Origin of the sequence: Pedobacter sp. AJM (assembly GCF_002197755.1) — a bacterium.
GTDB lineage: Bacteria > Bacteroidota > Bacteroidia > Sphingobacteriales > Sphingobacteriaceae > Pedobacter.
In genome coordinates this window covers 230,687-273,408 of sequence record NZ_NHOT01000010.1, presented here as the reverse complement: position 1 = coordinate 273,408, position 42,722 = coordinate 230,687, and the positions used below count along the sequence as shown (strand labels likewise).

40 protein-coding genes (1 of these 40 cut by a window edge) are annotated in these 42,722 nt (G+C 38.6%); 18 read left to right on the top strand and 22 right to left on the bottom strand.

Annotated features, from left to right (window positions below):
• Positions 1–385: 385 nt before the first annotated feature.
• The 10 genes from CBW18_RS17410 to CBW18_RS17365 all read right to left on the bottom strand — a co-directional run bounded on the left by CBW18_RS17410 (position 386) and on the right by CBW18_RS17365 (position 10,904).
• Positions 386–1,030 carry an SGNH/GDSL hydrolase family protein gene (locus CBW18_RS17410; RefSeq protein WP_253249073.1) on the bottom strand — a complete coding sequence of 215 codons (645 nt, stop codon included), beginning with the start codon at positions 1,028–1,030 and terminating at the stop codon, positions 386–388.
• Positions 1,031–1,052: 22 nt separating this feature from the next.
• Positions 1,053–2,618, bottom strand: a complete 1,566-nt coding sequence (locus tag CBW18_RS17405; RefSeq protein WP_088302595.1) for a serine hydrolase — start codon at positions 2,616–2,618, stop codon at positions 1,053–1,055.
• Between the two features lie 57 nt (positions 2,619–2,675).
• Entirely contained in the window at positions 2,676–3,617 is a 942-nt protein-coding gene (locus tag CBW18_RS17400; RefSeq protein WP_088302594.1) for a hypothetical protein, read from the bottom strand.
• 66 nt (positions 3,618–3,683) lie between these two features.
• Positions 3,684–4,871 (bottom strand): M20 family metallopeptidase, encoded by a 1,188-nt coding sequence (locus CBW18_RS17395; protein ID WP_088302593.1) that lies wholly within the window; start codon positions 4,869–4,871, stop codon positions 3,684–3,686.
• A complete protein-coding gene (locus tag CBW18_RS17390) occupies positions 4,858–5,298 on the bottom strand; it encodes an SPOR domain-containing protein (protein WP_088302608.1) in 441 nt (146 codons plus the stop codon). Before CBW18_RS17390 ends, CBW18_RS17395 begins: the two co-directional genes overlap by 14 nt.
• A 112-nt stretch (positions 5,299–5,410) precedes the next feature.
• A complete protein-coding gene (locus CBW18_RS17385; protein ID WP_088302592.1) occupies positions 5,411–5,803 on the bottom strand; it encodes a hypothetical protein in 393 nt (130 codons plus the stop codon).
• Entirely contained in the window at positions 5,800–6,477 is a 678-nt protein-coding gene (locus tag CBW18_RS17380; protein WP_088302591.1) for a DUF433 domain-containing protein, read from the bottom strand. The genes CBW18_RS17385 and CBW18_RS17380 overlap by 4 nt, the downstream gene beginning before the upstream one ends.
• 196 nt (positions 6,478–6,673) lie before the next feature.
• Complete coding sequence (locus CBW18_RS17375) at positions 6,674–7,045, bottom strand: PEGA domain-containing protein (RefSeq protein ID WP_088302590.1); 372 nt, start codon at positions 7,043–7,045, stop codon at positions 6,674–6,676.
• A 118-nt stretch (positions 7,046–7,163) separates the two neighbouring features.
• Positions 7,164–10,466, bottom strand: coding sequence for a preprotein translocase subunit SecA (gene secA, locus CBW18_RS17370; RefSeq protein ID WP_088302589.1), 3,303 nt, complete (start codon positions 10,464–10,466; stop codon positions 7,164–7,166).
• A gap of 138 nt (positions 10,467–10,604) precedes the next feature.
• Positions 10,605–10,904: a hypothetical protein gene (locus CBW18_RS17365; protein WP_088302588.1), complete on the bottom strand. Its 300-nt coding sequence runs from the start codon at positions 10,902–10,904 to the stop codon at positions 10,605–10,607.
• Positions 10,905–11,173: 269 nt separating this feature from the next.
• Between CBW18_RS17365 and CBW18_RS17360 the strand changes: the two genes are divergently transcribed.
• The 5 genes from CBW18_RS17360 to CBW18_RS17340 all read left to right on the top strand — a co-directional run bounded on the left by CBW18_RS17360 (position 11,174) and on the right by CBW18_RS17340 (position 16,803).
• Complete coding sequence (locus CBW18_RS17360; protein ID WP_088302587.1) at positions 11,174–11,920, top strand: hypothetical protein; 747 nt, start codon at positions 11,174–11,176, stop codon at positions 11,918–11,920.
• A 152-nt stretch (positions 11,921–12,072) separates the two neighbouring features.
• Entirely contained in the window at positions 12,073–13,170 is a 1,098-nt protein-coding gene (locus CBW18_RS17355) for a VWA domain-containing protein (RefSeq protein ID WP_047798931.1), read from the top strand.
• Between the two features lie 86 nt (positions 13,171–13,256).
• On the top strand, positions 13,257–14,744 hold the full coding sequence (locus CBW18_RS17350; protein ID WP_088302586.1) for a sigma 54-interacting transcriptional regulator: 1,488 nt from the start codon (positions 13,257–13,259) through the stop codon (positions 14,742–14,744).
• Between the two features lie 9 nt (positions 14,745–14,753).
• The gene (locus tag CBW18_RS17345; RefSeq protein WP_088302585.1) at positions 14,754–15,503 is read left to right on the top strand and encodes an AAA family ATPase; all 750 of its coding nucleotides are present in this window, start codon (positions 14,754–14,756) and stop codon (positions 15,501–15,503) included.
• Positions 15,504–15,558: 55 nt separating this feature from the next.
• Positions 15,559–16,803, top strand: coding sequence for a metallophosphoesterase (locus tag CBW18_RS17340; RefSeq protein WP_088302584.1), 1,245 nt, complete (start codon positions 15,559–15,561; stop codon positions 16,801–16,803).
• 222 nt (positions 16,804–17,025) lie between these two features.
• Here the strand turns inward: CBW18_RS17340 and CBW18_RS17335 are convergent, their stop codons facing one another.
• From CBW18_RS17335 to CBW18_RS17325, 3 genes are all read right to left on the bottom strand, one after another.
• Positions 17,026–17,715, bottom strand: a complete 690-nt coding sequence (locus CBW18_RS17335; RefSeq protein WP_088302583.1) for a response regulator transcription factor — start codon at positions 17,713–17,715, stop codon at positions 17,026–17,028.
• 81 nt (positions 17,716–17,796) lie between these two features.
• Complete coding sequence (locus tag CBW18_RS17330) at positions 17,797–19,464, bottom strand: sensor histidine kinase KdpD (RefSeq protein ID WP_088302582.1); 1,668 nt, start codon at positions 19,462–19,464, stop codon at positions 17,797–17,799.
• 3 nt (positions 19,465–19,467) lie between these two features.
• On the bottom strand, positions 19,468–21,354 hold the full coding sequence (locus CBW18_RS17325) for a prolyl oligopeptidase family serine peptidase (RefSeq protein ID WP_253249072.1): 1,887 nt from the start codon (positions 21,352–21,354) through the stop codon (positions 19,468–19,470).
• Between the two features lie 269 nt (positions 21,355–21,623).
• Here CBW18_RS17325 and CBW18_RS17320 point away from each other — a divergent pair, with 269 nt between their 5' ends.
• The gene (locus tag CBW18_RS17320) at positions 21,624–23,447 is read left to right on the top strand and encodes a tetratricopeptide repeat protein (RefSeq protein ID WP_088302580.1); all 1,824 of its coding nucleotides are present in this window, start codon (positions 21,624–21,626) and stop codon (positions 23,445–23,447) included.
• A gap of 103 nt (positions 23,448–23,550) precedes the next feature.
• On the opposite strand, the gene CBW18_RS17315 is transcribed toward CBW18_RS17320, so the two are convergent.
• Positions 23,551–24,108: a GNAT family N-acetyltransferase gene (locus CBW18_RS17315; protein WP_088302579.1), complete on the bottom strand. Its 558-nt coding sequence runs from the start codon at positions 24,106–24,108 to the stop codon at positions 23,551–23,553.
• 75 nt (positions 24,109–24,183) lie between these two features.
• On the opposite strand from CBW18_RS17315, the gene CBW18_RS17310 reads away from it, so the two are divergent.
• Positions 24,184–24,486, top strand: coding sequence for a DUF4286 family protein (locus tag CBW18_RS17310; protein ID WP_088302578.1), 303 nt, complete (start codon positions 24,184–24,186; stop codon positions 24,484–24,486).
• Between the two features lie 152 nt (positions 24,487–24,638).
• On the opposite strand, the gene CBW18_RS17305 is transcribed toward CBW18_RS17310, so the two are convergent.
• Positions 24,639–24,965 (bottom strand): nucleotide pyrophosphohydrolase, encoded by a 327-nt coding sequence (locus CBW18_RS17305; protein WP_088302577.1) that lies wholly within the window; start codon positions 24,963–24,965, stop codon positions 24,639–24,641.
• 96 nt (positions 24,966–25,061) lie between these two features.
• Between CBW18_RS17305 and CBW18_RS17300 the strand changes: the two genes are divergently transcribed.
• Entirely contained in the window at positions 25,062–26,468 is a 1,407-nt protein-coding gene (locus CBW18_RS17300; RefSeq protein WP_088302576.1) for a hypothetical protein, read from the top strand.
• Positions 26,469–26,473: 5 nt separating this feature from the next.
• On the opposite strand, the gene CBW18_RS17295 is transcribed toward CBW18_RS17300, so the two are convergent.
• The 4 genes from CBW18_RS17295 to dtd form a co-directional block, all read right to left on the bottom strand.
• Positions 26,474–26,962, bottom strand: coding sequence for a hypothetical protein (locus tag CBW18_RS17295; RefSeq protein ID WP_088302575.1), 489 nt, complete (start codon positions 26,960–26,962; stop codon positions 26,474–26,476).
• 12 nt (positions 26,963–26,974) lie between these two features.
• Positions 26,975–28,147 carry a hypothetical protein gene (locus CBW18_RS17290; protein WP_140418704.1) on the bottom strand — a complete coding sequence of 391 codons (1,173 nt, stop codon included), beginning with the start codon at positions 28,145–28,147 and terminating at the stop codon, positions 26,975–26,977.
• 95 nt (positions 28,148–28,242) lie between these two features.
• Positions 28,243–29,691, bottom strand: a complete 1,449-nt coding sequence (locus CBW18_RS17285) for a glycosyltransferase family 39 protein (RefSeq protein WP_172406562.1) — start codon at positions 29,689–29,691, stop codon at positions 28,243–28,245.
• A gap of 178 nt (positions 29,692–29,869) precedes the next feature.
• Positions 29,870–30,322, bottom strand: a complete 453-nt coding sequence (gene dtd / locus CBW18_RS17280) for a D-aminoacyl-tRNA deacylase (protein ID WP_088302572.1) — start codon at positions 30,320–30,322, stop codon at positions 29,870–29,872.
• Between the two features lie 15 nt (positions 30,323–30,337).
• Here dtd and CBW18_RS17275 point away from each other — a divergent pair, with 15 nt between their 5' ends.
• Together CBW18_RS17275 and CBW18_RS17270 are read left to right on the top strand one after the other, a co-directional pair.
• On the top strand, positions 30,338–31,378 hold the full coding sequence (locus tag CBW18_RS17275) for a hypothetical protein (protein ID WP_088302571.1): 1,041 nt from the start codon (positions 30,338–30,340) through the stop codon (positions 31,376–31,378).
• Positions 31,344–33,788, top strand: coding sequence for a hypothetical protein (locus CBW18_RS17270; protein ID WP_088302570.1), 2,445 nt, complete (start codon positions 31,344–31,346; stop codon positions 33,786–33,788). The genes CBW18_RS17275 and CBW18_RS17270 overlap by 35 nt, the downstream gene beginning before the upstream one ends.
• Before the next feature lie 117 nt (positions 33,789–33,905).
• Here CBW18_RS17270 and CBW18_RS17265 read toward each other — a convergent pair whose 3' ends face one another.
• Positions 33,906–34,964, bottom strand: coding sequence for a 3-oxoacyl-ACP synthase III family protein (locus CBW18_RS17265; RefSeq protein WP_253249071.1), 1,059 nt, complete (start codon positions 34,962–34,964; stop codon positions 33,906–33,908).
• 128 nt (positions 34,965–35,092) lie between these two features.
• Here CBW18_RS17265 and CBW18_RS17260 point away from each other — a divergent pair, with 128 nt between their 5' ends.
• Complete coding sequence (locus tag CBW18_RS17260) at positions 35,093–35,374, top strand: ATP-dependent Clp protease adaptor ClpS (RefSeq protein WP_088302569.1); 282 nt, start codon at positions 35,093–35,095, stop codon at positions 35,372–35,374.
• A gap of 164 nt (positions 35,375–35,538) precedes the next feature.
• Here the strand turns inward: CBW18_RS17260 and CBW18_RS17255 are convergent, their stop codons facing one another.
• Both CBW18_RS17255 and rsmA read right to left on the bottom strand, forming a co-directional pair.
• On the bottom strand, positions 35,539–36,135 hold the full coding sequence (locus CBW18_RS17255) for a thioredoxin family protein (protein ID WP_088302568.1): 597 nt from the start codon (positions 36,133–36,135) through the stop codon (positions 35,539–35,541).
• Positions 36,136–36,362: 227 nt separating this feature from the next.
• Entirely contained in the window at positions 36,363–37,148 is a 786-nt protein-coding gene (gene rsmA, locus CBW18_RS17250; RefSeq protein WP_088302567.1) for a 16S rRNA (adenine(1518)-N(6)/adenine(1519)-N(6))-dimethyltransferase RsmA, read from the bottom strand.
• Between the two features lie 150 nt (positions 37,149–37,298).
• Here rsmA and pdxA point away from each other — a divergent pair, with 150 nt between their 5' ends.
• The 7 genes from pdxA to accB form a co-directional block, all read left to right on the top strand.
• Positions 37,299–38,378, top strand: coding sequence for a 4-hydroxythreonine-4-phosphate dehydrogenase PdxA (gene pdxA, locus CBW18_RS17245; RefSeq protein ID WP_088302566.1), 1,080 nt, complete (start codon positions 37,299–37,301; stop codon positions 38,376–38,378).
• A 53-nt stretch (positions 38,379–38,431) separates the two neighbouring features.
• A complete protein-coding gene (locus CBW18_RS17240; RefSeq protein ID WP_088302565.1) occupies positions 38,432–39,268 on the top strand; it encodes a sulfurtransferase in 837 nt (278 codons plus the stop codon).
• Positions 39,269–39,342: 74 nt separating this feature from the next.
• Positions 39,343–39,873 (top strand): DUF177 domain-containing protein, encoded by a 531-nt coding sequence (locus CBW18_RS17235; RefSeq protein WP_088302564.1) that lies wholly within the window; start codon positions 39,343–39,345, stop codon positions 39,871–39,873.
• Between the two features lie 15 nt (positions 39,874–39,888).
• Entirely contained in the window at positions 39,889–40,080 is a 192-nt protein-coding gene (gene rpmF / locus CBW18_RS17230) for a 50S ribosomal protein L32 (protein WP_010600130.1), read from the top strand.
• Positions 40,081–40,180: 100 nt separating this feature from the next.
• Positions 40,181–41,119, top strand: a complete 939-nt coding sequence (gene plsX, locus CBW18_RS17225) for a phosphate acyltransferase PlsX (RefSeq protein WP_088302563.1) — start codon at positions 40,181–40,183, stop codon at positions 41,117–41,119.
• A 17-nt stretch (positions 41,120–41,136) separates the two neighbouring features.
• Complete coding sequence (locus CBW18_RS17220; protein WP_088302562.1) at positions 41,137–42,135, top strand: beta-ketoacyl-ACP synthase III; 999 nt, start codon at positions 41,137–41,139, stop codon at positions 42,133–42,135.
• A 113-nt stretch (positions 42,136–42,248) separates the two neighbouring features.
• Positions 42,249–42,722 carry the 5' portion of an acetyl-CoA carboxylase biotin carboxyl carrier protein gene (gene accB / locus CBW18_RS17215; protein WP_088302561.1) on the top strand. 6 nt of this gene lie beyond the right edge of the window, so 474 of the gene's 480 nt are visible here — the first part of the coding sequence; the start codon lies at positions 42,249–42,251; its stop codon lies off the right edge, out of view.

The window sequence follows — 42,722 nt, the reverse complement described above, 5'->3', positions numbered from 1 at the left end:
GCTATTCATTCATTTTTAAATCATCAATGCCTTGCAGGATAGATTGCTTCACTCTAAACACTCAATCCCAACCCTTCAGTTCGCAATGACGATACCACTTGTCGTCATTGCGAGGAGGCTTTTTCAGCCGACGAAGCAATCTTTTTTGCTATTCATTTTTAAATCATTAACGCCTTGCAGCATAGATTGCTTCAAGCCAACACTCAATCCCAACCCTTCAGTTCGCAATGACGATACCACTTGTCGTCATTGCGAGGAGGCTTTTCAGCCAACGAAGCAATCTTTTTGCTATTCATTCATTTTTAAATCATTAACGCCTTGCAGGATAGATTGCTTCACTCTAAACACTCAATCCCAACCCTTCAGTTCGCAATGACGATATATTCTATTTTACCAATGGCAACAACTGCTCAGCCACCAACTGATTACCCTTTTCATTCAAATGAACCCGGTCTTTAGTTAAAACATCCTTTTCTTTATCTTCAGGATTATGATTTGCTTCGTATTCAGCAAATACTTTTCTTAAATCACATACAGGCAAATTGTTTTTAGCGGCTAACTGCCTGATGCCTTCAGCATATTTATTTAAGTCGGCATCCATTTCATTCGTACCATCCTTTTTTTCACCAATTACAGATGGCGTACATAATACCACCTTACTTCCAATGCCCTGAATTTTATTAATCAGTGCCTGATAAAATTTTAAATACTTATCATAATCTGTCCCGGTATGCGACGATTGTTTATGCCATACATCATTAATGCCTACATAAATCACCACCAGATCTGGTTTTTTATTTAATACATCATCCTCTAAACGTAAATATAAATCGTATATTTTGTTGCCACCTATACCAGCACCCATCACTTCATATTTTGATGAATCAAGCGACTTTTTAAGCAATGTAATGTAGCCCATTTTAGATACGCCTTGTTGGGTTATAGAATCACCGAAGAAAATAATTCGTTTTGGTTTTAGCGACATTGATGTGAAGATCACCAGGCATAAGCCTATTAAAATTGTATTCATTAAGGTTCTCATATTTTGCAGGTTAATTATGGTTTCTTTTAAAATCAAGATCTTGAAAATCGAAGCTGAAATCTGTTAATGGAGAAATGGCTGCTATTTTAAATCCATCCGCAACGGCGTTATTATTCAGGCTAAAGTTGACAAATGCATCAGCATCTAAACTCCGGTCGTACCATTTTACAATAAATGTATTCCCTTTATAGTAAGTCATGTCACCCCGCAACTTTGGTGCATTCTTCGCCTGGAAATGCATTTTTCCATTTACCTCGCTTATGGTCACTTCGCCAAACCAGGCATCCTGATAGGTTCCGTAGTAGTTTTTAATAACTGGTTTTGCAGCAGTAGCTTTTTGTGTAGCTTCAATTTCCGTCCAAACCTTGGTTACTATTTCCTTCGCCTCTTTCTCATCAGCCAGCCGGCTATCATTAGAAGATTTAATTCTATCCCGGCCCTTTATTCCCAGGTAACCATCTTTAATGGAATTGGTAATTGCACTAAATGCGGCACCGGATTGTTGATTGGTTAAAACAATGATTCCTAATTTTAATTCCGGTAAAATTGTTACCTGCGTTACAATTCCAGATAAGCCGCCGGTGTGGGTAGCCTGGAACTTACCATTCACGTTACTGAGAAACCAGCCCAGTCCATAGCTGTTAAAGCTGCCCTGATTGCCAGATGCAATAATGGTTTGAGGGGTCCATAGTTCGCGGGCTACAGCATCGCTGAATAATTTCTGATTAAGTTTCTCGCCATATTGACCACCATTGATCATTGCCTGAACCCATTTACTCATATCAGTTACGTTTGAATAGATACCGCCTGCTGCGTTTGCGATCTCACCAAAACTTAACCCAACAGGCAACAACTTTCCTTCATAGGGTGCGTGGCCGTCAATTACATTTGATTTATCTTTTAACCGATACCATGATGCGGCAGTTTTAGTCATTCCTAAAGGTTTGATCATCCGGCTTTCGATAAAATTTTCATAAGTCATTCCTGACACCCTGGCCACCACATCGCCTGCAACAATATACATCAGGTTATCATAATCGTATTTGGTACGAAAAGAAGAAACAGGCTTTAAATACCTGAGATTATGGATCAGTTGATTTTTAGTTACCGTTGAAGAATCGGGCCAGATCATTAAATCGCCTGCTCCAAGGCCTAAGCCACTGCGGTGCGTTAATAAATCACGGATGGTAAATTCACTGGTGACATAGGCATCATACATCTTAAATTCCGGAATCACGTCAGTTACTTTCGTATCCCAGGTAATTTTTTTCTCATCAACCAGCATGCCTATCGCAGCTGCGGTAAAAGCCTTTGTATTGGATGCTACGCCAAAAAGTGTATTCTCATCTACTTTCGTATTGGTTTTGACAGAGCGGACGCCATAACCTTTCAAATGAATTATCTTACCATCTTTTATGACAGAAACGGCTATCCCCGGAACATTAAAAGTAGTTAAGGTCTTTTCAACCACACTATCAATCTGACTCGAAGAAAGGACTTGAGCCTGTAGGTTGACCACACAGCACAGGAAAAGAACAGGAAGAACGGTAAATTTTAAAAAGAAAGAAAATTTCATTTTTGAGGATTTAAATAACGGCTTAAAGATAATAAATCTTTTATGCGCAAGCCATTCTTACTTCCCCTTTTCCAGCTTATAATCTTTATGTACGATCAGGAAACTTGCTCGCTCCTCTTTCTTAAATGGGTAATCCCAATTTCCCTGATAGGTGATTTTAGTTGGTAGTTTATCCTCACCAAAATAACCCATTTCAATATTCATCTGCACATTAAAATCAAATAACATGTTGCCATATTTCATGTCTACATATCTTCCCAGAATATTAAAATTCCGTTTATCAAATATGGTTACCAGTTCTTTGATCATGATACCATCCTTGGTCCAGCTGCTTAAATCTGGTTTCACTGAAACTTTAAAACGGTAAACCGGAATAGAATCCAGGTATGTACCGCTGGTGAAAGCATAGTCATAATACTGACGCATATTTGCGCTAAAAATTTCAGTTTTACTCCCAATAAAAGGTACCTTAACCGGCCTGCCCGGATTAAAAATCAGGGTTTTGAGTTTGTCTTTGTAGCCTTCATTAGTCCCACCTTTACCATCGCCTGTTGGCGCATTTGGCACAAAGTCAGTATTATAGGCATTCATAAAAATATAGTCAAACATCTCCACGGTGTAAAGTTGATATTTGCCGTTTTTCTTATAAACCTTACCGGTATCCTGTTTTACCAGGTATTCCATTTTATAAGGGCCGTTGTTGTTGTGTTTAATCTTTCTGTAAATCTTTCCGTCAACCTTATTTTTTTTATCATAGGTATAAATCCTGTTTTCGGCGATGAAACTATATCGTTTCATGTTTCTAAAGGATTGATAAAATGACGTATCATTAATCACTTTATTGATAAAGGTTTCAATATTCAGCTTTTCGGCTTTAATATTTACGGTAGAATCAAGGGTGATAGTTTTAATCGTATCGGGATTAAAACGGGGAATTTCCTGTGCAAAACCTGTAAAATAGACTGCGGTAATGACCAGGATTAAAAATATTTTCTTCATGCTTGTGTAGCTTGGCAAAAACGATGCCTTATTTAATTTGAGAAGCATTAATTACACGCACAACATTTATTCGTTACCCAATTGTTTTAATGCAATATAAGCCATTAAACCGGTTGAGATTTTCAATGCATCTTCATCAATATCAAACTTTGGTGTATGCACAGAATATTGCGTATCCTTTGCAGCATTCCCGGTACCTAAACGGTAAAAACAGGCATCTGTTACCTGTGAGTAGAAAGAAAAATCTTCTGCAGCCATCCAGATATCCAGGTCAACTACATTTTCCTTGCCTAAAAAATCTTCAGCAAAAGATTTAGCATTTGCGGTTAGCTTTTCTTCATTAATTAAAAACGGATAACCCTTGTGGATATCGAAATCACAGCTTCCGCCCATGCTTTCGGCCATACCTTCAGCCATTTTTTTCATGCGTCTGTGCGCTTCCGCTCTCCACTCCTCATCAAGGGTTCTGAATGTACCTTCAATTTTAACTTCGTTAGGGATAATATTCGTAGCACCATTGGCCGTAACCTTACCAAAGGATAAAACAGAAGGGATGCGTGGATCGGCATTACGACTTACAATTTGCTGCAAGGCAATAATAATATGTGAAGCAATCACCACCGGATCGATATTTTGATGCGGCTGCGCACCGTGTCCGCCTTTTCCGGTTACGGTGACATATAACTCATCCGTTGATGCCATGTAAATTCCCGAGCGGAAACCTACCTTACCAGCATCTATTAGGGGCATTACGTGCTGGCCAACAATATAATCGGGTTTTGGATTTTCGAGAACACCTTCCTTAATCATGATGCTAGCTCCTCCGGGAAGCAACTCTTCTGCCGGCTGAAAGATTAATTTTATGGTACCACCAAAATCAGTTTTCAGCTGGTTTAAAATATAAGCTGTTCCCAACAGCGACGAGGTATGCACATCATGTCCGCAGGCATGCATCACTCCCGGATTCCTGGAAGCATAAGGCTTATCACTGATTTCGGTAATAGGCAGGGCATCCATATCGCCACGAAGTGCAATGACTTTTTCAGAAGGAAGATGGCCTTTAACTAAGGCGACAACACCGGTATTGGCGCAACTGGTAAATTCAATTCCCCATTGCGTTAGCTTTTCCTTCACAAATGCAGCAGTTTCAAATTCCTGGTAAGATAATTCGGGGTTGGCGTGTAAATGCTGGCGGTAGCCTACGACATCATTGAAAATGGCATTCGCTACATCTTTTATTTTATCTTTGATCATCGGTTGTAATATCTAATTGTGGAGCATTAATTTTCTCCCTGAAAATAAATAAAGTAGGAAAGGTTGGCCGGATTTCACTCATTAATCGTTGTGCTTCCAATCTCGTTCTAAAATCGCCTACCCTGACATAATAATTGGGTTCTTTATAAATCAGGTATGTATTCAGTTTAGGATACAATGTTTTAAAACGTGCCTGCTGATTAAAAACCTCCCGCCGGTCAGAACCATAAAAAATCTGCACCCGATAACCGTACGAGGACACAATGGGTTTACCCGTTTTTACCTCACCTGAAGTCCGGTAGACCTGTATTCTTTTGGCAATCAAGCTATCAATTAATGGGTCTTTTATCACCACAACCTCACCTTTTTGAGCGAACGCCATGTTAAAGAAAAATAAACTGAAGATTAGCGTATAAAATATTTTCATGATGGTATGACAGTAGACAGGCAAAAATTGTTTTAAATACAGGAATGCCGAATTTGCTGCAAAATTCGGCATTCTTTATGGGTTGTGCAAATGTTGGCCAATCTTAGTATTGTTATCCTTTTGTGATTCGCTTTGCTGAAATAAAATAAACATATGGAGGTTTATTCATTTCGATAATCTTAACTATTTCGATCCAATGTTTAATAATTACTTGCGTCTTATCCCAGTATCGATAACCTTTTGGCAACTTTAAGAAAAACGCTCCAATATTATGTTTAGTCAAAAGTGCTGCCTGTAATTTGGTTGAATAGATTCTTAAATCCTGAGAAATAAAAACACCAGATCGATTTCCCCAATCTGGAATCCATTCTTCGTCTTTTATTCCTTTGCCAAATTCTTTTTCAATAGAAGTGACCTCAATATTATTTCCGAGAGGATATTGTAATTTGTCTAAGCCTTCAGCAAAATATTTTGAGAGGTTCTCATCTATTAAAACTTTTATCATGCCACGGCTTTACGGTTAAATAACTCAATGGCACAAACCACATCTGCTTCACGAAGATCATATAATCTGGTTAAGAAACCTACCGTTTCACCTGCTGTATAAAGATCATATAATGTTTGTGCTAAAATATTAGTTTCCTCTATAACAGGCTGGCCAAACTGGTGATGAGGGTCTATTATGATATGTTTTTCTTTTCCTAAAGGATAAAACCGCTCTGCTATATCCGAAGTAGAAAATTCAATTTTCTTACAAAATTCTTCAATTATTTGTTTAAAAGCTGCTTGTCTGGATTTGTCTGCGTGCACAACTGTTCCGTCATCCAGCGTAAAAAGAATACTTTTCCCATCAGATAACATTTTAGAAGAGGCAAAAGGATAGGCTGTGCCTAAAATCTCGGCCATATCCTGATGAGCATTTATTATTTTATTCACGCTAACATTAATTTCTCTTAATTGATAAAAAACGTAAAATTCTATGAGTGTGAAGAAATTTGTCGCCTTTTCACGGCCGTCCCCCCAGGAATATTCAACATGATGCTTTTCAGAAAACTGGTTATCCCAAAAATCTTTCATCCACCGGCGTACTTTAGCCGTTGGCAACTTTAAAATAAAAGCTACTTCAGGAATAGTGTACATCCCGCTACCAAGTTCTTGATTTAAGTTTTTACCTTTCATAGTTGATAACAAATATAATACTAATTAATTTAGCTTACTTATCATATTATTTAATAAAAAATCAAGACCTGATATACTTCACTTCCTTACCTTACTGTTTTATCGCTAATATTGCTTACACCACAAACAAGCATATCAAAAAACAGCAAAGCCGGATTTCTTATCAAAATCCGGCTTTGCTACCTGGTTTGGTTAACTATCTCTTTTGCTCCAGTTTAAATTCGTAAACTTTCGGATCGTACTTCATCATTGCACCGGTGGCAGCGTCAATAATAAAACCTGGGACAAACAGAAAATTGACTACAGATACCGCATTAAATGTGGTGGTTGGTTGAAATGTTTTTGCTTCGTAACCATTTAATTTAAGACTGACAGTTTGCCCCGTGAATCCTTTTTTTAACGTCACATCCATTGGTGTTACACCAACTTTAATACCGTCTACTTCAATGTCGGCAGCCGGTGGATCTGTCTTGATATTAACGGTTTGTTTTGTACCGGTAAAAACGGTTGCGCAGCTCGAAAGCATCAGTGTTGCCGAAATGGCAAAAATGTTAAAAATCTTTTTCATTTGTGTGTTATTTTGTGTGTTTCTAAATATAGGTTTAATCCTACAGATTAAAAACCAAATTACACAAAAAAGGCCCTGACAAATGTCAAGGCCTTAATAATGTGCGACATAATTTATATTACAAATTTGCGCCGTGGCAATTCTTGTATTTTTTACCACTACCACAAGGGCAAGGTTCATTACGTCCTACAGTGGCTTCTTTACGAATAGGCTGCTGCGGAATGGCTTCACGCGTATCACCAAATTCAATACCCGGCTCCTCTCTTCCAAACTCCTGTTTGGTGGTTTGTAATTTAGGCTGCTTAGCCGGTGCTGGTGCTTCCCTTATTTCATCAGGCTCCTGCTGAACCGGAATACCGCCTTTATATAAGAAACTGACCACTTCCTTATTCACCGCATTAAGCATGTTTTTGAATAAGTTAAAGGCTTCCATTTTATAGATTACCAATGGATCTTTCTGCTCGTAAACGGCATTCTGAACAGACTGTTTCAAATCATCCATTTCACGTAAATGCTCTTTCCAGCTGTCATCAATCAAAGCCAGTATAATGGTTTTTTCAAACGAACGAACGACCTCTTTACCTTTATTTTCAATGGCTTTCTTCAAATCAACCGCAACCTGAATGCCACGAATTCCATCTGTAAAAGGAACCACAATTTGTTCGATATGCTCGCCACGTTCTTCATAAACCTGCGTTAAAACAGGCAATGACTGCTGTATTACGGCTTCTGATTTTCGGGCATAGAATGATTCTGCCTCATCAAATAATTTTTCAGTGAGCTGAGTAATATTGCCGGAGGCAAATTCTTTTTCAGTAATGGTGGTATCCAGGGAGAAATTTTTGATAACTTCCAGTTTAAAACCATCGTAGTTAGCTTCTTCTTTGTATTCTGTTACGATATCTTCTGCCACATCGAACACCATGTTGTTCATATCCACATCCAAACGTTCGCCAAATAGCGCATTTTTACGTTTGGCATAAATTACCGTACGTTGAGCATTCATCACATCATCATACTCCAGTAAACGTTTACGGATACCAAAGTTGTTTTCTTCTACTTTTTTCTGCGCACGTTCGATAGACTTGGTAATCATAGAATGCTGGATCACTTCACCATCTTCAATACCCATGCGCACCATAATGCTCGAAATTCTTTCCGAACCAAACAAGCGCATTAGGTTATCTTCCAGTGAAACGAAGAACTGTGAAGAACCCGGATCACCCTGACGGCCGGCACGACCGCGTAACTGCCGGTCTACACGACGTGATTCATGGCGTTCAGTACCCACAATGGCTAAACCACCTGCTTCTTTTACACCTGCACCTAACTTAATATCGGTACCACGACCAGCCATGTTGGTGGCAATTGTAACCGTTCCTGCCTGACCTGCTTCGGCAACAATATCGGCCTCTCTCTGGTGCATTTTAGCATTTAATACATTGTGTTTAATGCCACGAAGTTTAAGCATACGGCTTAACAATTCCGAAATCTCAACAGAAGTAGTACCAACCAATACCGGACGACCAGCTTGTGTTAACTTCACAATTTCATCGGCAACCGCATTATATTTTTCACGTACCGTACGGTAAACATAATCCTGCTGATCCTGTCTGGAAATATTTCTGTTGGTCGGAATCTCAACCACATCCAGTTTATAGATTGACCAGAATTCACCTGCTTCGGTAGTGGCCGTACCCGTCATCCCACAAAGTTTATGGTACATACGGAAATAATTTTGCAAAGTTACGGTAGCATAGGTTTGGGTAGCATCTTCAACCTTAACGTTTTCTTTAGCCTCAATAGCCTGATGTAATCCGTCAGAATAACGGCGGCCATCCATGATACGGCCAGTTTGCTCATCAACGATTTTAATCTTGCCTTCATCAATGATGTATTCCACATCAATTTCAAACAAGGTATAAGCTTTTAATAATTGATTTACTGAGTGAATGCGTTCTGCCTTTACCGAATAATCACGCATTAAAGCATCTTTAGTAGCTACCTTTTCTTCTAATGGCAAATCAGATTTTTCAAGCTCTGCCACTTCTGTACCCACATCCGGTAACACGAAGAAATGAGGATCCTCACCTGATTGTGTAATTAACTCAATACCTTTTTCTGTTAACTCCACCTGGTTATTTTTCTCATCGATGTAGAAATATAATTCAGAATCTACCTTGGGCATATTCTTCGATTGATCGGCCATGTAGTAGTTCTCTGTTTTTAACAACAAACCACGCACGCCGCTTTCACTTAAGAATTTAATTAAGGCTTTATTTTTAGGCAATCCGCGGTAAGCACGTAATAAAGCTAAACCACCTTCACCTTCTTCTGTTCCGCTGTTACCGGCATTGATTAATTTTTTGGCTTCATTTAAGGCCTGAGATACATAAGCTTTCTGCGCATTCACCAAACGCTCAATACGTGGTTTCAACTCATAAAACTCATGCTGGTCTCCATGTGGAATCGGACCTGAAATAATCAATGGTGTACGGGCATCATCAATTAAAACGGAATCGACCTCATCCACCATGGCAAAATGTTGTTTGCGCTGCACCAATTGATCTGGCGTTTGCGACATATTGTCACGCAGGTAATCAAAACCAAATTCATTATTGGTTCCGTAAGTAATGTCTGCGGCATAGGCTTTTCTTCTTTCCTCAGAGTTTGGCTCGTGTTTATCAATACAATCTACACTTAAACCATGAAATTCAAATAGAGGTCCGTTCCATTCACTATCCCTGCGGGCCAGGTAATCATTCACGGTCACGATGTGAACACCTTGTCCGGCAAGTGCATTTAAGTATGCTGGCAAAGTACTCACCAAGGTTTTACCCTCACCAGTGGCCATCTCAGCAATTTTACCACTGTGCAGCACAATACCACCAATTAACTGCACATCATAATGAACCATGTTCCATACCACTTCGGTTCCGGCAGCATCCCAACGGTTTGCCCATTGTGCTTTATCACCTACAATCTTAACATTACCCTTACGTGCGGCATAATCCCTGTCAAACTGTGTAGCGGTTACTTCCAGGTAATCATTTTCACTTAAACGTCGTGAAGTTTCTTTTACCACGGCAAAAGCTTCAGGAAGAATTTCTAAAAGCACTTTTTCCAGTTCTGCATCGCGATCTTTTCCTAAAGCATCGACCTGATCGTAAATGGCCGTTTTTTGATGAAGATCCAAACCTTCACCTTCGGCTTCAGCCTTTAGGGCAGAGATTTTACCATCAATTTCTGTTAAAAAATCAGATATCCTGCTTTTAAATTCTATTGTTTTTCCGCGCAACTCATCATTACTGAGTGCTGAAAGTTTGCTGTACTGTTCATTGATTTTACCAACCAACGGCTGAATAGCCTTAATATCTCTTTCTGATTTACTTCCGAAAACCTTCGCTAAAAATCCTAACATTATGTTTTAAATCGTATTTATTATTAAAAAAATGGTGTGTTACAACAACTAAGCCATTGTATTGTGCTGGTCAGTTTGGCAGTTGCTGGTATAAACGGGGCACAAAATCTTATAAAAGATTTGTTTAGGAAAAGTGTATTAAGGACTATTGTTCTTCGGTTTTTTCCTGATTGTTAAATCAGAAATCACTTGATTTACACTTACATATTTTGCAGCTTTTAATTGAGGTTGAGTTCCGATTAAAGCTAACCTTGAGTAAGATAACAAATAAGGATTCCGGTCTTCATTCAGTTGAACCGATGCCTTACCGATGGTATTGGTGCTGATATTATGCTCATTACAATACTCATTTAATATCCTTAAACCTTCAACACGTTCGGCTTTTGCCAAATGCGTTAAGCTAAAAAATACTAGCGATATGGTAACGAGGTGTTTCATGAATAGCGACAAAGCTACTTTTAATCTTTTACAAAAAAAAATCGGCCTGTTGCAAAAAGCATAGCGCAATTTTTGACTAATTTTTTGTTTACGCTCCCCCCGTATGCCCTGGCAGATCTGGAGATTGCACCTTTGCCTAAATGAAACGTCAGTGCCTGGTAAGCCATATTTTAGTATTTTAGCGGGGTCGTTAAGGATTTCCCGGCGCTTTTTTTAATTTTACGCCATGGCAAAAAACGTCATTAACATGTATTACCGGAAACTAATTGATGCAGGCAGAAGCAATTATTGTGGTCAGCATCCATTCATTAAAAATACCAACTAAGCTAATGGATATTCAGGGAAAAATATACCCGGCAGATGAGCGGGGTTTAACAGAAACTTCAATAGTAAAAAGGCATAGCACATTCAACTTTGAAAAGTATTACCATAAAGACAAAGTGGCTTCGGGAGCATTATTTATTTGCAATGACGAATACATTGCCGGAGGTAAGCTTTCCTTCTTTCTATCCAGGGAAGATTCCCATCAGCTGTTTTTTCCGGTTACCGGCAGATTAGATATTGTACAGAATGGCAAAGCATTTTCCATTGAAACCGGACAGGTACAGGTTTTGAATGCAGGTAAAGGTGAGGTATTGGAAATCAGTAACCCTTACTCAAATAATTTGGTAAATTACCTGCAGATTGGACTTACGACAGATCTGTTTTTACTCCGGGCAGGTGAAATGTGCTTCAACTTTGATTTCGAAAAATATCCAAATCAGCTGACAGAGATTATTTCCAGCACGAAATTACCATTTAAATTAAGCACAGGGATTTTTACCCGACAGGAAGAAATCACCTATCCGCTTCAAAACCCGGAAAACAAATTTTTCTGTTTCATTATTGATGGCGCTTTCGAAGTAGAAGGCAGGCAATTGCATGCAAGAGATAGCTTAGCGCTTTGGAATGTAGAACAGGTGAAATGGAGTGCCTTGAGTAATCATGCCATTATTTTGATCTTAGCACATTTGTAACATGTGTTTAATTTTTTATTTCTCTATTCCCTGATTATCTATTCCTATCCCACAATTCCCACTATAATCTTTCTTTACGCTCAAATATGACACCCCACTTAAATTAATGCAAATCGAAACTTTTATCTTCGATAAACCGTTAATACAAGCACATGAGAGGTTTCCGTTTTTCTGATTATAAGCCTGGCGATACGCCAAAAGGTGGGTTTGATGAGTTGTTGAAATTATTCAGCGAGTTGCTGAATTATACAGCAGGTGATGCAGCAGAGGCGTTAAGCTGGCTCAACGAACTCGACAAGCAATATAAATTAACCAATAACGACTATGGCATTGGAAATTTTATCGATGATTTGAAGGATAAGGGGTATCTAACAGAAGACAATCAATCCGGGGAATTTAAAATCACCGCTAAAACGGAGCAAACCATTCGCAAATCTGCATTGGATGAAATTTTTGGCAAGCTTAAAAAATCAGGTCGCGGCAATCATAACAGCAACCAGTCTGGTATCGGTGAAGAAAAAAATGCCGACAGGAGGGAATATAACTTCGGCGACAGTTTAGATCAGATCGACATGACAGCCTCCATCCAGAATGCACAGATCAATCATGGCATCGGTGATTTTACTTTAACAGACCGGGATCTGGAAGTAGAGGAAAAGGATTTTAAAACCTTAACTTCTACCGTATTGATGATTGATATTTCACACTCTATGATCCTGTATGGGGAAGACAGGATTACACCCGCGAAGAAAGTAGCAATGGCCTTAGCCGAATTGATTAAAACCAAATACCCGAAAGACACCTTGGATATTGTGGTTTTTGGAAATGATGCCTGGCCCATTACCGTAAAAGATTTACCTTACCTCCAGGTAGGGCCCTACCATACCAATACTTTTGCAGGTTTGGAACTGGCAACAGATTTACTTCGCCGCCGAAAAACGCATAACAAGCAAATTTTCATGATTACGGATGGGAAACCAACCTGTTTAAAGGAAAATGGCAAATACTATAAAAATAGCATGGGCCTGGATAGAAAGGTTATTAATAAAACCTTAAATATGGCAGCCCAATGTAAGCGGTTGAAAATTCCGATTACCACCTTTATGATTGCCAAAGACCCGTATTTGCAACAGTTTGTACGCCAGTTTACTGAAATAAATGGTGGCCGGGCGTTCTACAGTTCATTAAATGGCCTGGGCGAATACATTTTCGAAGATTATATTAAAAACAGAAGAAAAACAGTAAAATAGATGAAAGAACAAAGATTAAGGCACAATGACGGGATTTTGCAATTAAATCTTTTATCCTTGCTCCTTTATCCTTACTCCAAAAACATATGCAAAACACCACACTAGGCGAATTAAAAACCACAGGATATCAGTCAAGATCAGTTAAGGAAGAATTAAGAGAGAACCTGATTAAAGTTTTAAGAGATAAAAAAACAGAATTTGAAGGTATAATCGGATACGATGAAACCGTAATACCCGAATTACAGACTGCCATTCTTTCCCGCCACAACATTTTACTGTTGGGTTTACGCGGACAAGCCAAAACACGCATTGCCCGTTTAATGGTCAACCTGTTGGATGAGTATGTGCCGTATGTAGCGGGTAGTGAAATCTTCGACGACCCTTTGAACCCGATTTCCTGGTATGCCAGAAATGAAATCGCTACCAAAGGTGATGCTACTGAGATTGCCTGGTTACACCGGAGTGAACGCTATACGGAAAAACTGGCTACACCGGATGTTACCGTAGCTGATTTAATTGGTGATGTAGATCCGATTAAGGCAGCCACGTTAAAACTGACATATAACGACGAGCGGGTAATCCACTTTGGCCTGATTCCGAGGGCACACCGCAGTATTTTCGTAATTAATGAATTACCTGATTTACAGGCCCGGATTCAGGTAGCACTATTCAATATGCTGCAGGAAAAAGATATCCAGATTCGTGGTTTTAAACTGCGTTTACCATTGGATATCCAATTTGTATTTACTGCAAACCCGGAAGATTATACCAACCGTGGAAGTATTGTTACGCCACTAAAAGACAGGATAGAAAGTCAGATTCTAACCCATTACCCGAAAAGCATCGAAATATCGCGTAAAATTACTTTTCAGGAAGCCAGGCTTACCGCAGCACAAAAAGCAAATATTGAAGCCGATGGCCTGTTAAAAGACCTGATTGAGCAGATTGCATTTGAAGCACGTAAAAGTGAGTACATTGACCAGAAATCTGGTGTATCTGCCCGGCTGACCATCTCAGCTTATGAAAATTTAATCAGTACGGCCGAGCGCAGGATGCTTATTTCAGGTGAAAAGGCTACGTTTGTACGCTTATCAGATTTTGCCGGAATTATTCCCGCCATTACCGGAAAAATAGAGCTGGTTTATGAAGGTGAACTGGAAGGGCCGGCACATGTGGCCACCACCTTAATCGGCAAGGCTGTAAAAACCTTATTTGCCCGCTATTTTCCTGATCCTGAAAAAGCAAAAAAAACCAAAACAGCCAATCCATATACCGAAATTACAGAATGGTTTACCGAAGGAAACAATGTCGACGTAACAGACCATTTAAGCAACACACAATACAAAAAAGCACTGATGTTGGTGCCCGGTTTATATGATACCGTTAAAAAGTTTCATCCAAAACTGAGTGAAAACCAAACTTTACTGCTGATGGAATTTGTTTTACATGGACTGGCAGCGTATTCCCAGTTAAGTAAAAATTATTTAAATGGTGGCTTTGGTTTTTCTGACATGTTTGGCAGTTTATTTAATGCCGAATTTGATGAAGAAGAAGACGAGGATGATTTCAGATAAACATGATTAATGGAGTTTAAAGGATATCTTTTATCGCTAAGGTTACAAAGAGAGAATCTTCCTGAAGGATATCCGTTTAACATTCCATGCCTGCAAACTTTTCAAGAACTTGCATTCCACCCGAATGTTACATTTTTCACCGGCGAAAATGGGATTGGAAAATCAACTTTTATAGAGGCAATTGCCGTTAACCTAGGCTTTAATGCCGAAGGAGGAAGTAAAAACTTCCATTTCAGCAGCAGGGAAACTCATTCCATATTACACCAATACCTTACGATTTCCAAAAGTTTCAGGCATTTCAAAGATGGTTTTTTCTTAAGAGGAGAAAGTTTTTATAATGTTGCCAGCCAAATTGATAAGCTTGATGAAGAACCTGGTTTTAGTCAGAAGATAATAGCATCTTACGGCGGCATATCCCTACATGAACAATCTCATGGTGAATCTTTTTGGTCACTTTTCATGAACCGATTCAACGGACATGGCGTTTATATTTTAGATGAACCAGAGTCTGCACTTTCAGCAAATAAACAAATTGCCATGTTAGCAAAGATTAATAGCCTGGTACATACAAATGCTCAATTTATTATCACAACCCATTCTCCGATCCTTTTGGCCTACCCTAATGCGATCATTTATGAAATGGCTGATGGTGAAATCAATAGCATTAAATATGAAGAATCTGAAGTTTACAGGCTTTATAAATCTTTTTTAGATAACCCCAAAAGAATTTTAGATAATTTATTTACATCAAATACCTAATTTAGGCAGGCCAAAAACCTACCTTATTTTTTAAACTAATTTTTCAAACCCGATCATGGGAAGACTGCCTTTTATCATTACTGCCTGCATTTTCATTATCATTTTCGATATCTATTGTTTCAAGGCAATTGTTGCTGTTTTCAAAAAATGGAAACCGACCACAAAAAAAATCTTTACTATCATATACTGGAGTTACAGCATCTTGCTGATAACAGGCGTCTTTGCCGGGATTTACCTCAACCTTTTTTTAACACTAAGGGCCATGATTCTGGTGGCATTTTTTTTAACTGTAGCCTGCAAAATGGCCATGTTACCGTTTTTGGTGTTAGATGATTTAAGAAGGCTCTGGATCAAAGTATTCAGGAAAAAAGAAGTCGCACCAACTGTACCAGTATCAGAAACTGATCAGATTTCCCGTTCAGAATTTTTAGTGAAGGCGGGGTTAGTCGCGGCTGCGGTACCATTAACATCATTAAGCTGGGGAATTATTTCCGGCGCTTATGATTACCAGGTAAGAAAGGTAAATCTCATTTTACCAAACTTGCCAAAAGCTTTTGATGGCATCACCATGGCACAAATTTCTGATATCCATTCCGGCAGTTTTTACAATAAAACAGCTGTAAAAGGTGGCGTGGAAATGCTGCTGGCAGAAAAACCTGATTTCGTTTTCTTTACCGGCGATTTAGTAAATAACCTCACCAATGAAGTGAGCGATTATCAGGATATATTTTCAAAAGTAAAAGCACCTCTAGGTGTTTATTCTTCACTTGGAAACCATGATTATGGCGATTATTATTTTGGTAAAGAAACATCGCCGGCTAAGGTTAAAAACCTGAAAGACATGGTTGATGTACACAAGATAATGGGTTATGATTTGCTGATGAATGAACACCGCAGACTTAAAGTAGACGGCGAAGAAATTGGCATCCTGGGGATCGAAAACTGGGGAATGGGGCGTTTTCCGAAGTATGGAAAAATGGAACTGGCGGTTCAGCATACGGATGACTTACCTGTAAAATTATTATTAAGTCATGATCCTTCACACTGGCGTGGCGAAGTATTACAGAAATACCCTCAAATTGATGCCATGTTTAGCGGTCATACCCATGGGATGCAGTTCGGCGTGAGGCTGAAGGAATACCAGTGGAGCCCTGTACAATACATCTATAAAGAATGGGCAGGCTTATATCAGGAGCAAAAACAACAGCTTTACGTGAATGTTGGCTATGGTTTTCTAGGCTATCCTGGAAGGGTTGGAATTTTGCCAGAGATTACGGTTTTTACCTTGAAAAGAGCTTAATGGGAGAATGACTGAAGGAAAGAATTACTGAAGGACTGAAGGAAAGAATGACTGAAGGAAAGAATGACTGAATGACTGAAGGAAGGAATGATGGATTAATTGAAAGGAATGAGAGAATGGATAGGTATTACGCCAACACATTCAATCATTCAAAATTCAATCATTCAAAACTTTCTCATTCAAAACTTAATCATTCAAAAATCAATCATTCATTCATTAAATCTACCCTGCGTTAAAACGATATCCAACACCTCTTACCGTTTGCAATAACTGCGGATTATCCGGGTTTAATTCTATTTTCTTACGCAAGCGTACAATATGCATATCAAGGGTCCTGGTGTTCACATCAGAATTATAGCCCCAAACCACCAGCATCAGTTCATCGCGGTTAATGACTTTACCAGGGTTGCGCAAAAAGTACAATAAAATACGGTTTTCCAATATGGTCAACTCAATTTTCTTTCCATCTCTGAATAAAGTATGAATATTCGGATGATGCTCCATATTACCAAAGCGGTGAATTTCAGCGGTATCTTTATTGACGATAAACTTCACCTTACTCTCCAGCATGGCCACCAATACATCCATATTAAAAGGTTTGGTAATATAGTCTGATGCGCCAAAATTATAGGCATCAATTTTATCTACATCCTGCGCCTTTGCTGTCATCATAATGACCAGGTTTTCGAAGCCTTGTTTACGCACACTCTCGCAAACTTCTGCACCTTGTTTGCCCGGCATCATCCAATCCAGCAATACAATATCAGGCTGGTCTGCCATAATAATCCGTTCACCAGATTCACCGTCATTGGCCTCCAATATGTGGTAACCCTCGCCTTTTAAACGGTGTGCAACCAAAAAACGAAGATTTTCATCATCTTCAACAATTAATATTTTTACTTCTTTAGACATCTATATGTGTATTTATATTTTAATGTTTAAAGGTTAATTCCATTTTATAACCTTCCAACTTTAATTTTCAACTTTTAACATTCAGCTATTAAAGGGCAATACGATCTTAAATTCTGTGCCTGAACCGACTTTACTTTTAACCGAAATTTCGCCTTCCATAAAGTTAACCAGTTCCTTGCAAAAAGCCAAACCAAGCCCCACGCTCCCCATTTGATTGTATTCGTTTTGTATCCTGAAAAACTTCTTAAAAATATTATTTAATTCCCCCGAAGCGATACCAATTCCCTTATCGGCAAAACGGAATACCAGCACACCTTTAATCAGCTTAGCACTGATGTGCAATTTCTTGTTTTCGGGTTTTGAATATTTGTATGCATTTTCAGCCAGGTTATCAAACAAGCTACCTAATAACACCGGATCGGTAATGAAGGTTTTAAAACCAACCACTTCATAGGTCATCTGAAAATCGGGATGTTTTAATGTATGAGACTCAATGGTACTTTCTATAAAATCGCGAATATTTACCGTTTCCTGGTTCAGTTTAATGGCTTTGTTTTCAATTTGCGTAAAGGCCAGTAATTTATTCATTAAGCCATTCAGTTTATCGGCCTCCTCATCCAGTATCTTACCATAAAGCTGTTGTTCCTTCTGGCTTAAAGCAGTAGCACTTTTAATATTATTACCTGCAATTTTAATCACACTTACCGGAGTTTTAAACTCATGCGTCAGGTTATTTACAAAATCGTACTGCAGCTTAAACATTTTACTGTTGATATTTAAATTGCGGTAAATTAAAAAGGCCACTAAAAGCAGCACACCATACACCAGGAGCAGCACAAGCGCGATGGGCATAAAGTAGATAAAAATTTCTCTTTTGACGTAAGATTTAGAGCTGGTGAGGTATAGTTTGAAGTCGGAAAAAGCACCAGGCAAAGCAATTTCAGTGGTCATGTTTTCCTCAGAAGTATCAATCGGATCGTATGTTAACGGCTCTACCTGAATTTTCTGGTATAACAATGGCCGGGTATTTACCACTTTAATTTTATTTGGATTCAGCTGAAAAACAAGCATATCCTGCTGATAAACCGGCAAAGGATTGAGTTTACGCCGCATCATATCCTTATAAATTTTCAGGTCTTCTCTCCTGGGAATATTTAAGTAAGTGATTTTATTGGAATTTACGACAGAAAAATTGGTGAACAATTCTTCCTGAGAGGGTACTGCAACCGTATCCAGCTGATCAACAAAAGTAACCAGCTTATAGGCCATGGTATTAAAATCATCGCCAACCTTGAAAGACCGGGTATCGGCTTCTGAAAATAATCTGATAGAATCAGCAGGAACATTTTTACCAAACTGGAAAATAGACTTCGGACCGATTGATAATTTCCCTACGTTCATTCCATCCTTTACCGGTATATTTTTAACCTCGGTATCGTAAAAAGTAACCCTCGACACGAACGGATATTTGAGCACAATGGTATCTACAAATTTTGATGCCGTAGCAGAATCCAGAAATCCATTATAATAAGAAATCTCGGGCATTTTATTCTGAAAGAAATCGTTGTAAGGTTTGATGCTCTGCTCCAGTACATTTACCTTTTCTGAAACAAATTCATTTTCGATGGATTTTTTACTGAAATTAAAAGCCAGGAAAAGCGATAAGACAAACAAAATGGAAATGAGTACAATGAAAGTAACACCCAATGAGAAATTTTTGCGATAGCCGCTTTTCTTATCCAGCGTCATAACTTATTTCCTGCTGATGTTGTTTTTTAAGAATTCTTCCAGTGCTTTATACAAAGCTGTTCTCCCCTGTTGCCTTTTAACCGGATTTGGTCCTTCTTCCTTTTCTATGTAGGTAACCGGGATGCTTCTCTTTTTAAGTTCTTTGATAAACTGTACCCCTTCTGTAACGTTAACCCTCGGATCTTTTGGGTTCTGGGCAATAAACAATGGTGACTTAAAACGGTCGGCATGAAAAACAGGCGAAGCCAAGCGCAGGTAGTCTGTATCTGTTACCGGATTGCCAATGATTTCGTAATACATCTGTAGATTTGACTTTAAAAATGGTGGAATCCCTTTCAGGTAACTGAATAAATTAATAACGCCAGAATTTGATCCGCCACAACTATAAAGATCGGCATTTTTATACAAACAATTTAGGGCAATATACCCTCCGAAACCATTACCATAAATGGCAATCTTTTTAGGGTTTGCAATCTTTTTTGCAATTAGCCAGCGTACACCATCATTAACATCTTCCTGAATTTTATTACTCCATTCTTTAAAACCTGCCGCATAAAAAGATTTGCCATAACCATTTGATCCACGATAATTAACCTGCAAAACCGCATAACCCCGGTTAGCCAGAAACTGAACTTCGGCATTATAACCCCAGGAATTCCTTCCCCCCGGACCATTGTGAGGCATTACAACCACAGGTAAATTGGTTTTCTTGTTCCCTTTAGGCAAGGTTAGATAGCCGTTAATAGTTAAACTGTCAGAACTTTTAAAACTAACCGGCTTCATATCGCTCATCAACTCTTCCTGAATAGAAGAGTTAATATCATTTAGTTTTTTAAGCTTATTCTCGGCAGCCATGTATAAATAGTACGATCCCGGATTTTTATCGGTAAATGTTCTGATGATGAAAACATTATCCATTTTATCATTATCCATAATGCGCCACTCGGTGCCTGGCAGCAGCCGGTCTATTTTACTATAAGTTAGTTTACTTTGTGCATCCAGGTAATATTTCTGTTTTTTCCAGGTTTCACAGGTAACAAACATAATTTTATTCTGTGTTCTCGAATATCTGGTTTCCGTAACATTCAGGGTATCATTGCCAAACAGTACTTCTTTCTCTTTACCTGTTTTTAAATCAAGAGATACCAATGCATTTTTATCCCTGTTTACGCTGGATATGGCATATAATACATCAGGTTCATTTTCCGGAAAGGCCACCGGCTGAAAAGTCGTTTCAAAATTATTTGTCATCAGCGGTGCAAAAGGTTTGCTCTCATTTTCACGGTAAAGCAATGTTTCATTCACCCCATCGCTGGCCACGGCAATTTTGAGAATACCTTTATTATCGGTTACCCATTCGGTAACATTACCCGGATTTTTAGCCGCAATTTCCATTTTGCCGTTCCGCACATTCAGGCGATACACATCGAAAACTGTTGAATCGCGTTTATTGGAAGCCACAATAATATATTTATCATCAATCAGCTGATCTTCAATTACGCGGACTCTTGTTTTTTCATTCGAACTCAATTGCACTTGCCTGCTTCCATCCTTATTGATGACAAAGAGATCAGATTTACGCTCCTTTGTATCATCTTCAGCATAATAAATCAACTCATTGTTGCTGGTCCAGAAGTAAAAACTGATCGATTTTTCTGTCAGGTGTGTCAATTGGGTGCTTTTCCCTGTGGCCAAGTTCTCCACAAATAAGTCAAGCTTTTTATCCTGAAGTTTAAGGTAGGAAAGGCTTTTCCCGTCAGGCGATATGTGGTAATAAGCCTTATCCTGTGTTTTAAAAAAATCATCAACAGGTATAATGCCTGCTTTATCTGAGCGCTTACAGGCACAGATCAGAGCGATTAAAACCAATAAACCAATTCTTTTCAGCATAAATATTTTTTCACCGGGATGACAAAAATAGGCATCTCAACCACTTAACTATACTTTACACTAACAATGTTACTTTAGCTTGTTTCCTGTTAATGGCCACTTAACAGCATACATCCCGGCAACATACAAAATAAAAATGATGTCACCAGAACGATCAGATTTAATATGACAGCTACCATACTACACGAAATCCATTCGGCCAATGTTTAACGTTAAATCTTTTACCTTTCATGTCTTTTTATTACATTTAAAATTTATAAACCAGGATTATGAATCGTTTAATTGTCTTTGCATTTTTGATGTTGAGCTGGAATGTACAGGCACAAATTTCACGCAATAATCAGGCTGTATTAAATGATGAAAGTGCTTTAGCCACGCAGTATTATCGCGATGGAGATTATGAAAAGGCTGTTGTTTTACTGGAGAAAATGTTTGCCAATCCCGATAACGAAGGTTATTTCGACATCTATTTCAATGCCTTATTAAAATTGAAGCGTTATGATGCTGCGGAAAAGATCGTCAAAAAAACCATCAAACAGCATCCGGAAAATGATGCTTATCCGATTGCAATGGGTAAACTTTATGAGGAACAGGGCAATGTATCATCTGCCAATAAGATATTTACTGACATCATTGCCAAACTTCCAAAAGATGAATTTAAGATCCGGAATTTAGCGAACAACTTTTACCGTTTTGAAAACTATGATCTGGCTGTTCAAACGTTTAAGCAGGGCAGAAAACTTTTAGGAAACGACCAGCTGTTTACTTATGAATTGCTGAACATATACCGGTATAAAAAAGACAAACCCATGCTGATGCAGGAGTACCTGGATGTATTGCCTTCTACCCCGCAATTGCTCCCACAGGCAGAGAATGTACTTTCCATGATTTTTGAAGATAAAAGTGACTACCAGACTTTTCAGACCGCAATACTCAGAAAGATTCAGAAAGCACCTGACGCAGAAGTATACATCAAGCTGCTGACATGGAACTATATCCAGCAGCAGGAGTTTGAACCGGCATTACGCCAGTTGATTGCCTTTGATAAACGAACAAAAGCTGATGGCGGAACCCTCTTTAATGCCATTTATACATTTGTTGATAACGGCGCGTACGAAACCGCTATAAAGGCTTATGAATACCTGCTCACTAAAGGAAAGGAAAGCCAGTACTATCTTCCATCGAAGATTGAAATGCTAAGCACACGGTACAACCTGCAAACCTCCGGAAAATATACGGCAGCCGACTTAAGTTTACTGGCCAAAGATTACCAGGGCCTGCTGGATGAATATGGTAAAAACAGGAATACATTATTTGCCATTAAAAAACTCGCCAATCTGCAAGCCTACTATTTAAATGAGGCAGCCAAAGCTGAAAAAGGGCTGGAAGAAGCTTTGCAAATACCTGGAATTGGCACAGCAGACCTGGGCCAGCTAAAGCTGGATTTGGGTGATGTTTATATTTTAACCAATCAACCATGGGAAGCATTTCTGGTTTATGAACAGGTAAGTAAACAGTTTGAAAGTCAGCCCATCGGGAATGAGGCACGCTTCAGAAGTGCCAGACTTTCCTTTTACCAGGGCAATTTTGAATACAGCAACGGACAATGCCAGGTACTCAAGGCGGCAACTTCCCAGCTGATTGCCAATGATGCCCTTAACCTGAGTTTACTCATTTCTGACAACATTCAAACACCAACTGATAGCAATGCATTAAAAATGTATGCTGATGCTGAAATGCTGGAATTCAGAAACCTGCCGGCACAGGCCATTAAAAAGCTGGATAGCATCGGAATCTCCTACCCCCAAAATGAACTGGCCGATGCCGTATTAATGAGTAAAGCCAAAATATTTATTAAATCTGCTGATTTTCAAAAAGCGGCAGATATGCTCAAAAAAGTTGCAGATAACTTTAAGGAGGGTATCTGGACTGATGATGCCTTGTTTACATTAGGCGATTTATACGAAAAGAAACTCCATGATATTGCACAGGCCAAAAGCTATTTTCAACAATTGATTACGGATTACCCGGGCAGTATGTTCAGTGCCGAAGCCAGAAAAAGATTCAGAAATTTAAGGGGAGACGGGGTTTGATGATGAGTTCAGTTGTCATGAGTTTAGTGGTTCATTAGTCAATTGGAAAATTCTTTAATGGATAATGTTTACAAGTTGTAACTAACATCAAATGCCACAAAAACTAGCTTTTCCAATCCCACACCACAACATTCCATTCCACCCCACTACTGTCTGTATAAACATGAATAACTTCAAAGCCTATGCGTTTATGCGCATTCATTGAGCGCAGGTTAATACCTGCAATTTCGGTGATTGCGAAATCATACTTTTCATTAAAGTAATGCTTATAGGAATTGTAGCATTGATCAAATAAACCCTGCCCCCGATAGGCTTTATCTACACAAACCTGCCCGACAACGATATAATGGTAATCATCAACCGGTTTTCCATTAAAATGAATATGCTCAAAGCTTTCGTACAATTCAACCAGGCGCGGTATTTCATGCTTTGATTGTTCAGTCATCCCCAATACATAGGCAATCACCTGACCGCCGTCTTTAGCAATGATATTCTTTTCATGCAAATGCATTTTCTTCAGGTCATCCCATGTATGCGAAACCGTTACAAAACCCTGCGCTATAATTTCATCAGGAGATAAATCCGTTTTCAGGTTTCTCTTTTGAAGTGCAAGAATCCCTTCGAGATCTTCATTGGTTTCAGATGTGGTTATTTCAATCATTGGATCAGGCAATTAATAGCTTTCGAATATAGGCAATCTGTTTTGTTCCTCTGTTTTCTTCCTTATCTTTGCCACATGCTTTTATATAATGTTACGCTAATTTTAGAAGAATCTGCAGCAGCAGAATGGTTACAATGGATGCAGGAAACTCATATTCCAGCGGTAATGGCTACCGGCATGTTTGTTTCCAACCGTTTATTAAAAGTGTTGGATTCGCCAAATGAAGGTGTTACCTATTGCACACAATATGTTGCGGAGAATCAGGAAAACTACAATCAATATCAACAGGCCTATGCGCCAGCTTTACAGGCAGACCTGAATGAAAAGTTCAAAAATCGTTTTATTGCTTATAGAACATTAATGGAGTTTGTTGGCTAAGCCAATAAGTGAGTGAGTTTTGAATGAATAACTGAGTGAATGAATTTTGAATGAGAGAATTTTGAATGAATAACTGAATGAATGAATCTTCGGGGTTTCTTCTCATTCTCTCATTCAAAATTCAGTCATTCAAACTGCTCCCAATCAAACCCTCACTTTAACTTCTCGTTATTCTTGTGCCGGTCTGCATCGCGGATGTTTTTCTTTTCCAGGTTTTTGTGAAGTGCTTCTGTTAAATTGATGCCGGTTTGGTTGGCCAGGCAAATCAGCACAAAGAGTACATCGGCCATTTCATCTGCCAGGTTTACAGATTCATCACTTTTTTTAAAAGATTGCTCACCGTATTGACGGGCCATTATCCGGGCCACTTCCCCAACCTCTTCCATTAGAATTGCGGTGTTGGTGAGTTCATTAAAATACCTGATACCCGTGGTATTTATCCATTGGTCTACGGTTTCCTGTGCTTCGTTAATGGTCATGATTTTCTTTTATTTTTTACTGGGTTAAATTTCCTAATTTAGGCTGACATAAAACTTATCTTTCTAAAGATAAACGCTAACATCTAAATTGAACTTATGAATATGCTCTTCAGTGAAAAACAACAAAAAGCCATCAAATCGATTTGGATTTTATGGGCAATCGTAGCTTTTCTGCAAATCAGTTGTTATTTTATAGATAGCTACGGACCAGATACCACAGGATATGATTACTTATGGAGAATACAGACCTGGTTTCTGGAGAGTTTGATCTTTGCGTGGTATTTTTATAAAAATAAGATGTTCTCGAAAGCCATCATCATTCAGCTACTATTTTCTCCATACTATATTTTTAAAAAAGACTGGCCAAGTTTTATCGATTACCATTTCAATTTTACAAATAGTGGATTAATTTACCAGGTTATTGGTGTACTTTCTTTCTTTGCACCGATACTCATCTTCGCTTATTTCTATTTTAAAGCAGAAGGAAACCTCAATACCATTTCTAAAATTAAATCATTGGTAATACAGCTGATTTTTATTCTGATTTTCAGTGTAACCATTTCTTCCGATCCTGATTCTTTATACAATTATATCAGCAGTTTCAGTACAAGTAATCTTTATTTAAAAGATGCCATCGTAGCCCTTATTTTTGCCATAATATCCCTCAAAATGATTTCGGTTTTAATTGGCTTCTTTTATCTTTCCAATAGAATTTATTCAGTAAAGCAGGTTTTAAATCCAATAGATGAACAGCCTATTTCCAGCAGTTTTTTTAAGTATGGTTTTTTGATTACTTATCCGATTTTACTGCTCTCTATTTTAGATATGGGTGCCTCTGCACTTAAGGTTTCTTTCTCTTTTTCATCAATAGAACTTGTAACGGTGTTTTATATCACGGCAAATCTGATTGTATTTTTTATTTGCGGACGGTTTTTTGCCACATTAATTCAATATAGAAACTTCACACTCAGGCGTTATTTCGGCGTGGTGAACACATTATCCATTTTACCTGTAATTAACCTGGCTCCATTTTTCGCCTTGCTTTTCTTTAAGCAAAAACCGGAAACAACCGGTACCTATATCGATAAATTAAAACAGAATAGAAATGTACATCTCTCGATTTATTGTGCTTTACTTATTCTATATTATACCTATAATTATGTTTCGGTAAAAGCCGATTACAGAACCTTCGAGCCCATTTATAAATTAGTGGTATTTAGCATATCGGCTATTTTACTGGCAAAATTCAAATGGAGCACCAAGGTAATTCCGTTTTTAGCCGTGATGAGTTTGTACTATGCTGATTTTAAAGACTTTTTCGACTTTGCTGATGGCTTGTGGCCTTTCATTCAGAAAAAATTAATCTCATTTGTCTGGATAGGAACCTTGGCGATGTTTATCACCTACTACATTATAGATTACATCATTCATAAGTGCTTTTACACACCTTACTTTGAAGATCAAAACCATGATGAGTTTGAAGCCTACATCAATAAGTTCTGATTGGTTTACGATTTACGCAAGATTATAGCCAGTTTATTTCCGAAGAGGCTGCTATTATTGGAACGGTCTATGAGTTTGAAATCAAAAGTATATTTTCCTGCAGCAGGTGCGGTAAATTTTTTACTCTCTGTTTCATACTCATGCACCGTGTAATAAACAGTACTATCGCCTGAAGAACTGCTTTCTGTGTAAGATTCCTTCGTTTTTTTTGAATTGATGATGTGATCTTCTGCATCCACATTTAAGCTATCAAGAAGAATGGATTGTCCGTTGGTTTCGACATTAAACTTTACAGCGAATACACCAGCTTCATCTTTACTGCTTTTGGAAACCTTCGTCCAGATGGTAATTACATCACCTTTTTTTAAACTCACGTTTTCTGCAGATATGATCTCGCCGCTTGCCAATTCTAAAACCGTTAATTCTTTCCCAACAGGATTACAAGAACTAAGACCTAAAATAAATAAAATTGAAAATAAATAGTGTTTAGACATGTCAGAGGGGCGTTATGGGTGAGCAGTTATTTGTAAGGTATTATGTTTACTGAAATAGCTGAACATTTTTACAAAAAAATCAGCATTGGATGGTGTCAGTTCTTGATCTGTTTTGAGGATAAAAGTTCTTCCCTTATAAATAACCGGACAAAAAACAGTGGCAAAAGTATGGGCTGCATAGCCATCTCTCATTTTTGCAGTACTTGTAACCACATAGCAGCCGGAATCTTCCTTTAATTGATATGAATATTGGTTACTTATATTTAAAATAATTCCTCGTGAGCCATAATCCGATTCAACAACCTGATTGCTTTTGATCTGATTGATGGTTTTATTAAAATCGCTTAAGGTTTCTGGTGATGGGCTAAACAACTCTACGAAAGTATAGTTACCGGGTGTTCGCGGAGAGACCTGATCATTTGTGTCGAGAAAATATTTGAGTTCTTTCTCTATTTTCATGAACATGTTATTTACCCAGTTTATTTTTAAAGCAGGCATATTCTGAACATAATCATTCCACGACTCAAATTTAACGACCGGATAATTGGTTGCCATTAAATTTTTTGCATGTTTTAAAAGATGTACTGAAAGTTCCAGCTTTTGCTTTTTAGGGTATTTCTGGGTCCAGCTGATTTCAGCGCTATAAACTAAAAAGCATTTTTTCACTGCATCATATTGGAGATTACAGGTGAAGAACGTTTCACCCTGACTATAAATAACGCTATTATCATCTTCGTAATAAACGGCATCTATTCTTTCACCGCCGGCCTTTAAATCAGCTACAGAAAACTGTTTCGAATCATTTGAAGGAATGATATAAATATGCTCCGAATGAAGCTTTTCATTACTGGTAAAGAAATCAGCTAAATTTACGCTTAGAGAATTGGTGTCGATTTTCGCAAGATCTATATCCCCTAATAAAACTTCTCCGGGCGCAACTTTTTCCACTTCAAAATCACAATTTTCGGGGATATTCAGTGAATAAGTTTTGTTGATTAAAACTGTTTTTAAGGGCAGTTTTAATTTCATAATTCTTTGATATTCTGTCTTGGAAACCTCTTCCATATCATCAATGCCAGAATCCTCTTCACGATCCGTTTTTACTGTCCGTTTGCAACCATAAAAACATACGGCTGATAATATGATAAAGACCAGGAATTTTTTAATACAGAAATGTGAGCGCATATTCATCATAAGTTTTTTGAAGGTAATCAAATATAGAATAAACCTGTTAATTACACTTATTCTATGATCAACTGTTTCTTGTACGCTTCAAAATTTTATTGTTGTTCTTCTATTATTTCTGCCTCAATGATTGGGTTGATGTTAATTTTGGCACCTTCCAGTAAGAAAACACTTGCGCCAAATTCTCTTGAAAATGGATTTTTTACTTCGCCAATTTTGGTAATCTTCGCAAAAATGGGTTGCTCCTTCTTCCTTTGCGGATCTTCATCATAAGTACCCTGAATTAAAATTAAATCTTTAACCGGCTTCTTCAACTTGAACCAATGCAAATAATCATCACTATAGGCAACAGCTCCGATATTGGGATATTTAGAATAATAATTGATTGCAGCTGCCTGCCCATAGTTATCTGCGCGTACGAGTACCGTGCTTTTATCTTTAACCTGGCTGTATGCCATATCCGCTAAATGTGCAATTTCCTTCCAACCCAGCATATCAGCATAATCCTGCGGAAGCTGATGATTTTTTCCATCTTCCCATCGCAATGCTCCTACGCTTTCAAACCGCTTATGGCTTTTGATAATTTGAGCAGGAGAATACACCGGCATAAGCAAAGGAAGTACATATACAAATGATACCATTGTAAAAGCTATAACTGCACCCTTTACCAAATATCGCTTTGATAAAATTTGCCCGAAATATACTGCACCAAAACAGAGCAGTACCGGATAAAGCCCTAAAGTATAATAATCCTTTCCTTTGAAATAGATAAACACCAGCATGGTGAAAAGATAAGTTAAAATTACCCAACGGTATTTTAAGAAGGTCTTATGCCAGATCAAAACAGAAACCCCGGACAGAAGGAAAAAGAAGGAATTGATGAAGAACAAAAACTGGCTCATCAAAAAGTTTTTTAAAGAAACATTTACCAGCTGATATTTCTGCAACAGTTTCATATGGTGTAATACCGGGAAGCCACGGTTGATTTGCCAGATGATATTTGGAAGTGCAATGAATACCCCCACTAAAACCGCAAAATAAAAATGTTTCTGCGTAAATATTTTTCGCTGCCTGCCAATTAAGATAGCGGGGAATAAGCCAATAACCAGGAACAGGATATTGTATTTATTCAAAAAGCCGATAGCAATGGTGATGGCGAAAAAATACAGGTATTTGGGTTGTTCGCCATCAAAATAGCAGATCAGATAATAGAAAGCAGCTGTCCACGCTAAAACATCAAAGGAGTTTGGTTGATATAAGGTATTCAATCTTAAAAAGATTGAGCAGATCATGGCAATACAAACTAAACATTTTGACAACAAGTTACCGTTGATGGCCTCAACGATTTTCCAGCAAAAAACCAGTGTTAATGCGCCTAAAAAGGCAGGTACAAAACGTATCAGGTAAAAGCCGCCCCCTAGTAATTTAATCAACAATGAAAAAAATGATATCAATGGAGGTACGGAAGTAAATCCAAAGGCGGGGTGATTGGCCTGATCGAGGTACAAGAATTCATCCCGGTGTAATTCATAAACTGAATTCACCAATACAAAAGATAAAACTAATTTTAAAATTAGAAAAAAAGCAAGACAACTATATTCTTTTATCCGGTTCTGATATTGAGCCTCCATATTTATTTAACCGCATTGATGTATTGAAATATATTATCGTCTTTGACAGCCAATTGCTTAAATAGTTACGGTTCTAAAGTTTAATTTTTATTTATTCTTTATTCTTAGTATCAATCAAAATAGTAGTGGGTCCATCATTTACTAAAGCAATTTTCATGTCTGCGCCAAAAATTCCGGTTTCAACTTTTTTCCCAAGCAAAGCCGATAACTTTTCTATCATTTTCTCGTACAGGGGAATAGCAACATCGGGCTTCGCAGCTTTGGTAAAGCCCGGCCGGTTGCCCTTTTTCGTGGAAGCAAACAAGGTAAACTGACTAATCAACAGAATATCCCCGTTAACATCGGCCAAAGCTTTATTCATCAAGCCGTTTTCGTCACCAAAAACACGCATCCCGATAATTTTCTGGGCCAGCCATTCCAAATCTTCAGTGGTATCGGCATCTTCAATACCCAGCAGCACCAGAAATCCACCTTTGATTTCTCCTGTAATCTTTTCTTCTACTGTACAACTTGCTTCGGTAACCCTTTGTAAAACTGCCCGCATTTTATATTACTTTTGATGGATAAATTTAGTATGCGCAAGATAAGTATTTTAGTCATTGCTACTGTTCTGCTATTCAGCTGTAAGCAAAAATCAATCGTTCACCCTACCTTCTATTTTTGGAAAACCGATTACCATAATACTAAATCTGAGACCCAATATCTTGATCAGTTCAAATCGAAAGCCCTATATGTCCGGATCATGGATGTGGATGTTGACCCCAATCTTCAGCAGGCCGTTCCGGTATCTCCAATAAAATTTTCTGAGCCATTGCCACCTCAAGTGGAGATTATTCCAGTGGTTTTTCTGGTTAACCGGCTATTTTATGAAACCGATTCGAATAAGACAAAAATGCTCGCCAGCCGGATCGCGAATTTTGTGGATGCGAAAGTAAAGCAAGCGGGAAAGCAGCGTTTTACGGAACTTCAAATCGATTGCGACTGGACCAAAGCCACCCGTGAGCAGTATTTTAAATTTCTTAGCCAATTGAAAAATCAGCCCTTACTAAAAGGAAAAAGTATTTCAGTGACACTCCGACTACATCAGGTAAAAAACATATTAACCAGCGGAATACCACCGGTAGAAAAGGCCATGCTGATGTGTTATAACATGGGCAATCTGAGGCAGTATGGCGATCAGAATTCTATCCTCAATCAACATGAAATGGATATTTACCTCAAAGATGTGCTTGAGAACTACCCACTGAAACTGGATGTGGCACTACCACTTTTTGAGTGGGCAGTGGTCTTTAGAAATAAGGGATACGCCGGGATTTCGAAAAGGATTAATCAAAGCCAATTGCAAAACAAAAAACTATTCAGACAGCGGGGAGATTCTATTTTATATGACCTCTTATCAGACTATCCTGCAGCCGGATTAAAGCAAGGGGATATAGTAAGATGGGAGGAAGTTTCAGCAAAAGATTTACTTGCCACATCCACTTTTTTATCCCGATATTTGAAACCAGACGAACGAAATCTCGTTTTTTACCATCTTGACGCCGATCTTTTAAAACATTATACACATGAAGACCTCCAAAAAGTTATCGCTAATTTCTAGTGTTTTCCTGATTACATTTTTTGGCGAAATCGCAGTGAACCTAGCCTGTGGTGGAGAAGTAGATCCTTACGATTACTATATTTCATATTTCCATAACAATGTGCAGGGAGATGATTACATACCCTTTGCATTCAACCAAATGGCCTATTTAAACAGTGAAGAAGATGTGCTGAGTGAATCGGAAATTAACAGCAAAGAATGGGGAAAATATTTGGAGGTAAACCCGCAGGATGTACATAAAGTGATGTACCAGATAGATAGTGCCACCAATGTTAAACTGAAAAATTTTGATGAACAGGTTTCATCCTTACCGGATAGCTTACAGAAAAACACTTTTATCCAGGCTTTAGGGAAAAATAAAAATGCACGGAAGTACTTTACCTTCGCCAAAAGTACTGAACCTTTTGCCAATGTTAATTTTGATCTATGGGATCCTAAGCCAAGGGATACCACCGCAATGGCTGACCTGGCCACAGCAGCATTGAAATTAACAGCCTCAGAAAAAGACAGCTTTTTAAAAGTCCGTTACGCTTATCAGGCCGAAAGAATGTTTCACTATGCCGGCTTACATGCCGAAAGCAAAAATGTTTATGATCAATTTATAAAAACGAATAAAACCACCAGTGCTGTTAAGGGATGGGCACTGGCACTCTATGCCGGATCAACCAGAAGGCTGGGCAATCCGGAAGAGTCTGCTTTCTTATTTTCGAAGGTGTTTACCACTAATCCTGAGCGTAGAATCCAGGCTTATAAAAATTATTATTACAATAGTTCTCCGGTAAATGGCGCTTTAAAATATGCCAAAACAAACGATGAAAAGGCCAGTATTTGGGCCATCAATGGTTTTGGAAATCCAGATTTTAATATCGAAAGCTTAACCAGGGTTTATCAATATGAACCGAAAAGTGAGTTAAATGGTGCACTTTTAGTGCGTGAGGTAAATAAGCTGGAACAGGCTTTAATTAAAGACAGCGATCTGGCTAAAATCTCCTACCAATATTATTTTTATGATAGTGATAACTCAAAATCCAGAGACAGCATTAAAACCCTGAACTTAAAGCAACTTCACCTGGTTAAAGATTTCGCCTTAAAACTGGCTGAAGAAAATAAATATCCACAACCAGAACTTGGTACTTTAACAGCCGCCTACTTATCCTGGATGGAAAATAAAGATCTCGAAGCCTCAGGTTACCTGGCAAAGCTGAATGCTGATAAACTGCCGGAAAGATTGAAGGATCAATACCGGATTACGGATTTACTGATTAAAGCTAAAAACATTAAAAAGGGCAATCCATTTAATGAAAATGATTTGTTGCCCTCTTTAAAATGGCTGGATGAAAAACGATTTGCGGAGAATAAAACGGAGAAAAACGGACCATATGTGGCCTGGGCAGATCAGGATAAACGCTTTACCAGAACCACCAGAAATTTTTATCAGCAAATTCTGGCTCCGGCTTATTTGAAAATGGGCGATACCGCTAAAGCAGCTTTGGCCATGGTTAAGGGAGACCTCTCCTTCAGCCAAATGAAAAACAATTCACTGTTCGATAATATAAGTTATGCAAGCACTTCATTCTGGCGACAATATTTGAGTCCGGAGAGTATGCAGGGTATTGCAAACTATAAAACGAAAGCAAATGGAAATGACGTCACTGCTTTACTGGCGAAGGCCATAAACAGACTGAGTAAGGATGAATTTTATGAGCTTTGGGGCACTACTTATCTAAGAACGCATCAATATGATAAAGCGGTTCAAATGTTTGCGAAATTATCCCCTAACTATAACTATTCCAGTCCAACCAACTGGTATGCCGATGATGCAAATGGAAAGCTCTATTCGAATCCATTTATCCAAACCCTTAACGATTATCCAAAAAAATATGTGGTTGCAAAAGCTTCCGTTACAAAAAAGGCATTTGCAGCAGAAATGCTCCGGTTACAAAAATTAACCATCAGCGACAAAAAGAACGCTGCGCTTTACTTTTATAAAATGGCAAACGCAGTTTATCAAACGGGTTATTTTGGCAACAGCTGGTTTTTGATCAGTTATGACTGGTCATCTTATGATCATGCCAATGCTGCAAAATTTGATTATGATATAGATTATAAAAAAGCACAAACGGCGAAAGCATGGTATTTAAAAGCCAGAACTTTGAGCACAAATGCAGACTTCCGGGCGAAATGCACTTTCATGCTGGCCAAGTGTGCACAAAAGCAAATGATCTTAAATGCTAAATTAAACTCTTTCAGCTATTGGGACAAAAAAGATGTCAAATACAAAAACTTCATCAACGCCAATTATAACAATCCTTATTTTAAAGAAATGAAGTTGAAATACAGTAAAACGCCATTTTATCAGGTTGCCGCCGGAGCGTGTAGTTATCTTGGAGATTTTATAGCAAAAAAGTAGCGCAAGAGCGGGAAGGAGCAAAGAATAAAGAGCAAGGAGTAAAAATCAAGAAAGCTAAAATCCAGCTAATAACGAGGGAAAAAACGATCAACCTGAAACCCTGAACCTTCTCCCCTGCTACCACCTGATCAATGCACTAGCCCAGGTAAAACCAGAGCCGAATGCAGCCAGACAAACCAGGTCGCCATCTTTTATTTTCCCGGCTTCCCAGGCTTCACAAAGCGCAATGGGCACAGAGGCTGCTGTGGTATTCCCGTATTTCTGAATATTGTTAAAAACCTGATCATCACTTAGGCCAAGCAGTTGTTGTACATACTGGCTGATGCGTAAATTAGCCTGATGCGGCACGAGCATATCGATATCTTTTTCACTTAAATTATTTGCAGCCAGTGCTTCTTTAATCACTTCAGGGAATTTAACGACTGCCTTTTTAAAAACCGACGGACCATCCATATAAGGTAAGGCTGCACCACTATCTAAAATTTCTTTTGTCATGAACAACCCACCTAATTCCTGATCAGGAAAAGCTGGTTTATCCTTCATCCATTTATTGGCATGAGAACCCGGATAATGCATCGCCAGGATCTCTGCATCAGCGCCATCACTATGTAGGTGCGTACTCAAAATACCTTTTCCAGGCTCATCTGTGGGCTGCAATACGACTGCACCTGCCCCATCACCAAAAATTACCGATACATTCCGGCTCCTGGTTTCGAAATCCATGGCAAAAGAATGTTTCTCGCTCCCCACTACCAGAATATTTTTATACATGCCGGTTTTAATAAACTGATCGGCAACAGAAAGTGCATAAACGAAACCTGAACACTGGTTACGAATATCCAAAGCACCAATTTCCCCCATGCCCATTTCCCGCTGTAATAATACTCCACAACCAGGAAAATAATAATCTGGACTGAGCGTAGCAAAAATGATAAAGTCAACATCCTGTACGGTGATGCCGGCACGTTCGATGGCAATTTTCGCAGCCTCGATTCCCATGGTCGTGGTAGTTTCTTCGTAACGATCAGCAAAACGACGTTCCTGGATTCCGGTACGCTCCTGAATCCATTCGTCATTGGTGTCCATAAAACGGCTTAAATCAGTATTGGTATAAACATTTTTAGGAACGTAGTAACCAATACCGCCTATTTTAGATTGATGCATGTTATTATTCATAATTTGGTTAGGTAAAGTTAGTTATTTTATAAAGATAGCGCGGCGTACTTCTAGTGGATAAGCAGCTAAATGTCTAACATCTCAAATCTAATCTCTCAAATCTTCCAATTATTGTTTATTTTTGCCTCATGTCTACAGAAACCAAAGAAGAGACCTTTACGCTCGAAGAAATTTTAACTTCCCTAAAAACTGTACATCGCCTTATTTTGTGGAATGATGACATCAATACTTTCGATCATGTGATCTATTGCATGATGAAGTACCTGGATTATAACGAATCTCAATCTGAAAAAATTGCCTGGAAAGTACATAATGATGGCAAATGCCCTGTCTTAGAAGGTTCTTTTACAGAAATGGAAGTTTACCGGAAAATTTTGCAACAAGAGGGATTGACCGTTTCAGTGGACTAGATGCCAGCTTCAATCGATAAATCTTTAGACTGTAGTTGAGGTGTAGTCATTGGGAGGAGTAACAAAGAAGCAATCTTTTCACTCAGGATCAAGATTGCTTCAGCCAATCAAAAATCGGCTTCGCAATGACGATTTCCGGGAAAGAAATGCTACCGAACGTACTATTATAGCAAGCCTTTCAATAGCCCAGTCAACTCTGCCTGCGTAGTTTGGGTTTTATCTTTAGCATACCAGCCATGCAGTTTTTCGGCTAGGATTGGCATCTCAGTTGTTTCCCTTTTCCATTCTTTTAAAAGTTCCTGCAAAACCTGTGGCCTGGGTGCCCAAGTGGCTAAAACCTGATCGGCTGATTCATTCAGCACAATTAAAACTGGAATTGCCCTGCCACCATTCGTCAAATGTGCATCAATTAATGGCAGATTTTGATCTCGCAGTACAAATTTCAAATCAATTTTACCTAAAGATGCAGTTGCGATTTTATTAAACACCGGAACAATCTGCGCAGCATCACCACACCAGCCTTCCGTAATGACTAAGAACTTACGATTACCTGCCAATTGATCAATAGCAGTGGTTAAATCATCAGTCAAACTAATGGTCTTATCTACCCGATTCATGCGCTGCACGTTCATTTTAGTGTAGTGCAAATCGTAAGTTACATCGCCAGTAGCCTTTCCTTCTAACAGCAGTTGATCTATCAGGGCACGATAGGTTAAATAATCCATCCCTTGTTCATTGAATATTCCGCTATAATTCACCATAGTATTTTAAGATATATCGCAAATAAAAGCAGAAATTAAATCAAAATAATCATGGCTTTGCAAGAAATCGCTTCGATAATAATTACAGAGATTTTTAGATTACACAGCTATTTTTACTGGCTAAAAACAGCTACGATTTACTGCGCTTCATTAATTGTAGCTTTATTTTGAGCAAAATAAATTGAATAGAATCTATTGAGAAAGAAAGCTTACAAACTTGATTATATTTAAGCTTCCATCAGTTTGCTGAGGTGCTGCGTTAGCGCCACAAAGTCTTCAACAGTTAATTGCTCGGCACGTTTCTCAAAATAAAAATGATCATCCATTTTGTCTTTCGGCATTACAGCAGACACCGCATTACGCAATGTTTTTCTGCGTTGATTAAAGCCTGCTTTAACTACACGCCAGAACAGTTTTTCATCGCAATCCAGCGTTTCTACTTCGTTTCTGATTAAACGAATAACGGCAGAATGTACCTTTGGTGGCGGATTAAAAGTGCCGGGCTTTACGGTAAATAGGTATTCAATTTTATAATACGCCTGGAGAAAAACACTTAAAATTCCATAGTCCTTAGTGCCCGCAGGCGAAGCACAACGTTGCGCCACCTCTCTTTGAAACATCCCCACCATCTCCACAACCTTCTGGCGGTTATCTAAAATTTTAAATAAAATCTGAGAGGAAATATTATAGGGAAAGTTACCAATAATGGCAAAAGGACCTGGAAAAATGGTGTCGAAATCCAATTTTAAAAAGTCGCCGTTAATTAACCGGTCACCCAGCTGCGGGTATTTTTCATTCAGAAAATGATAAGATTCTGTATCAATATCAATCAGGTAAGTTTGTAAATCTTCACGCTGCAGCAAAAAATCAGAAAGAATGCCCATTCCGGGGCCAACCTCTAAAACCTGATGATACTGATCGGTATTCACCAGACTTTCAACAATGCGGTTGGCAATGCCTTTATCGGTTAAAAAATGCTGACCTAAATGTTTTTTCGCTTTTACTAAACTCATATCTCAAATTTTTGCCGAATATTTAACCGCAAAGAGCACAAAGATAGACTTATTATTGCTTTGCGAATAACTTAGTATTCTTTGCCCTTTCATTTTTTTTAAAGTCTTTAAACGAAAATCAGTATTTTGCGCTAAAATTTTCCAATAATTATGAGCGATAAACTTAAAATAGGTATTAGTATAGGCGACGTGAACGGTATTGGTTTAGAGGTAATTATCAAAACGTTATCCAACCCGGCTATTTTAAATTATTGTATTCCAATTGTTTACGGACACACAAAGGTTTCCTCTTTTCACAGAAAGGCAAATAATCTAGGTGATTTCAGTTTTAATGTGATCAATCACGCCAGCCAGGCACAGGTAAAAAAAGCAAACATGATCAATTGCTGGGAGGAAGATGTAAAAATCGAACTCGGGCAGGTTACTGCTACAGGTGGAAAATATGCGCTTTTATCACTCGAAAAAGCTACAGCAGATTTAGTGAACGGCGACATTGACGCGTTAGTTACCGCGCCAATCAATAAGCACAATATCCAGTCTGAAACCTTCGCTTTCCCTGGTCATACAGAATATTTACAGGAAAAAAGTGGCAGTAAAGATGTGCTGATGTTCCTAATCAGTGAAAATTTACGTGTAGGTGTCATTACCGGGCATATTCCGGTAAAAGATATTCCAACTGCTATTACAAAAGATAAAATTTTAAGTAAACTGAAGCTGATTAACGAAAGCTTAAAAAAGGATTTCTGGATTGAGAAACCAAAAATTGCGGTACTAGGTTTAAATCCGCATGCCAGCGATAATGGCCTGCTTGGCGCGGAAGAGGCTGAAATTATTACGCCCGCCATTCAGGAAGCATATGATAAAGGCCTGATGGTTTTTGGCCCATACCCTGCCGATGGTTTTTTTGGAAATGGCAGTTACAAAAAATTTGATGCTGTTTTAGCCATGTACCACGATCAGGGCTTAATTCCGTTTAAAACTTTAGCCTTCCATAATGGTGTTAACTTCACTGCCGGATTAAACTTTGTCCGTACTTCTCCAGATCATGGAACAGGCTACGACATCGCCGGAAAAGACCTTGCAGATGCTACTTCATTTACAGAAGCATTATTTTCGGCCATCCACATTGTGAAAAACCGCAGAGAACAAGAGGAAATGTTAAGCGGCCAGTTGCGTTCGGGTGGGAAGGTCGTTGAAACGCAGTTTGATATTAAAGACGATGCTTCATAAGCGAACCTTTCAGGCTTTAGAAACACTATAGGTTTAATCAAAAGAAGAAAACCATGTCAAAATTACCTCCAATTATACATCCAGCTGCTTTAGCCTCGCTTAGGGCTAACAATGATATTATCATTATTGATGCCAGTGCAGGTTCAAAAGCACGATACGTGGAACAACATTTGGCGGGTGCGCTTTTTGCAGATGTAAACGAAGATTTGGCGAATATCGGTGACTTCGCTAAAGGTGGCCGTCATCCATTACCTGATGTTAAACAATTTGCTCAGGTGTTGCAAAAATTCGGCATCAGCAAGAATAGTCATGTTATTGTTTATGACGATAAGAATGGTGGCAATGCAGCTGCCAGGCTCTGGTGGATGCTCCGTGCAATCGGCCATGAAAAAGTTCAGGTGATAGATGGTGGATTTCAGGCAGCGGTAAAGGCTGGTTTTCCAACAACAAATAAGGTAGCAACCCCAAGGACTGCTGATGCGTACGAAGCGGATGCCTGGACTCTCCCCTTATCAGATATGGCCGAAGTGGAAGCAGTGGCAAAAACAGCCGGCCACCTGGTTATTGATGTACGTGATGCTAACCGTTATGCAGGCTTAACAGAACCCATTGATACCCTTGCAGGGCATATTCCGGGTGCGGTAAATATTCCTTTTACTGAGAATTTAGATGCTGAAGGATTTTTCCTTCCACCTGAAAAACTTAAAGCTAAATACAGTAAAGCCCTGGCTAACATTAAATCTGAAAATGTGATTGTACACTGTGGCTCCGGTATCACCGCCTGCCATACACTACTTGCTTTGGATTATGCCGGATTACCAATGGCTAAGCTTTATGTGGGATCATGGAGTGAGTGGAGCAGAAATAATAAGGAAATGGTTTTTAAATAGATAACAATTTTTAAAAAACATTTTTTATCTAATTATTTTATCCATACATTTGCAGGCTAAAATTTTACAGTACTTTGAACCCATTAAAACAATTTTCTATACCGTTTACCGGACTAAAATTGGGAACTCATCAGTTTGATTATGAGCTTGATGACCGTTTTTTTAATGCTTTTGAGTATTCGTTAATTAAAAGTGGTAATTTAAAGGTTAACCTGGAACTTGATAAGCAAGAGACCATGTTACTCTTAAAATTTAAGGTCATTGGAACATTAAATTTAGATTGCGATAAATGCTTATCGGAATTTGCTTACCCGGTTAACTTATACGAAAGACAAATCGTAAAATTTGCAGGAGATGAGCTGGAAAGCGATGACGAAGAAATCATTTCGCTAAGCCGTAAAGATTCTGAGATTGATATATCAGGTCCATTATACGAAATGATTAACGTTTCTGTACCTTATATCAAAAACTGCGAGCAGGCAGATAAAGAGTGTGATCAGGAAATGATTGATCACTTAGCGCAACTCTCTATTGATAAGCAGGCAGAAGAAAATGAACAAACAAGCGACCCACGTTGGGAAGCCCTTAATAAGTTAAAAAAATAATTAGATTATACACCAATGGCACATCCAAAACGGAAAATCTCGAAACAGAGAAAAAATAAAAGAAGAACACACTACAAAGCAGTGACACCTTCTTTGGCAACTTGCGCAGCAACAGGTGCTATTCACGTACCTCACCGTGCATACAACGTTGATGGTAACCTATACTATAACGGTAAATTGGTTATCGAAAATACTCAAATCGGGTAATTTTCTTAAGAAATTGTTTGTGTTTTCAGCGGCTTTAGTCATACCTTAGTCCACTGAAAATTTAGGATTGAACCTAACTTAACACAAACAGATTTTTTCGATGAAAATAGGCCTCGACATAATGGGCGGAGACTATGCTCCCAAAGCAATCGTTTTGGGAGCAATAGCAGCTCATCAATCGCTAAACGCCGGAGAACATATTGTTCTTATCGGTGATACCGAACAGATTAAACCCATTCTCGCTGAAGAAGGCTTTAATCCGGATCATTTTGAATACGTTCATACTGATGAAGTTATTGGTATGGGCGAACATCCCACCAAAGCAATTGTTCAGAAACCAAATTCGAGCATTGCAGTTGGTTTTAACCTTTTAAAAGAGGGTAAAATCGATTCATTCGCCAGTGCAGGTAATTCTGGGGCAATGCTGGTTGGCGCTGTATTTAGCGTTAAAACCATTCCGGGCATTATCCGCCCATGTTTATGTTCCATACTCCCAAAACTTAAAGGCGGTACAGGCTTGTTATTGGATGTTGGCGCCAATGCAGATTGTAAGCCAGATATCTTATTGCAGTTTGGCGTTTTAGGCAGCCTATACGCTGAAAATTTATTTAGAATAGATCATCCGAGAGTGGCCTTAATGAACATTGGTGAGGAAGATGAAAAAGGGAATATGCTCAGTATGGCTACATTTCCACTGATGAAAGAGACCAGTTTGTTTAATTTTGTAGGTAATGTAGAAGGAAGGGATCTCTTTAATGATAAATCAGATGTAATTGTTTGCGATGGCTTTACCGGAAATGTTATGCTTAAACTGGCAGAATCTTTCTACGTGATCACCATCAAAAAGGGATTAAAAGATGAATTTTTTGACCGGTTTAACTACGAACAGTATGGCGGAAGTCCGGTTTTAGGTGTTAATGCTCCTGTTGTTATCGGACATGGAATTTCCAGCCCGCTGGCTGTTAAAAATATGGTTCTTCAATCCCGGGAAATGATTACCACAGGATTGGTAGAAAAAATTAGAATGGCATTTAAATAATAAAAAAAATTCTTAAAATGAGTAAAATTCATGCTGCTATTACAGCAGTAAATGGTTACGTTCCAGACTATGTGCTCACCAATGAAGAGTTAGAAACCATGGTTGATACCTCTGATGAATGGATTACGAGCAGAACGGGTATTAAGGAACGTAGAATTTTAAAGGGCGAAGGCTTAGGTACATCAGATATGGCAGTTCATGCCGTAAATGGCCTGCTTAAGAAAAGGGGAATAGATGCAAAGGAAATTGAACTGATTATTTTTTGCACGACAACACCTGATTTTACTTTTCCGGCGACAGCCAATGTGTTAGCCGATAAAATTGGTGCCACTAACGCCTGGGGTTACGATTTACAGGCAGCATGTTCTGGTTTTATCTTCGGTTTAGCAACTGGTGCATCTTTTGTAGAATCTGGAAGACATAAAAAAGTTTTGGTTGTTGGTGGCGATAAAATGTCATCCATTATCAATTATGAAGACCGTACCACCTGCATCATCTTTGGTGATGGTTGTGGTTGCGCACTACTGGAGCCTAATGAAGAAGGCCTGGGTGTTCAGGATTCCATTCTTAGAACAGATGGTGCTGGAAGAGATTTCCTGGGCATGAAAGCAGGAGGTTCTGTTCAGCCGGCCACGCATGAAAGCATTGATGCTAAATTACATTACGCCCACCAGGAGGGCCCTACAGTATTCAAATTTGCCGTAACCAATATGGCAGATGTTGCTGCTGAAATTATGGAACGCAATAATTTAACGGCTGAAGATGTGGCATGGTTGGTTCCGCACCAGGCAAACAAACGGATTATTGATGCGACCGCAAACCGCATGGGGGTTACTACCGATAAAGTAATGATCAATATTGAGCGTTACGGAAATACCACCAATGGTACCATTCCATTGTGCTTATGGGAATGGGAAAGCAGGTTAAAAAAAGGCGATAACATCGTTTTGGCTGCTTTTGGTGGTGGTTTTACATGGGGATCAATTTACCTCAAATGGGCTTACGATTCGAACTAGTCCTCAGCCGGAAGTCGAAAGTCTTCAGTCTGTTAACTATAAAATTTAAAACAAAAAAAGTATAACTTAGTTAATTCATTATACACTATTTTTTACATAACAAGGATTAAAAAATGGATATCAAACAAATACAGGAACTGATTAAATTTGTTTCTCGTTCTGGAGTAAACGAAGTTGCTATTGAGCAGGAAAACTTCAAGATTACGATTAAAACAAACCAGGCACCAACAGTTGTGCATGCTACCGTACCACAAGCACCGCTTGTACAGGCAGCAGCTCCGGTTGCTACGGCTCCTACCGCTCCGGTTGCAGCAACACCTGCTGTTCCAGCTGCTGAAGAAGATGCATCAAAATATATTACGATTAAATCTCCGATGATTGGTACTTTTTACCGTTCAGCAAGTCCCGAAAAACCAATGTTTGTAAATGTTGGCGATGAGGTTGGCATTGGTAAGGTTGTTTGTATCATTGAGGCAATGAAGCTTTTTAATGAAATTGAAAGTGAAGTTTCAGGTCGTATCGTTAAAATCCTGGTTGATAATGCATCTCCGGTAGAATATGATCAACCATTATTTTTAGTAGAACCT

Excerpts from the sequence above, each read along its gene's own strand:
- CBW18_RS17410 (WP_253249073.1), bottom strand. The coding sequence starts at position 1,030 with ATGAATACAATTTTAATAGGCTTATGCCTGGTGATCTTCACATCAATG.
- CBW18_RS17405 (WP_088302595.1), bottom strand. The coding sequence starts at position 2,618 with ATGAAATTTTCTTTCTTTTTAAAATTTACCGTTCTTCCTGTTCTTTTC.
- CBW18_RS17400 (WP_088302594.1), bottom strand. The coding sequence starts at position 3,617 with ATGAAGAAAATATTTTTAATCCTGGTCATTACCGCAGTCTATTTTACA.
- CBW18_RS17395 (WP_088302593.1), bottom strand. The coding sequence starts at position 4,871 with ATGATCAAAGATAAAATAAAAGATGTAGCGAATGCCATTTTCAATGAT.
- CBW18_RS17390 (WP_088302608.1), bottom strand. The coding sequence starts at position 5,298 with ATGAAAATATTTTATACGCTAATCTTCAGTTTATTTTTCTTTAACATG.
- CBW18_RS17385 (WP_088302592.1), bottom strand. The coding sequence starts at position 5,803 with ATGATAAAAGTTTTAATAGATGAGAACCTCTCAAAATATTTTGCTGAA.
- CBW18_RS17380 (WP_088302591.1), bottom strand. The coding sequence starts at position 6,477 with ATGAAAGGTAAAAACTTAAATCAAGAACTTGGTAGCGGGATGTACACT.
- CBW18_RS17375 (WP_088302590.1), bottom strand. The coding sequence starts at position 7,045 with ATGAAAAAGATTTTTAACATTTTTGCCATTTCGGCAACACTGATGCTT.
- secA (WP_088302589.1), bottom strand. The coding sequence starts at position 10,466 with ATGTTAGGATTTTTAGCGAAGGTTTTCGGAAGTAAATCAGAAAGAGAT.
- CBW18_RS17365 (WP_088302588.1), bottom strand. The coding sequence starts at position 10,904 with ATGAAACACCTCGTTACCATATCGCTAGTATTTTTTAGCTTAACGCAT.
- CBW18_RS17360 (WP_088302587.1), top strand. The coding sequence starts at position 11,174 with ATGCAGGCAGAAGCAATTATTGTGGTCAGCATCCATTCATTAAAAATA.
- CBW18_RS17355 (WP_047798931.1), top strand. The coding sequence starts at position 12,073 with ATGAGAGGTTTCCGTTTTTCTGATTATAAGCCTGGCGATACGCCAAAA.
- CBW18_RS17350 (WP_088302586.1), top strand. The coding sequence starts at position 13,257 with ATGCAAAACACCACACTAGGCGAATTAAAAACCACAGGATATCAGTCA.
- CBW18_RS17345 (WP_088302585.1), top strand. The coding sequence starts at position 14,754 with ATGGAGTTTAAAGGATATCTTTTATCGCTAAGGTTACAAAGAGAGAAT.
- CBW18_RS17340 (WP_088302584.1), top strand. The coding sequence starts at position 15,559 with ATGGGAAGACTGCCTTTTATCATTACTGCCTGCATTTTCATTATCATT.
- CBW18_RS17335 (WP_088302583.1), bottom strand. The coding sequence starts at position 17,715 with ATGTCTAAAGAAGTAAAAATATTAATTGTTGAAGATGATGAAAATCTT.
- CBW18_RS17330 (WP_088302582.1), bottom strand. The coding sequence starts at position 19,464 with ATGACGCTGGATAAGAAAAGCGGCTATCGCAAAAATTTCTCATTGGGT.
- CBW18_RS17325 (WP_253249072.1), bottom strand. The coding sequence starts at position 21,354 with ATGCTGAAAAGAATTGGTTTATTGGTTTTAATCGCTCTGATCTGTGCC.
- CBW18_RS17320 (WP_088302580.1), top strand. The coding sequence starts at position 21,624 with ATGAATCGTTTAATTGTCTTTGCATTTTTGATGTTGAGCTGGAATGTA.
- CBW18_RS17315 (WP_088302579.1), bottom strand. The coding sequence starts at position 24,108 with ATGATTGAAATAACCACATCTGAAACCAATGAAGATCTCGAAGGGATT.
- CBW18_RS17310 (WP_088302578.1), top strand. The coding sequence starts at position 24,184 with ATGCTTTTATATAATGTTACGCTAATTTTAGAAGAATCTGCAGCAGCA.
- CBW18_RS17305 (WP_088302577.1), bottom strand. The coding sequence starts at position 24,965 with ATGACCATTAACGAAGCACAGGAAACCGTAGACCAATGGATAAATACC.
- CBW18_RS17300 (WP_088302576.1), top strand. The coding sequence starts at position 25,062 with ATGAATATGCTCTTCAGTGAAAAACAACAAAAAGCCATCAAATCGATT.
- CBW18_RS17295 (WP_088302575.1), bottom strand. The coding sequence starts at position 26,962 with ATGTCTAAACACTATTTATTTTCAATTTTATTTATTTTAGGTCTTAGT.
- CBW18_RS17290 (WP_140418704.1), bottom strand. The coding sequence starts at position 28,147 with ATGCGCTCACATTTCTGTATTAAAAAATTCCTGGTCTTTATCATATTA.
- dtd (WP_088302572.1), bottom strand. The coding sequence starts at position 30,322 with ATGCGGGCAGTTTTACAAAGGGTTACCGAAGCAAGTTGTACAGTAGAA.
- CBW18_RS17275 (WP_088302571.1), top strand. The coding sequence starts at position 30,338 with ATGGATAAATTTAGTATGCGCAAGATAAGTATTTTAGTCATTGCTACT.
- CBW18_RS17270 (WP_088302570.1), top strand. The coding sequence starts at position 31,344 with ATGAAGACCTCCAAAAAGTTATCGCTAATTTCTAGTGTTTTCCTGATT.
- CBW18_RS17265 (WP_253249071.1), bottom strand. The coding sequence starts at position 34,964 with ATGAATAATAACATGCATCAATCTAAAATAGGCGGTATTGGTTACTAC.
- CBW18_RS17260 (WP_088302569.1), top strand. The coding sequence starts at position 35,093 with ATGTCTACAGAAACCAAAGAAGAGACCTTTACGCTCGAAGAAATTTTA.
- CBW18_RS17255 (WP_088302568.1), bottom strand. The coding sequence starts at position 36,135 with ATGGTGAATTATAGCGGAATATTCAATGAACAAGGGATGGATTATTTA.
- rsmA (WP_088302567.1), bottom strand. The coding sequence starts at position 37,148 with ATGAGTTTAGTAAAAGCGAAAAAACATTTAGGTCAGCATTTTTTAACC.
- pdxA (WP_088302566.1), top strand. The coding sequence starts at position 37,299 with ATGAGCGATAAACTTAAAATAGGTATTAGTATAGGCGACGTGAACGGT.
- CBW18_RS17240 (WP_088302565.1), top strand. The coding sequence starts at position 38,432 with ATGTCAAAATTACCTCCAATTATACATCCAGCTGCTTTAGCCTCGCTT.
- rpmF (WP_010600130.1), top strand. The coding sequence starts at position 39,889 with ATGGCACATCCAAAACGGAAAATCTCGAAACAGAGAAAAAATAAAAGA.
- plsX (WP_088302563.1), top strand. The coding sequence starts at position 40,181 with ATGAAAATAGGCCTCGACATAATGGGCGGAGACTATGCTCCCAAAGCA.
- CBW18_RS17220 (WP_088302562.1), top strand. The coding sequence starts at position 41,137 with ATGAGTAAAATTCATGCTGCTATTACAGCAGTAAATGGTTACGTTCCA.